A 55,581-nucleotide genomic window follows, 5' to 3' on the forward strand; every position below is an offset into this window, starting at 1 on the left:
CGAAAGCTGCGCAGGCTGTCATGGCTTGCGGCGAAAAGTTTGCGTACGTGGACATCCTGCAGAACCCGGAAATCCGCGCCAACCTGCCTAAATACGCCAACTGGCCGACTTTCCCGCAACTGTGGGTCGGCGGTGAGCTGGTCGGCGGTAGCGACATCATGACCGAGATGGCTGCAGACGGTTCGTTGCAAACCACCATCAAGTCGGCTGTTGAAGCGGCAGCGGCGAACAAGTCCGAAGCCTGATCGGCCAGGTCTCATGCGACAGCTGCTGCTTCTGTAGGAGCTGTCGAGTGAAACGAGGCTGCGATCTTCTGATCTTCAGCCAATAAAAAGCCCCGCCACTCGAAAGAGGGCGGGGCTTTTTAGTGCGTTCGAAAAGTTACTGCAAGTTGCCGGTGCAATCTGAAAAGATCGCAGCCTGCGGCAGCTCCTACTCTTCGCCCATCTGCGATTGCAGATAGTTCTCAAGACCGACTTTATCGATCAGGCCCAGTTGGGTTTCCAGCCAGTCGATATGTTCTTCTTCGGATTCGAGAATGTCTTCCAGCAGTTCACGGCTGCCGAAGTCGCCAACGGTTTCGCAATGCGCGATCGCGGTCTTCAGGTCAGCATGGCCGGTCTTCTCGATACGCAGGTCGCACTCCAGCATTTCCTTGGTGTGCTCGCCGATGTGCAGCTTGCCCAGGTCCTGCACGTTCGGCAGGCCTTCGAGGAACAGGATGCGCTTGATCAGCTTGTCCGCGTGCTTCATCTCGTCGATGGATTCTTTGTATTCGTGCTTGCCGAGCTTGTTCAGACCCCAATCTTCGTACATGCGCGCATGCAGGAAGTACTGATTGATCGCGACCAGCTCATTGGCAAGGATCTTGTTGAGATGCTGGATGACTGTAATGTCGCCTTTCATGATCGGAGTCCTGCCCTGTAATAGCTGTATATACGGCAGAGTTTGAGCTTCGCACTTATAAGTGTCAAACCTAAGTTATTGAATAATATATGAAAATTAATCGGAATAAGAATGTTTGTGTTCCGCGTCTGGACGCTAAGCAATTGATTTACAGGCATAAAAAAACCGGACATAAGTCCGGTTCTTTGAAATGGGGTGTTATTACGCGGCAGTAAATTCTACCGGATAGGGGATCGCGGCCTGAGCGGTTTGCAGCTTGGTCAGGGTTTCGCGGACCACTTCCTTGGCAAGGCAGGCACATTTGCCGCATTGGCTGGCGACGCCGGTGGCCTGGCGAACTTCTTTATAGCTGCAGCAACCTTCATAGATCGCTTCGCGGATCTGTCCGTCGGTGACGCCAGTGCAGAGACAAACATACATAAGTGAGAACCGTCGCTGGTTGTGACTCAATTGCGATGGATCTTAATGTTAACGAGAATGATTGTCAAAGTGCTTTCGGAACGCTTCAGCCGATTAACAGCCATGACTGACGAACGGTATTTACTGGCGATTTGCCTGGCCCCGTAAATGCAGCGCCGTTCTGCGCCTGCTTTGAAAAACCGTTAAGGACAGGCCAAATTCGCAGTGTATGATGGTCGGCCCTTGCGAAGGGGGTTCGTGTCACAGGGCTGTCGCCTGAGGGTGGCAGGCTGGCGCGGACCCTGAACTTCAAGTTTTTACACCAGGAGATATCAATGAGCGTACTCGTAGGCAAACAAGCCCCTGACTTCACCGTCCCGGCCGTACTCGGCAATGGCGAGATCGTTGACAGCTTCACCCTGTCCTCGGCCATCAAAGGCAAATACGGCCTGGTGTTCTTCTACCCACTGGACTTCACCTTCGTCTGCCCGTCCGAGCTGATCGCTCTGGACAACCGCATGGCCGACTTCAAGGCGCGCAACGTTGAAGTGATCGCTGTGTCGATCGACTCGCACTTCACTCACAACGCATGGCGCAACACGCCTGTGAACAATGGCGGCATCGGCCAGGTGAAATACACCATGGCTGCCGACATGAAGCACGACATCGCCAAGGCCTACGACGTTGAATCCGAAGGCGGCGTAGCTTTCCGTGGCGCGTTCCTGATCGACGACAAAGGCGTTGTCCGCTCGCAGATCATCAACGACCTGCCGCTGGGCCGTAACATGGAAGAGCTGATCCGTCTGGTCGACGCTCTGCAATTCCACGAAGAGCACGGCGAAGTCTGCCCTGCCAACTGGAAAAAAGGCGACAAAGGCATGAACGCTTCGCCAGAAGGCGTTGCTGCTTACCTGACCGAGAACGCTGCTGCCCTGTAAGGCGCAACGTCGAGGTACAAAAAAACCGGCCCTAGTGGCCGGTTTTTTTATGCTCGGGATTGTGAGCAGCAATCTCTTGGCATTATTTGTTTCAAATGCCCGGGAAAAAATACTGGATGACTGAACAGTGGTTGGATAGGGTGATGGTCAAGCGATAACGGGTGAAGAGGGCGATTACCCTGGCCTGAATCGCGCCTCACTTCAGTAAGGACGGTGCAATGGATTGCATGATGCAGAAGGGGATTCAAATGCCGAGTAGCTTGGACGTTGCGGATTATTTCCTCTGCCTGGAAGGGCATGAGGGCGAGATCTCCAATCTCAAGATTCAAAAAATGGTTTATTACGCGCAAGGGTTCAGTCTGGCAGTCCATGGCGAGGCTCTCTTCCCTGAAAAGCTGGAAGCGTGGATGCACGGGCCAGTGGTTCCGGATCTGTATCGAAGATTCAGCCAATTTGGATCGAGTGCCATTCCTCCTCCAAGTGATTTCAATCCCGATGTTTTCAGTACCAAACAACAAACTCTGCTCAACGAAGTGTTCGACGTTTATGGCCAATTCTCGGCGTGGAAACTGCGTCAGTTGACGCATGAAGAGGCTCCATGGCGTAGAAACTTCAAGGAAGGGGAGTTCAGCCGAGAAATTCCCGCCTGCGAGATGCAGGAGTATTTCCGGGAGCATTTGGTGAACTGAAAAATGGCCAAGTTCAAACGCAGGGAACGCGATGCGGCGGTGATAGTAACGGCACGGACGTCCACAATCGAAATGGACTCATCGGAAGCCCGACCTCCGGTTTTCTCATTTGAGTATTTGCAGAATGGCTGGTGCATTCAGGATTGTGAGGCCGTCGAACGGTCGAAAATGCTTGAGCGTCTCAGGATCCTGGGAAAGATGCCTTGGAGAGAATTGCGCAAGGAGCATAGGCATCGGTATGGATGTGAAACAATTGCGAGAAACAGCCTGAAAGTGGGGATACCTGCTTTTTTAACAGGTGATGTCAGGTTGTTGGTGTTTCGGGCTTTCGAGCGTGTAGCGATGGTGGGTTACAAGAACCATCGGGTGTTTTACGTCGTGTGGATTGATCGAGAATTTAAGCTCTATAAGCATTAACAAAAAAACCGGCCCAAGTGGCCGGTTTTTTTTATGCGAGGGATTTACTCAACGAGGATCAGTCGTCGAAATCTTCCCAGCCGCCCATCTGTTTCCAGCGGTTGACGATGCCGCAGAACAGCTCAGCGGTTTTCTCGGTGTCGTAACGCGCTGAGTGCGCCTCACGGCCGTCGAAATCGATGTCGGCAGCCTGACAGGCTTTCGCCAGTACGGTTTGACCGTATGCCAGACCGGCCAGCGTCGCGGTGTCGAAGCTGGAGAACGGGTGGAACGGGTTGCGCTTCATGTCCAGCCGCGCAACGGCCGCGTTGAGGAAGCCAAGGTCGAAGCTGCTGTTGTGGCCGACCAGAATCGCGCGCTTGCAGCCATTGGCCTTCAACGCTTTGCGAATGCCACGGAAGATGTCGGTCAACGCGGTTTCTTCGCTGACGGCCATGCGCAGTGGGTGATCGAGCTTGATTCCGGTGAACTCCAGCGCCGCTGCTTCGATGTTGGCGCCTTCGAACGGCTCAACGCGGAAGAAGTAAGTGTGATCCGGGTAAACAAAACCCTTTTCATCCATGGCGATGGTGGTCGCGGCAATCTCCAGCAACGCATCGGTGGCCGAGTTGAAGCCGCCGGTTTCTACGTCGACGACAACCGGCAGGTAGCCGCGAAAGCGTGCTGCCATCGGGTGACGGGAACCGCCACCGCCACTTTGACCGTCCAGTTCGTCGTCGAAATGGTCTTCACTCACGCGTGTTCCTCCAGCAGGCGCCAGCGCAGTTTTTCACCGGCGCGCAGCGGGATAACGGTCAGCTCGCCGAATGGCAGGCTGGTCGGGGCGGTCCATTCTTCACGGACCAGGGTGATGCGATCGGTGTTTGCCGGCAGGCCGTAGAAACGCGGACCGTTGAGGCTGGCGAAGGCCTCGAGCTTGTCCAGCGCGTTACGCTGTTCAAAGGCTTCGGCGTACATCTCGATGGCGGCGTACGCGGTGTAGCAGCCGGCGCAGCCGCAAGCGGCTTCCTTGGCGTGCTGCGCGTGCGGCGCCGAGTCGGTACCGAGGAAGAACTTCGCGCTGCCGCTGGTGGCGGCATCGAGCAAGGCTTCCTGATGCGTGTTGCGCTTGAGGATCGGCAAGCAATAGAAGTGCGGCCGAATCCCGCCCACCAGCATGTGGTTGCGGTTGTACAGCAGGTGATGCGCAGTGATGGTCGCGCCGACGTTGGCCGAAGCCTCGGTGACGAACTGCACGGCGTCGCCGGTGGTGATGTGTTCGAACACCACTTTCAGCGTCGGGAAGCGCTCGACTACGCGGCGCATGTGCTCATCGATAAAAATCTTTTCGCGGTCGAACACATCGACGTCGCCACGGGTGACTTCACCGTGGATCAGCAGCGGCATGCCAACTTCGGCCATGGCCTCGATCGCCGGCAGAATCTTGTCGATGCTGGTCACGCCGGAGTCGGAATTGGTGGTTGCGCCGGCCGGGTACAGCTTGGCGGCGTAGACAAAACCACTGGCCTTGGCTTCACGAATTTCTTCGGGCTGGGTGCGGTCGGTGAGGTACAGCACCATCAGCGGCTCAAAGCGACTGCCGGCCGGGCGGGCAGCGAGAATCCGCTGGCGATAGCCGTCGGCTTCAGCGGCGTTGCGCACCGGAGGTACCAGGTTGGGCATGATGATCGCGCGGCCAAAAGTGCGCGCAACATCGGCAACGGTATTGGTCAACACGGCACCATCGCGAAGATGAATGTGCCAGTCGTCGGGACGCAGCAGGGTCAGGCGGTCGGACATGAGGGGATTCCAGGCGGGTCAAACTGAGGCGAATGCTACCGGAAAAGACTCTTGCAGGCACTCGCTATCAAGTTTTGCGGGAACCTTCCGATATCCCGTAGGTATGCCGTAAACATAGTGTGAATCGGTCTTTGTGTTTCAGAAGCCAATGGAGCCTCCCGTGCGCCAGCGTTATTTAGCCTTGCTCAGTGTGTTTGCCAGCTTTCCCGCGATGGCGCTCACGTACCAGACCCGTCTGGAGAACATTGAGTGGACGGTCGCCGGCGACAAGTTCGAATGTCGTCTGACCCAGCCAATCACCGATTTCGGTTCGGGTGAGTTCGTGCGCAAGGCCGGCGAGCAGGCGATATTTCGTCTGAATGCCTACAACGCCATGCTTGGCGGCGGTTCGGCGACGTTGCTGGCGGCGGCTGCGCCTTGGCAGCCGGGTCGTGGTGACATCAATCTCGGCTCTGTGAGGCTTGGCAGTGGCAACGTGCTGTTCAGCAGTTCGCAGTCGCAGGCCGGCGGTTTGATCAGCGGCCTGCTGGACGGACGGAGCCCGGTCGTGCGTCGCGCGTCTGGCGATGGCCGTGTCTCGGAAGTGCGTTTATTGCCGGTGAAATTCAGCAAGGCGTTTAACGACTATCAGACCTGTGTAGCGAAATTGCTGCCGCAGAATTTCGACCAGATCAAGCAATCGCAGATCGGCTTCCCCGGCGAAGGCGTTGATCTGGACGCCGCCGCCAAGGCCAAGCTGCAAGTGATGCTCGAATTCATGAAGGCCGATCCGACGGTCAATCACATCGAACTCGATGGCCATTCCGACAACAGCGGTAATCGTCTGACCAACCGTGAACTGTCGCGCCGCCGAGCGCTGGCAGTGGTCGACTTCTTCAAGGCCAATGGCATCGCCGAATCGCAGATCACAGTACGTTTCCATGGTGAACAATACCCATTGGTTCCGAACACCAATGCGGCCAACCGGGCGAAGAACCGTCGGGTTGCGGTGAAGCTTGCACGCGTGGCGCCAACCACCGCTCCAGCGCCTCAGGCGAGCACCCCAGCCAGCACTGCAGCGACTTCCTGACCCGCCGGTCATCGTCGCGCTGTCGACAGATTCTGTCGCTTTGTCGTCTTAAGCTGTCGCGCCTCTGTAAATTATCGCGTTTGAGCGGTAGACTCCTCGGCTTTCCGTAGAACCCCGTGGAGTGATGGCATGGCGGACGTAAACAAGGTCGTTCTGGCGTATTCCGGCGGCCTGGACACTTCGGTGATCCTCAAGTGGCTGCAGGATACTTATAACTGTGAAGTGGTGACCTTCACCGCTGATCTCGGTCAAGGCGAAGAGGTCGAGCCGGCCCGCGCCAAGGCTCAGGCCATGGGCGTCAAAGAAATCTACATCGACGATCTGCGCGAAGAATTCGTGCGTGATTTCGTGTTCCCGATGTTTCGCGCCAACACCGTTTACGAAGGCGAGTACCTGCTGGGTACTTCCATCGCACGTCCGCTGATCGCCAAGCGTCTGATCGAAATCGCCAACGAAACCGGCGCTGACGCCATTTCCCATGGCGCTACCGGTAAAGGCAACGACCAGGTGCGTTTCGAACTGGGTGCCTACGCACTCAAGCCTGGCGTTAAAGTGATTGCCCCTTGGCGTGAGTGGGACCTGCTGTCCCGCGAGAAGCTGATGGACTACGCCGAGAAGCACGCGATCCCGATCGAGCGTCACGGCAAGAAGAAGTCTCCGTACTCGATGGACGCCAACCTGCTGCACATCTCCTATGAAGGCGGCGTGCTGGAAGACACCTGGACCGAGCACGAAGAAGACATGTGGAAATGGACCGTCTCCCCGGAGAACGCTCCTGACAAAGCGCAATACCTGGAACTGACCTACCGCAACGGCGACATCGTTGCACTGGACGGCGTCGAAATGACTCCGGCCACCGTGCTGGCGACACTGAACAAAATCGGTGGTGCCCACGGTATCGGCCGTCTCGACATCGTCGAGAACCGTTACGTCGGCATGAAGTCCCGTGGTTGCTACGAAACCCCGGGCGGCACCATCATGCTGCGCGCTCACCGCGCCATCGAATCGATCACCCTGGACCGCGAAGTCGCTCACCTCAAAGACGAGCTGATGCCGAAATACGCCAGCCTGATCTACACCGGTTACTGGTGGAGCCCAGAGCGTCTGATGCTGCAGCAGATGATCGACGCTTCGCAGGTCAACGTGAACGGCGTTGTGCGCCTGAAGTTGTACAAAGGCAACGTGATCGTCACTGGCCGCAAGTCCGACGATTCGCTGTTCGATTCCAACATCGCGACCTTCGAAGAAGATGGCGGTGCTTACAATCAGGCTGACGCTGCGGGCTTCATCAAGCTCAACGCGCTGCGCATGCGCATTGCTGCCAACAAGGGCCGCAAGCTGTTCTAAGCGTTGCAGACTGACGTGCAATGAAAAGGGCGGCCTTGTCATCGAGACAAGGCCGCCCTTTTTGCTTGATTCTTTGGCGGTTTCTGTTCGGGTCATGTTCAGGTTTTCGCACGTGTGGCAACGACTCTGCCTTCATGCTCGCCCCAGTAGTGTCACCGCTTGTGAGCAAAGGTTATAAACAATACACAGCGTGTTGCCAGAGCCTTTTTTTATGTGCCTGATTTGCAGCAGTGCATTTTGCGTCAGTAAAACATCGGACACATGATTGGAAAGAAAGACGACCACACGGGCAGTTTTCCTGTCCAGGTTGCGGATATTCTCCACTATCGTGGCTAACTCTCTCGATGCATCGACATCCCTGGCGTCTATGAGATGGAGATTGCTGATCGACGCGGGCAACTGAATGTTGTGCTGAACAATCAGGCTCGGTTTTGCGTTGATGTCCGCAGGCGGGTCAGGTGCGTTGTGTACTTTGCACGAGTCTTTGCATTCGACAGTGCCCGATTCGCTCGGCACGATACAACTGGAGAATCCGAATGTACCTGGTGTGACAGGTTCTTGCATCGAGGTGTTTCGTTTGTTCTCGCGATCATTGATATCGATTACTTTCAGGAAGTTCTTGTCTTTGCCGAAATCGGAAGGTGAATAGAGGGAGCGGTAGTTGAAGTTCAAAGTGATAAAGAAAAGAAATAACAAATAAAATGGAAAGCTGATCAAGAACCACACATAAATTTCCCTGTCCTCGTTGTCAAGGAAAGGCAGAGACACGGCGGCTGATGTTTCAGAAATGGCCGCAAATATGGCAATGACGGTCATTGGATTGCTAATCTTCTTTTTGATTTTTAGCATGTTTGTACTCTTTGGTCTGGTCTTGCTCATGGTTAATAAGTTCGTATTGTCTGGATGTAGTTAGTGGTGTTTCAGTGTTTATTTTTATAGCAAAATTATAGGGCTTGGTATAAATATCTTGTTTCAGGTGTTTATGTTTTTCTCGACGTTATAATGCCGATGCGGCCGCTGTTGCCAGGTGTTTCCAATATCCCGATATTTTTCAGTCGCGCGCATATGCCCCGGCGCCAATGCCGTTCGGGCACAATGAACTGCAGCGACGAGGCGTGTGTTTTTTACCGGTAGTCGTAGTCCGTAACAGGTTGAAAGAGAAATTTTTCCTCCGGCAAAAGCATATGCGGCGTCGGATGTTTAGAGGGGTAGAGGTTTTTTGTAGGATTAATCCGCGATGGATGTAGGGCATGTCTCTCGATGCAAGTGCGTGTTAACACTGGCATGCCATAGAGCAAGTGACTGGGCTATTGTGCGTGTTCTAAAAATTCGAACAGCGAAACTGGACTTGCCCATGAATAAAGTGCTGATCGTGGATGATCACCCTGTCATTCGTCTTGCGGTACGTATGCTGATGGAACGTCATGGCTACGAAGTCATCGCAGAAACTGATAACGGTGTGGACGCGTTACAACTTGCTAGAGAACAAATGCCGGATATTGTCATTCTGGACATTGGAATACCAAAACTTGATGGTCTGGAAGTTATCGCACGCCTGACCTCAACGGCCATGCCTATTAAAGTACTGGTTCTGACTTCCCAGGCTCCCGGGCACTTTTCCATGCGCTGCATGCAATCGGGTGCGGCCGGCTATGTGTGCAAACAGCAGGACTTGACCGAGTTACTCAGCGCAATCAAGGCCGTATTGTCCGGCTACAGTTATTTTCCCAATCAGGCTCTGCATACCGTGCGTACCAGTCTGGGCAATGCAAGTGAAGCCGATATGGTGGATCGTCTGTCCGGTCGGGAGATGATGGTGCTGCAGCAGTTGGCGCGGGGCAAAACCAACAAGGAAATTGCCGATGGCATGTTTTTGAGCAACAAAACCGTGAGCACCTACAAGACGCGCTTGTTGTTGAAGCTCAATGCGCGTTCTCTGGTTGATCTGATCGAATTGGCGCAGCGTAATGGTCTGGTCTGAATCCATCGATGGCTGACAGGGTCATGGGCCGATCAAACTCAGCTAGCCGCACAAAGAGAAAAGCCTCCGGTTCGGGAGGCTTTCAAGTATCAGTCATCAAAATCGTAATCGGCCAATTGCTTTTGCAGTCGGCGCTCCTCAAGCAGGTTATCGATCGTACGGCGCTTGCTGAGATTGGTTTTGGCGACTTCGACCACAGGTTCGGCGTCATCAGTTTCTGCAGCGATATCGTCATCTACATCCAGTGGCTCTTTGTCGCTACTCATAAGCTAACTCCCGGCTAAGAATGCCTTTGGCGCCCCTTATATCGACATTCCTGCAGCGGGTAAAAAAGATTTTTTCAATCGACTTATCAATTATTCCAATAGCCGGTCAATCGTCAGAAGTTTTGTCTTTGTACTCGCACAAGTCTTCGATCCGGCAACTCCCACACCGTGGCTTGCGGGCCAGACACACGTAGCGACCGTGAAGAATCAGCCAGTGATGAGAGTCGAGCAGGAATTCCTTGGGTACAAATTTCATCAGCTTGTTTTCCACTTCAACCACATTTTTGCCCGGTGCAATGCCGGTGCGGTTGCTGACGCGAAAGATGTGGGTGTCGACGGCCATGGTCAGTTGGCGGAACGCTGTGTTGAGTACGACGTTGGCGGTCTTGCGGCCTACTCCTGGCAAGGCTTCGAGCTCTTCACGGGTTTGTGGAACCACACTGCCATGGCGTTCGACCAGCAGGCGGCAGGTTTCGATGACGTTCTTGGCCTTGCTGTTGTAGAGACCGATCGTTTTAATGTATTCCGATAGACCTTCGACCCCTAAAGCATGGATCGCCGCCGGCGTATTGGCCACCGGAAACAGCTTCGCCGTGGCTTTGTTGACGCCGACGTCAGTTGACTGCGCCGAAAGAATCACCGCGATCAACAGCTCGAACGGCGAGGAGTAGGCCAGTTCGGTCTTTGGCTCCGGATTGTCTTCGTGCAGGCGGCGGAAAATCTCCAGACGTTTTGCTGCATTCATGAGCGATGCGTTTCCTTGGATATCGAGTTCGGGCGATTCCACGCCTGACGGGCCGCGAGCAGCAGACCCAATACAATAAAGGCGCCGGGCAACAGCGTTATCAGATGCAGCCCAGCGCCGAATAAAACAAGACCGGAACCATGCTCGAACAGCCCCCGGCCAAGGCTGCCCTGACCGATGAGTTCACGCAGCGCCGCGAGCCCCAGCATCAAACTGCCAAACAATGCGCAAAGTTTGAAGCGCTGGGCCAGCGGTCGGTCGAAGAAACCGTGGTGCTCCAGCACCACGCACTGCAAGGCGATCAATCCGCCATAGAGACCGAACGACTGATGCCACGCCAAAAACCAGCGTTGCGCCAGAAGATCTGCACAACTGCTTAACGTTGCAGCAAGCAGCACACCGGCCAGCAAGGCACTCGCCTCTGTCATGCGCGGGCGCAACGGTGACATGCCCAACGCATAAATGCCCACCACAAGGACAAACATCAAGATCGTCCCCAATGCGCCGGCCAGAGAAACGGTGGTGCCCAGCAATAGCACCAGCATCAGTGAGTTGGACAGGTTCATGCTCCGCTCCCCAATAATGCCGTTCGATGCTCGTCAAAGTAACGCAACGCATCGTGGATCGCGTTGATGGCCGCGCGCGAAGTAATGGTTGCCCCGGCCATTTGATCGAATTGCCCCTGATCTTTTTTCAGTGCCCAGCCAGTGTCATTCGGTTCACCGCGTGATTTGCCGGTGAAAACCTGAAGCCAGCGGTTCGGCCATTCGCCAATCGGCCCGCCGAGTGCCGGGGTTTCGTTTTGCTTGAGGGTTTTCACGCCGAGCAACTTGCCGTTGGCATCGATCGCAATCAGCAATTCAATGGCCCCGGCGTAGCCCTCGGTCTGGTTACGCAGCAACACTGCAACGGTTTGACCATGCTTGGTTGCACGATAACCAGCCGCGAGCGTGCTATGGCTCAGACCTGTATCGGTCAGTGTAATCGGCTGGTCCAGCGGTTGGTTGTCGTAGCTGTCAGCGGGAAGCACGTCGAGCAGTTTGCGACTGTCGGCCCAGCGCTGCTCTGCAGCGATTTGCGGTGCACTGCTGCGTTGCAGCAGGTACGTCGCGCCAATGCCGACCACCGCCAACAACAATAACGTCAGTGCGCTGGCCGCGCGGTTCATGTGCTCACCTGTGGCTGACGACTCGCGGCAAACCGCTCCAGCGCTGGCACGCACAGGTTCATCAGCAGCACCGCAAACGCCACGCCATCCGGGTAACCCCCCCAGGTGCGAATCGCATAAGTCAGCAGTCCGACGCCGACACCGAACAGCAGGCGGGCAAGCGTGGTTTTAGCGCCGGAGACCGGTTCAGTGATGATGAAAAACGCGCCCAGCATGGTCGCGCCACTGAGCAGGTGGAGCAGCGGCGAACCCTGAGAGTCTGACCCGGAGCCATTCCAGAACAGCAGGCTGACAACAAACAGACTGCCGAGCATGCCTGCTGGTGCATGCCAACCGAAGACCCGGCGCTGCAGCAAAAACAACCCGCCGGCGAGAAACGCCAGATTCACCCATTCCCCACCGTGTCCGCCAAAGCGACCGAAGGCCGGATTACTGGTGAACAATTCGTCCATGGTCAGGCTCTTGTTGGTGCGCAGGCTGTCCAGCACCGTGGCCTGCGCCCAAGCGTCCGGCGCCTGACCTGCGCCGAATACCTGTTGAAACGTTGCCGTCAGATCCAGGCCATGGGCCGGCCATTGGGTCATCGGTTGCGGGAACATCACCATGATCAAGGCAAACCCGAGCATCGCCGGATTGAACGGATTTCTACCGACGCCGCCGTAAATGTGCTTGCCGAACAGCAGTCCCGAAGCAACCGCCATCACCGTCAGCCACCAGGGGCAATAAGGTGGCAGGGCGGCCGCCAGCAATGTTGCGCTGACCAACGCACTGCCGTCGCTCAACGCTGGCTGGATGGGCTGTTGACGCAGACGTGCGACGCCGGCCTCGACCATCAGCGCGGCGACGATCGCCAGCAGCAGATTGATCAGCACGCCCCAGCCGTACCACCAGAACAGCGCCAGCAACCCCGGCAAGGCGGCCAGCAGCACCAGCTTCATCGCCTGTTGCAGGCGATTGTCCGGTGTCTCAAGGGGCGACATGATCTTGTACCTGGCGCTCGGCGATTTGCAGGCGGACGCGGGCCTTTTCGAGGATTTCGGTGGGCGTGTCGGCGCGTCGTTCGAGTTTGTTGAGGTCCGCACGGGCGTAGGCCAATTCGGTTTTCAACTGACGAAGCTGGCTGTCGATCGGACGTTTTTCGACGCGCACCAAGTCAGGCAACGACTGATCGCTTGTGGCTTCGGCGGCGTGCAGGGCCTGTTCGGCGTCGCGCAATGCCTGCTCAAGCGCGGCGATCTGCTCGGGCGCCGCTTCGGCGGTCTGGGCTTTTTTCAGTTCAGCACGACGCATGGCCAACTGGATCTTGGCCCGTTTCAGATCGGCGTCTTTGGCGGGGGCAGGCACGATGGGCGCTGGCGCCGGGTTGCTTTCAAGTTTCGCCAGAGCCTGTTCGGCTGCTTCGAACTGCTGCTGCAACACGATCAGTTGCGTCTGCTGCTCAAATGTCGGCGGATGGCCGAAGGCTTTCAACGATTTGTGCAATTGCGCACGGCTCATCGCCACATCGATCTTGGCTTTCTTCAGCGCCGCATCAGCGGTCGCCGCTTTCTGCGCACGCACCCGTTCCAGTGCCGCCTGTACCGGATCGGTTGCGGCCACTTCAGGTTGCACCGTCCGTTTCGCCCGCGCTTCACGCTCAGCCTGCTTCTGTTGTTCTTCGCGTTGCAAGCGCTGGTTTCGGCGCTCGAAGCGTTGACGCGCGTGATCGCGTTTGGCCGCGCGCGCGCGCTGTTCTTCAAGACTGAAGGCCAGACCGCCCACGACCGGCAATGTGCCGAGCGGCAGCGGGTGCATTTCGATGCAATCGACCGGGCATGGTGCGACACACAGATCGCAACCGGTGCACTCGTCAATGATCACCGTGTGCATCAGTTTCGCCGCGCCGACAATCGCGTCGATCGGGCAGGCCTGAATGCACTTGGTGCAGCCAATGCATTCGGCCTCACGGATGAACGCCACTTGCGGCGGCGCCGAACCGCGACTGATGTCCAGTTCCAGCACCGGTACTTTCAACAGTTCAGCCAGCGCGGCGATGGTTTCGTCACCGCCCGGCGGGCACTTGTTGATCGGCTCGCCCTCGGCGATACCTTGTGCATAGGGCTTGCATCCGGGATGGCCGCACTTGCCGCATTGAGTCTGCGGCAGAAGGGCATCGATGCGTTGAATCAGACTCATGTTTTGATCAGTCCACTGAATCCGAGAAAAATCACTGCGATCAATCCGGCGCTGATCAGATCGATCGGCAAGCCGCGAAAGGGCAGGGGAATATCGTTGTCGGTCGTGCGTTCACGCAAATCCTGAAACAGGCTCAGCACCAGCCAGAAACCCAGTCCGGCACCGAGGCTCAGCGCTGTCGTCTGCAGCAGACCGCGATCGTTTTGCGCGTTGATCAGCACCAGCCCCAGTACACCGGCATTGCCCAGCAACAGCGGCCATAACCCGTCAAAAGGCAACTTTGGCAGCCAGCGCGCCAGTAGCTTTAACAGCGGCATGATCAGCAATACGCTCAGCGGCAGAAACACGAACAGGCGCAGGAACTCAAGTTGCAGCGGCACCAGCAGCCAATGCCAGATCGCGTAACCCACTACGCCTGTGATCAACATCAGACACAACGTCGCCAGCCCCAACGCATGCACCTGACGACGACTGCCCGCCAACAGCGGATCGACGCCCAGCGGCCAGTGCAACACGAAGTTGTTGAGCAGTGCAGCACTGATGAGCGTAAGCACAAGTTCGGTCATGGTTCTGCCAGCGAAACGGGCGGGTGTCTCTAAAGGTTAGGCATTATCCGGCCAGATATGAAAAATCCCACAGGCATGCCGGGCACGCCTGTGGGATCAATTGACCGCCAGCTGTTACTTGATGCGCTGACCTGGCTTGGCGCCGCTGTCCGGGCTCAGCAGGTAAATCTCTTCACCGCCAGGGCCGGCCGCCATCACCATGCCTTCGGAGATACCGAACTTCATTTTCCGAGGCTTGAGGTTGGCGATCATCATCGTCAGGCGACCGTCGAGTTTGGACGGATCCGGATAAGCGCTCTTGATCCCGGAGAACACGTTGCGCTGCTCGTCACCGATGTCCAGCGTCAGGCGCAGCAGCTTGTCAGCACCTTCGACGTGTTCGGCTTTGACGATCAGCGCGACGCGCAGGTCGATGGCAGCAAAAGCATCGAAGTCGATTTCCGGCGACAGCGGGTCCTTGGCCAGTTCGCCATTGCCCGCTGGGGCCGCGGCACCGGTGTCGGTCTGGCTGGCGGTGAGGTCTTCTTTCGAGGCGTCGCTCATGGCTTGTACTTTTACCGGGTCGATGCGGGTCATCAACGGTTTGAATTCGTTCAACTGGTGGTTGGCCAGCAGCGTGGTGTGGTCGTTCCAGGTCAGCGGGGCGACGTTGAGGAACGCCTCGGCATCGGCGGCCAACAGCGGCAGCACCGGTTTGAGGAAGATCACCAGTTGGCGGAACAGGTTGATGGCGGTGGCGCAGATCGCCTGGACTTCATCCTGTTTGCCTTCCTGTTTGTTCAACGACCACGGCGCCTTGTCGGCGATCCAGGCGTTGGCGCGGTCGGCCAGAGCCATGGTTTCACGCATGGCACGGGCGAAGTCGCGGGCCTCGTAGGCGTCGGCAATGCTTGGCGCAGCAGCGAGGAAAGCCTCGGTCAGCTCTGGCGCGGCATTGGTGCCGACCAGCAGGCCGGCGTTACCTTTCTGGATGAAACCGGCGCAACGGCTGGCGATGTTGACCACTTTGCCGACCAGGTCGGAGTTGACCTTCTGCACGAAATCTTCGAGGTTCAAGTCGAGGTCATCGACGCCACGGCCCAGTTTGGCCGCGTAGTAATAGCGCAGGTATTCCGGCGACAGGTGATCCAGATACGTACGCGCCTTGATGAAGGTGCCGCGCGACTTGGACATCTTCTGGCCGTTGACGGTCAGATAGCCGTGCACATTGATGCCGGTCGGCTTGCGGTAGCCCGCGCCTTCGAGCATCGCTGGCCAGAACAGCGCGTGGAAATTGACGATGTCCTTGCCGATGAAGTGGTACAGCTCGGCGGTGGAATCCTTGGCCCAGAACGCATCGAAGTCCAGCTCCGGCGTACGGTCGCAAAGGTTCTTGAAGCTGGCCATGTAGCCGATCGGGGCGTCCAGCCACACGTAGAAATATTTGCCCGGCTCGCCCGGGATCTCGAAACCGAAATACGGCGCATCGCGGGAGATGTCCCACTGTTGCAGGCCGGCGTCCAGCCATTCAGCGATCTTGTTGGCGACGGCGTCTTGCAAGGTGCCGCTGCGGGTCCAGGTTTGCAGCATTTCCTGGAAGTCTGGCAGTTTGAAGAAGAAGTGCTGGGAATCCTTGAGCACCGGGGTGGCGCCGGAGATCGCCGACTTCGGATCCTTCAGATCGGTCGGGGCGTAGGTCGCACCGCATTTTTCGCAGTTATCGCCGTACTGGTCTTCGGTACCGCATTTCGGACAGGTGCCCTTGATGAAGCGGTCGGCCAGGAACATTTTCTTTTCCGGGTCGAAGTACTGGGTGATCGAGCGCTGGGCGATGTGCCCGGCGTCACGCAGCTTGATGTAGATCTGGCTCGACAACTCACGGTTTTCTTCGGCGTGAGTGGAGTGGAAGTTGTCGAAATCAACCAGGAACTCGGCAAAGTCGGCGCTGTGTTCAGCCTGCACGTTGGCGATCAGTTGTTCCGGGGTGATGCCTTCCTTTTCCGCGCGCAGCATGATCGCCGAACCGTGGGCGTCGTCGGCGCAGACGTAAATGCATTGATTGCCGCGATGCTTCTGGAAGCGCACCCACATATCGGTCTGGATATATTCCAGCATATGGCCAAGGTGAATCGAACCGTTGGCGTAGGGCAGGGCGCTGGTGACGAGGATCTTGCGTGGTTCGGACATGTGGGGCTTCGCTACTTGATGAAACGGAGGTCGGCCACTATAAAGCGCCGGGCAAGATATTTCACCCCTGCAAATCGTTGCCGGGCATGCCGTCCGGAGGATAGAAGGGGTAGGATACCCGCCATCTTTTCCCAGTCTTGTTATCGGAGTTGCCCATGAGCGCCATCACTCGCGCAGCGGTGGAAGCCGTCCTCAGCCAATACACCGACCCTTACCTGAACCAGGACCCGGTCAGCGCCGGTTGCGTGAAGCACATCGAGATCGTCGGTGATCGCGTCAACGTGCAGCTGGAAATCGGTTATGCCGCTGGCCTGTTCAAAAGCGGATGGGCGCAAATGCTGCAATTGGCCATCGAGAACCTCGACGGTGTCGCGGCCGCGAAAGTAGAAATCAATACAGTTATCGCTGCGCACAAGGCGCAGGCGCAGATTCCGGGGCTGGCCAACGTCAAGAACGTGGTCGCCGTGGCCTCCGGCAAGGGCGGTGTGGGCAAGTCGACCACCGCCGCCAACCTCGCACTGGCCCTGGCCCGCGAAGGCGCCAAGGTCGGGATTCTCGACGCCGATATCTACGGCCCGAGCCAAGGCATCATGTTCGGCATCCCCGAGCGCACCCGCCCGGAGGTCAAGGATCAGAAGTGGTTCGTGCCGCTCAAGGCTCACGGTGTAGAAGTCATGTCGATGGCGTTTCTGACCGACGACAACACGCCGATGGTCTGGCGCGGGCCGATGGTCTCCGGCGCGCTGCTGCAACTGGTTACGCAAACCGCGTGGGGCGATCTGGATTATCTGGTCATCGACATGCCGCCAGGCACCGGCGACATTCAACTGACTTTGGCGCAAAAAGTCCCGGTGGCCGGCGCGGTGATCGTTACCACCCCGCAGGATCTGGCCTTGCTCGACGCGCGCAAAGGCGTGGAAATGTTCCGCAAGGTCAACATTCCGGTGCTGGGCGTGGTGGAAAACATGGCCGTGCACATTTGCTCGAACTGCGGGCATGCCGAGCATCTGTTCGGTGAGGGCGGTGGTGAAAAACTGGCGACCCAGTACGGCGTTGAACTGCTGGCTTCGCTGCCTCTGTCGATGCTGATCCGTGAACAGGCCGACGGCGGCAAGCCAACGGTGATCGCCGAGCCGGACAGCCAGATTGCCATGGTCTATCAGGAACTCGCCCGCCACGTCGGTGCGCGGATTGTGTTGCAGGAAGCGGCGACACCGGCGATGCCGAACATCACCATCAGCGACGATTGATGCATCAGCAACACCGATAACCCTGTAGGAGTGAGCCTGCTCGCGATAGCGGAATAACATTCAACAGATTTGTTGAATGAATGACCGCAATCGCGAGCAGGCTCACTCCTACATTTGTTTTGTGTTGGCAGTTAGATACGCAAGCCGCCATCCATCTCCAGAATCCGCCCGGTGTAGTAGTCGTTCTCGAAGATATACGCCGCCGAGTGTGCAATCTCTTCCGGCTTGCCCATGCGCTTGAGCGGGATCCCCGCGGTCATCTTCTCCAGCGCTTCCGGTTTCATGCCCAGGGTCATCTCGGTTTCGATGAAGCCCGGTGCAATGCCCGCCACCCGAATGCCGTAACGCGCCAGCTCTTTGGCCCAGGTCACTGTCGCTGCAGCAACACCGGCCTTGGCTGCCGAATAATTGGTCTGGCCAACGTTGCCTGCTCGAGAAATCGACGAGATGTTGATGATCGCGCCAGTGTTCTTCAGCTCGACCATTTTCGCCGCCACTTCACGGGTGCAGAGGAACACGCCGGTCAGGTTGACGTCGATGACGGCCTGCCACTGGGCCAGGCTCATCTTGGTCATTTCGCCGTCCTTGACCTTGAGCAGCAGGCCATCACGGAGGATCCCGGCGTTGTTGATCAGGCCGTGGATCGCGCCGAAATCAGCGGCGACCTGAGTGACCATGTGCTCGACCTGCTCTTCATTGGCCACGTTGCACAGATAGCTGCGCGCCTCGACGCCCTTGGCCTTGCAAGCCGCGACCGCGTCGTCGAGTTTTTCCTGATTGAGGTCGACCAGGGCGAGCTTCGCGCCTTTGCCGGCGAAATACTCGGCCATCGAACGGCCCAAACCCTGGCAACCGCCAGTGATAATGATTACTTTGTCGTTGAGTTGCATTCGCATGCCCCGATAGCAGGTCTGAGTAGTTGTTGTTTTCAGCGACTCCCGATCTGCACCGGCCGTGGCTGGTTTGCACATGAGAATTGCCCGCCGGCTGACCGGGACTTGATCCCCGGCGCCTGTCCGTTTTTTCGACGGATTCTATTTAAGGAGTCATAAATTGAGCGTTGAAGTGGCGAAGAATGCCCGAGAATTGCTTCTCAAGGAATACCGTGGAGTGCTGTCGACCCACTCCAAATCGATGCCCGGTTTTCCTTTTGGCTCCGTGGTGCCGTACTGCCTGGACGAGCAGGGCCGGCCGCTGATCCTGATCAGCCGCATTGCCCAGCACACCCACAACCTGCAAAAAGACCCGAAATGCTCAATGCTCGTCGGCGAGCGCGAGGCCGATGATGTGCAAGCCGTTGGTCGCCTGACCTATATGGCCGAGGCGCAAAAGCTCGAAGACGTTGCCGCGATCGAAGCCGCCGCCGAGCGTTACTACCGTTATTTCCCCGATTCGCAGAACTACCACAAGGCCCACGATTTCGACTTCTGGGTGCTGACCCCGGTGCGTCATCGCTACATCGGTGGTTTTGGTGCGATTCACTGGGTCGATCAACTGACCCTGGCCAATCCGTTCGCCGGCAAGGCCGAGATCAGCATGGTCGAGCACATGAACAGCGACCACGGCAAAGCCATCGCGCACTACGTCGACCTCGCCGGTCTGCCGAAAACTGCGCCGGCGCAACTGGCCGGGATCGACACAGAAGGCATGCACCTGCGCATCGGTCAGGCGCTGTACTGGCTGCCGTTCCCAGCACCTTGTAATACGCCGACACAAGTGCGCGAAGCCCTGGTTTCATTGGCTCATGCCGAGGTCTGGCCAAAAAATGCTGTGGCCGACGCTTGAATTCACGAAAGGGCGACGTCATCTAAGGCTTACTGCAAGGCATTTCTTGCGTTGAGGAAACTTTGATGCGCCCTTTTCTGTTGCTCTTTCTGCTGTTTCCAGTGCTGGAGCTGTTCGTATTCGTCAAAGTGGCAGGGGCTATCGGGTTTTTCCCGGCCCTGCTGCTGATCATTCTCGGCTCGATGTTCGGTGTGTTTGTGCTGCGCGTCGCCGGTCTGGCCACTGCATTGCGTGCCCGTGAAAGCCTGAACCGCGGCGAACTGCCCGCACAAACCATGCTGGAAGGTTTGATGCTGGCATTGGCCGGTGGCCTGTTGATCCTGCCTGGCTTCATCAGCGACGTGGTCGGTCTGGTCATGCTGCTGCCAATCAGCCGTCGACTGCTGGCGAACAAAATGCGCCAGCGCGCCGAAGAACAGGCCATGCGTCAGCGTGCGTTCGCCGACGACCTGCAACCCCGTGGCGGTCCTGCACCGCGTCAGCCACTGGGCCGCGAGGGTGATGTGATCGAAGGCGAGTTCGAACATCGCGACTCCAAGTAACATCTGCATTGACACGGCACCTTCGGGTGCCGTGTTCGTTTATGGGCTGCTTTTGTGCAACATATCGGTGAAAAATTTTTAGCCGCGCCCTTGTAATAAGCTTATGCGCCCTTATGTATCGGTCACCGAAAGGTTTCTGGCATTTGCGCCAGTCAGTCTTCCGCGTCTCGCTCGACGAGGCGCAACCGGCGAAGGCCGGATTTGTTAAACCCGCCGGGACTACACCGGCCGATGAAAACCACAATTAGGAGAGATCGACAATGAAGCTTCGTCCTCTGCATGACCGCGTCGTAATCCGTCGCAGCGAAGAAGAAAAGAAAACCGCTGGCGGTATCGTCCTGCCAGGTTCGGCTGCTGAAAAAGCCAACCACGGTGTGATTCTCGCTGTAGGCCCGGGCAAAGCTCTGGAAAACGGCGAAGTGCGCGCACTGTCCGTGAAGGAAGGCGACAAGGTTGTGTTCGGTCCTTACTCCGGCAGCAACACTGTGAAAGTCGACGGCGAAGACCTGTTGGTAATGAGCGAGAACGAAATCCTCGCTGTTATCGAAGGCTGATACCCCCGTTCATTTTCCCGCTACTACAAAGTATTTAAGGAATATCGATCATGGCTGCTAAAGAAGTTCTGTTTGGCGATTCCGCCCGTAAAAAAATGCTCAAGGGCGTCAACGTCCTGGCTGACGCAGTAAAAGCGACCCTGGGCCCGAAAGGCCGTAACGTGATCATCGAGAAGAGCTTCGGCGCTCCGACCATCACCAAGGACGGCGTTTCCGTCGCCAAAGAAATCGAACTCGAAGATCGCTTCGAAAACATGGGCGCGCAGCTGGTCAAAGACGTTGCCTCCCGTGCCAACGATGACGCTGGTGACGGTACTACTACCGCTACCGTTCTGGCTCAGTCGATCGTCAACGAAGGCCTGAAAGCCGTCGCTGCCGGCATGAACCCGATGGATCTGAAGCGTGGTATCGACAAAGCGACCATCGCGATCGTCAAAGAGCTGAAGAACCTGTCCAAGCCATGCGCTGACACCAAGGCCATCGCTCAGGTCGGCACCATCTCCGCCAACTCCGACAGCTCCATCGGCGACATCATTGCCGAAGCCATGGAAAAAGTCGGCAAAGAAGGCGTGATCACCGTTGAAGAAGGCACTGGCCTGGAAAACGAACTGTCGGTTGTAGAAGGCATGCAGTTCGACCGTGGCTACCTGTCCCCGTACTTCGTCAACAAGCCAGAGACCATGGTTGCCGAGCTGGACAGCCCGCTGATCCTGCTGGTCGACAAAAAGATCTCGAACATCCGCGAAATGCTGCCAGTGCTGGAAGCCGTTGCCAAAGCCGGCCGTCCACTGCTGATCGTTTCCGAAGACGTTGAAGGCGAAGCCCTGGCGACTCTGGTTGTGAACAACATGCGTGGCATCGTTAAAGTCGCAGCCGTCAAGGCGCCAGGCTTCGGCGACCGTCGCAAGGCCATGCTGCAGGACATCGCTGTTCTGACCGGCGGTACCGTTATCTCCGAAGAGATCGGCCTGAGCCTGGAAGCCGCTACCCTGGAAAACCTCGGTAGCGCCAAGCGTGTGACCATCTCCAAGGAAAACACCATCATCGTTGACGGTGCTGGCGTAGAAGCTGACATCCAGGCGCGTATCACTCAGATCCGTGCCCAGGCTGCTGAAACTTCCTCGGACTACGACCGTGAAAAACTGCAAGAGCGTCTGGCCAAGCTGTCCGGCGGCGTTGCAGTGATCAAGGTTGGCGCTGGTTCCGAAGTAGAAATGAAAGAGAAGAAGGCCCGCGTTGAAGACGCCCTGCACGCAACTCGTGCAGCCGTTGAAGAAGGCGTGGTACCTGGCGGTGGCGTTGCGCTGATCCGTGCTCTGCAAACCCTGGTTGACCTGAAAGGCGACAACGCTGATCAGGACGTCGGTATCGCTGTTCTGCGCCGCGCTGTTGAAGCTCCGCTGCGTCAGATCGCTGCCAACAGCGGCGACGAGCCAAGCGTTGTGGTCAACGAAGTCAAGAACGGCAAAGGTAACTTCGGTTACAACGCTGCAACTGGCGAATACGGCGACATGATCGAAATGGGCATCCTGGACCCAACCAAGGTGACTCGTTCCGCTCTGCAAGCTGCATCGTCGATCGGCGGTCTGATCCTGACCACCGAAGCGGCAGTAGCTGACGCGCCGAAGAAAGACGGCGCTGCTGGCGGCGGTATGCCAGACATGGGCGGCATGGGTGGCATGGGCGGCATGATGTAAGCCAGCCTTACCCCGTAACGCAAAACCCCGCTGACGCGAGTCAGCGGGGTTTTTTATTGCCTTTGATTTAGTGTTGGCGAAAGTCCGAGTAATCGTTCATCGCTGGCAAGCCAGCTCCCACAGTGATTCGAGCGTTCACAAAATGTGTGCTCGGCACCAACCCTGTGGGAGCTGGCTTGCCAGCGATGGCGTCAGATCAGGCGCTGACCGGTTGCGCCTCGACCACGGCCTCGGCTTTCACCGCCGGGCGATACAGCACCCAATAATAAGATCCCAGACAAATCAGCCAGCAGAAAATCGCCGTCCACACGTTGTGCGAAAAGAAGTGCGCGCCCTGCATCATCCGGCTGATGGAAAACACCGACCCCAATGCGAAGGCAAAGATAAACGCCTGTCTGGCCAGACGCGGACGCCGATCACGCAGGACAAAGAACAGCGCAAACAAAGTAAACCCCGTCGCCGCATGACCACCGGGCCAGCAACGCCCGGGTTTATCGGTCTGTGGACGATGCTCCATCAGTTTGCTGTAGGTCTCATGGCCACCGAATTGCTCCAGGCTCCACGGGCACTGCACGGCAGTCACGGCTTTGACCGGAGTGACGAACGATGTCGCCAGGCCCAGCGAAAGTACCAGGCAACCCAGTTCACGCTTGAACGGTTTCAGCCTGGCGAGAAAAAACGAGCCGATAAAGCCGAGGATGGCCAACACCGAGAACGCAATGACCACCTGTTTGGCACGATCATGGAGGATGTCTTCAAGGAAAAAACTGTGTCGCCCGATAAAGTCGCCTGCGACCGGGTCGTAGAACAGTCTGGCCAGATCCATGTCCAGATCGGTCAGTTCGAGCAACACCAGAATGATTGCCGCGACGGTGGGTATTCCCAGGCAAAGCCAGAAGTTCAGCGGTCTGGAAACGGGGCGGGCAGAAGTCGACACCATGGGCAATTCCTTGGGTGTAAGTAGGATCTGAGGAGCGCAACCGCGCGGAGTCTGCGCGTCTATGCGTCGCTGATTTGTTAATCGAAAGTGAAAAAAACGTTGGCTGGAACAATGAACGTTTTTCTCGCGCAACAACTCAACGCACGCCTAGCCGTGAGCCACACTTGGCCGTAAGCTGCGCGGGCCAAGACGGCCGTTACCCCGTACGGAGGAGGTGCCCATGCGAATTCTATTGGTCGAAGACAACCGCGACATCCTGGCCAATCTGGCCGATTATCTGGGCCTCAAGGGCTATACCGTCGATTGCGCCCAGGACGGTCTGTCGGGCCTGCATCTGGCCGCCACCGAGCATTACGACCTGATCGTGCTCGACATCATGTTGCCCGGCATCGATGGTTACACTCTGTGCAAACGCCTGCGTGAGGACGCCCGTCGGGACACACCGGTGATCATGCTCACCGCCCGCGATCAACTCGACGACCGCTTGCAGGGTTTCAAGGCCGGGGCCGACGATTACCTGATCAAGCCATTTGCCTTGTCCGAGCTGGCTGCGCGGGTCGAAGCGGTGATGCGCCGTGCGCAAGGTGGTGGTCGCCGTGCGCTGCAGGTCGCCGATCTGAGCTACGACCTCGACACGCTGGAAGTGACCCGCGACGGCAAACTGCTGAAGCTCAACCCGGTCGGCCTCAAATTGCTCGCGGTGTTGATGCAGAAGAGCCCGCACGTCCTGCGTCGGGAAATTCTCGAAGAAGCGCTGTGGGGCGATGATTGCCCGGACAGCGACAGCCTGCGCAGTCACGTTCACCAACTGCGTCAGGTGATCGATAAACCTTTTGCCAAACCACTGCTGCACACTGTGCACGGCGTGGGTTACCGGCTGGCCGACGTGTAATGGAGTTCAGGCAAAGTCTTTCCCAGCGGATCATCATTGCTTTTGCCTTGATGAGTGCACTGGTGGCCGGCGCCTTCGCAATGGGCATTGTCGCGACCGTGCACCTGGTGGAAGAAAAACTGATTTCGGCGGGGCTGGGCGGCGACTTGCAGCGTCTGCTGCTGATGGACAATGTTTCGGACTGGAGCCATCGCCCGGAACCCGACCAGTTGTTCTATTTCAGTGGCGGACCGGGCGATTTCGAGCTGCCCAAGGACCTGCGCCACCTCGATTCGGGTTTCCATGAAGTCTTCCGCGAGCAGCTGTCGTATCACGCGATGGTCGAGATCGTCGACGGTCGCCGTTACGTCTTGTTGCAAGATCAAAGCGATTTTGAAGAGCGCGAGCGTGTGCTGTTTGCCGTGGTCCTGGTGGGTTTTGTGCTCAGCCTGGCACTAGCGGTGTTCCTCGGCTGGGTGCTGGCGCGCAAGGTGATGGCGCCGGTGGTCCGACTGGCCCGGCAGGTGCGTCACCGTGACCAGTTACTCGGGTTGGCGCCGCCGTTGGCGCCGGATTACGCGGCAGACGAAGTCGGCGAGCTGGCGGTGGCCTTCGATGCCACATTGGGGCGTTTGCGTCAGGCGCTGACACGCGAACGTTTGTTCACCAGCGACGTCAGCCATGAATTGCGCACGCCGCTTATGGTATTGGCCAGTTCCTGCGAACTGCTGCTGGAAAACCCGGGGATCGACCAGCGTGGTCGTTCACAGGTCGAGCGAATTGCCCGCGCCAGTGAAGAAATGCGCGAATTGGTGCAAACCTTCCTGATGCTGGCGCGCGCCCAGCATGAGGATGCTGGCATGGCACTTCAGCAAAACCTCTCGCAAGTGGCCGAAGGCCTGTTGTGTCTGTGGCGCGGGCCGATCGAGAGCAAGGGCCTGAAACTGATCTTCGAACCTGGCAGTCCATCAGACATTCGCTACAACGCGACCCTATTGAATGCCGTGATGGGCAACCTGTTGCGCAACGCGCTGCATTACACCGAAAGCGGCTTCATTCGCCTGACACTCACTGCCAACGGCTTCGCGGTGGAAGACTCCGGTGTCGGCATTCCGGAAGAAAAGCGCGAAGCCATGTTCGAGCCTTTCGTACGTGGCAGCGAAAAGCGTGGCGAAGGCCTGGGGCTGGGATTGTCGCTGGTGCAGCGGATCTGCGAGAACCAGGGCTGGACCGTCAGCTTGAGCACGATGGAGCCCAATGGCTGCCGCTTCGAGGTAGATCTGGGCAAAATCTGACGCACGGAGTGGCTCAATGCTACTCCCTCCTTCCTGTCTAAATCCTGTATAACGCTGTAATAATTTGTCTGTTTACCGGACATTTTTTTCACAAATGGATGACCTGACGCTGACACGCCGCTCCTTAAGGTGGTGACATCAGCAATTCAGGAGTCCAGGTGATGTCCGGTCCGATCAAACTCGATTTTTCCGAGAAGTACGACGATCAACACGCGCAGAAATATCTGCGCAAGCACAAAGAAAGTCTTGGACGGCGTCTCTCCCATTGGCGTGACGAACAGATGGCCCGCAAGGCGCTGGCGCTGGTTGGCGAGCCAGGGCTGGTGCTGGATCTGCCTTGCGGTGCCGGGCGTTTCTGGCCCTTGTTGGGCGAAAAGGCCAACCGGGTGATTATCGGTGCGGACAATTCCGAGTCGATGATCAAGACGGCCATGCAGTCGCAACCGGCCGATGTGGTGAAACGGGTACAACCCTTGCACACATCTGCCTTCGACATTGCCTTGCCTGACAACGCCGTCGACAGCATTTTCTGCATGCGTCTGCTCCACCACATCGGTGAAGCCGAGCATCGCCGGGCGATTCTGCGCGAATTCGAGCGCGTCACCCGCGACAGTGTGATCGTTTCGCTGTGGGTTGATGGCAACTTCAAAGCCTGGAAACGCCAGCGAGCCGAGCGCAACCGTGACAAACGCGAGTATCAGAATCGCTTTGTGTTACCGGCCGCTACGGTGGAAAAGGAATTCGAGGAGGCAGGTTTTCGGATTCAGGAACAACTGGACTTTATTCCGCTCTACGCCATGTGGCGGGTTTACGTATTACGCAAGAGGTAACAGGATGGCAGTGCAATTTGCAGCAGAAACGGATGTCGCTCCGCAAGATCGCTTTGACTTTTACTGGAACCAGCGCGGCGAGTGGGTGGAAGAGCCCAATGTTCGACGTGGCGGGGAAAGTGGCGTGCAAAGGGTCGTGGGGCGCGATGGTCAACTGCTGTATGCCAAGCGCCAGACCGGTCATATCTACCGCAGCTGGCTGCACCCTTTCGGCCGTCCTACTGTTCTGCGTGAACTTGACGCGCTGACTGGCGTGAGCAAGCTCGGTGTGCGCGTGCCCGAGATCGTCTTTTGCGGTGCCCAGCCTGATCCGCAACACAAGTGGCGTGCACTTTTGGTCACCAAGTCCCTGGACGGTTTCCAGGAACTGGAACACTGGCTGGCGGCTGCCGGCGGTCGCGATCAGTGTGGCGATGTGGTTTACGAGCGTGTGCTCAAGGACCTCGCCGAGAATCTGGCGCGTATGCACAAGGGCCGTTGGCAGCACAGCTGCATCTACATCAAACACGTGTTTGTGCGTGTGACGGGCGAAGGCGAGTCGGCCAAGGTCGAGGTCGCTTTGATCGATATGGAGAAATGCCGCCAGCGTCTGACCGCCTATCGCGCCGCCTCCCATGACATGAAGCAATTGCGCCGCCATTCGTCGTTCCGCGACGCGGACTGGAAAAAACTCGTCTACTTTTATGAGACGGCGTTTGGCAGCGCTATCAAAGGTTTATAGCGATGAAACTAGAAATTGCACGAGGTTTGTTTTTGGTTGGAGCCTTGGCAGTTGCGTCATTGGCGGTGGCTGCCTGGGAGCAGCCCCGCATGCAGGTGGTTGGCGCGTCCGTAGACGACGCCCACTGCGCAGTCCCACGGGTGGCAAAAGCCTCCGTGGCGACCAAACCCGATCATGATCTGTTGTTGTTCATGTTCGGACTTTCTCAAGGGATGAGGCCGCAAAGTTGAACCGATTGAAGCCCACATAAAAGGCCTCGCAGTTGCGAGGCCTTTTTTATGCCCGAGACGACACAGATCCCGTGTAGGAGTGAGCCTGCTCGCGATAGCGGCCTGTCAGTTAATAATGATTTGAATGGCACACCGCTATCGCGAGCAGGCTCACTCCTACAGGGGGTTATGCGGTTGGTTTGGGATCAGGTTTCGCCAGCAAGGTGTAAACGCACGGCAGGACAAACAGCGTAAACAACGTACCAATCGACATCCCCGTGGCAATCACCATGCCGATATCAAAACGGCTCACCGCACCGGCGCCCGTGGCCAGAATCAGCGGCACCATGCCAAACACCATCGCCGCCGTGGTCATCAACACCGGCCGCAAGCGAATCGCCGCCGCTTCCTCAACGGCTTCGCGCGCCGTCAGGCCCTTGTCCTTGCGCAACTGGTTGGCGAACTCGACGATCAGGATGCCATGCTTGCTGATCAGCCCGATCAGCGTCACCAGCCCGACCTGGGTGTAGATGTTCATGCTCGACCAGCCGAGGAACAGCGGAATCAGCGCCCCGCAGATCGACAATGGCACTGTCACCAGAATCACCAGCGGATCGCGGAAGCTTTCGAATTGCGCCGCCAGCACCAGAAAGATAATCGCCAAGGCCAAGGCAAACGTCACCCACAACGCGCTGCCCTCCTGGACGAACTGACGTGACGCACCGCCATAGTCAAAGGCGAACCCGGCCGGCGCTTCTTCGCGGGCAATCTGCAACACGGTATCGATGGCTTCGCCCATGCTCACCAGCGGGAAACCGGAAATCTTCGCGGCGTTGAGCTGCTGGAACTGGTTGAGCTGGCGCGGTCGGGCGCGGTCGCTGACCTTGATCAGTGTCGACAGTGGCAGCAACTCGCCCTGGGTGTTTTTCACGTAGTAGTTGTTCAGCCAGTCCGGGTTATCGCGGTACGGCCGTTCAACCTGAGCAATCACCTTGTAGCTGCGCCCATCAATGGTGAAACGGTTGATTTCTGCCTCGCCCAGCAGGGTGGCGAGGGTGCCACCGAGGTCCTGCATCGACACGCCCATCTGCGCCGCTTTGGCGCGGTCGATATCGACAACCACTTCAGGTTTGTCGAACGCCAGATCGAGGTCGACGAAGGCGAACTTGCCCGATTCCATGGCGCGTTTCTTGATCCGGTCGGCGACTTGCAACAGTAGTTCGTAGTCGTTGGCGGTGTTGACTACAAACTCGAACGGCAAGCCTTCGCCGGTGCCGGGCAGGGAGGGCAGGTTGAAACCGAAGATCTGCAAGCCCGGGATGCCTTCGAGTTTGCCCTGCACCTCCGGGAGGATCTGCATTTGCGTGCGGCTGCGCTCGTTCCACGGCTTAAGCAGGAAACCGCCGATGCCGGCCTGCACACCGTTGTAGCCGTTGATCTGGAACGAGGAGTAGTACTCGGGGAATTCCTTGAAGATTTTGATGAATTCGTCGGTGTAGGTGCTCAGGTAATCAAGGTTGGTCGGCTGTGGCGCAGTGGCCATCATGAAAATGATGCCCTGATCTTCGTCCGGGGCCAGTTCCGATTTGGTGAACTTGAGGAACACCGGGATCAGGCACAACACGATCACCGCGAATACCAACACCACAGGGCGCGTGTTCAGCGTGCCGTGCAACATGCTCTGATAGCGGCGCTTGAGGCCGTCGAAGATACGGTCGAGGCGATGCGCCAGACCACTGGGGTTTTCCTCGTGGCGCAGCAAAAAAGCGCACATCATCGGTGACAGAGTCAGGGCGACGATCCCGGAAATCACCACCGCACCGGCCAAGGTCAGCGCAAACTCCTTGAACAGCGCCCCGGTCAGCCCGGTGAGAAAACCGATCGGCGCATACACCGCCGCCAGGGTGATGGTCATCGACACCACAGGCATGGCAATTTCCCGCGCGCCTTCCAGCGCCGCATCAAACGGCGTCTTGCCTTCCTCGATGTGCCGGTGGATGTTCTCCACCACGACAATCGCATCGTCGACCACCAGACCGATGGCCAGCACCATCGCCAGCAGCGTCAGCAGGTTCATCGAGTAGCCCATCATCTGCATGAAGAACATCACGCCGATCATCGACAGCGGAATGGTCACCACCGGGATCACTACCGAACGCAATGCGCCGAGGAACAGGAACACCACAACGATGACGATCAGCACCGCTTCGAACAGAGTTTTCACTACTTCATCGATCGAGGCCTGAATGAACAGCGTGGCGTCGTAAGCGATCTCGCTTTTCAGGTTTGGCGGCAGTTGCGCTTCCAGCTCCGGCATCAGCTTGCGCACTTCCTTGATCACGTCCAGCGGGTTGGCGCCCGGTGTGGCTTTGATGCCGATGTACACCGACGGCGTGCCGCCGAACGAGCTGATCGAGTCGTAGTTTTCCGCGCCCATTTCCACCCGCGCGACATCGCTGAGCAACACGCGGCTGTCGCCACTGACCTTGAGCGGAATCGCCGCAAAAGCCTCGGCCGATTTCAGCTCGGTATTGGCGTTGATGCTGGTGACCACGTATTCGCCTTTCACTTCGCCGGCAGCGGAGAGGAAGTTGTACTGGCGCACGGCGTTGGTCACATCGCTGGCGCTGAGGCCGAAACCGGCGAGTTTTACCGGGTCGAGCCACAGGCGCATGGCGAACACCTGATTGCCGAGAATCTCCGCTTCGGCCATACCCGGCAGGGTTGCCAGTTTTGGCTGGATCACCCGTGACAGGTAGTCGGTGATCTGCGGGTTGCTCAAGTCCTTGCTGAAGAAGCTGATGTACATCAGCGCCGAAGCGTCGGCGGATTCCTTGCTCAGCACCGGGTCTTCGGCGTCCTGCGGCAACTTGTTTTTCACCTCGTTGGCCTTGGCCAGCAGTTCGGTGAACAAACGGTCGGTGTTGGAGCCGATGCGCGCGTAGATCGAGATCACCGAGAAGTTCTGCCGACTGACCGAGGTCATGTAATCGATGCCCTCGGCGCTGGCCAGACTTTGCTGCATTGGCTGCGTGATATAGCCCTGAATGGTTTCGGCGTTGGCCCCGGGGTAAGCGGTGGTCACCGTGATCAGGGCGTTTTCCATTTGCGGGTATTGGCGCAGCGGCAGCTTGCTCCAGGCCTGAAAGCCGAGCAACACAATCAACAGGCTGACCACAGTGGCGAGCACCGGGCGGCGGATGAACGGATCGGTAAAAGCCATGGGAATTCCTTGATCAGTCGGCGCGGGGCGGACTGTTCTGCTCGCCGAGGGTCTTGTCGTCGCTGATGGCGATGTGGGCACCGTTGTCCAGTTTGATCTGGCCAGCCGTCACCACTTGTTCGCCGCTCTGCACGCCCTTGTTGATCATCACCAGGCCATCGCGGCGCTCACCGGTTTCGATGAAGCGGCGTTCGGCGATCAGCACCGGTTGACCCTTGTCATCCTTTTCGACACTACCGTCCTCGGCTTTCTTCTGCCCGACCACGTAGATCGAGTTGCCGTAGAGGGTGTAAGTGATCGCACTTTCCGGCACCACGATATGTTTTTGCGGATCGGGCAGCAGCACTTCGAGGCTGGTAAACATCCCCGGCAGCAGTTTGCCGTCGGGGTTGGCCAAAGTGGCGCGGATCAGAATGTTGCGCGTAGTGCTTTCGACGATCGGGTTGATCGCGCTGATCTTGCCAGCGAAGTTTTGCCCCGGGTAAGCAGAGACCGAGATCTGCACCGGTTGACCGATGGCCAGTTTCGGCACCGACTGCTCGGGCAGATAGAAGTCGGCGTAGAGGCTGCTCAAATCCTGCAACGTCGCAATTTTGGTGCCGCTGGCGAGGTAGTCGCCGACGTCGACCTGACGGATGCCGATGGTGCCGCTGAACGGCGCGAGGATGCGTTTTTTTGCCAGCGAGGCGTTGAGCTGATTGACCGTGGCCTTGTTCTTTTGCAGAACGGCAGAGAGGCGGTCGTACTCGCCTTTGGAGATGGCGCGACTGTCGACCAGTTGCGCGCCACGGCCGAAGTCCAGTTGCGCCAGACCGAGATCAGCCTTGGCGGTTTCCAGCAGGGCGGTTTCAACGGCGCTGTCGAGTTGCAGCAACGGCTGTCCGGCCTTGACCTTCTGTCCGGATTCAAACTTGAGTTCGGTGACGGTGCCGGCGACTTCCAGACTCAGCTCGACACCTTGCAGCGCCTTCAGCGTGCCGACGGTCGGCAGGCGCAGCTGCCACGGCTGCTCGCTGGCGTTGGCCACGGCGACGCTGATCGGCGGTTTCGGCTTGGAAAAGCCCTGGATCATCGTGTAGATCGAAAAGGCTTTATACCCGCCCAGCACCAGGACGATCAGCAAAACAACACCCAACATGATCAGCATGCGGCGACGCAGCATATTTCCAGTTCCTTGGATAAATCAGGTGAGACAGGCGGGCACATTACTCCGAGTACAGGGGGGATTCCAACTGGCAGTTCTTACAGGGGGGGGCAAAAAGATCGCAGCCTGCGGCAGCTCCTACAGGGGAATGCATTCCAAATGTAGGAGCTGCCGCAGGCTGCGATCTGTTAAGGCTGTTTCAGGCCATCAGATGCAGATGGTTGTCCCAGAGCCCCGCCGGCAATTCCAGCGGCTTGGCCAACAGCTCATCCTGGCGGCAATCGTAGTAACGGCAACGCCCTTGCCCGGAGGTCACGACAAAACCGTCCTTCACCGCACCGACACCGGCGCAATCGGGCAATGGTGCATCAAGGCGTACTTCGCCGCTGTCCAGATCCCAGATAAAGAAGCGGTTGCCACGCGGCGCCGTCAACGCAACCAGACGCAAATCACTGTGCACTGCGACGCTGGCGGTGTAATGCCCCATCGATTGCAACTGATGCTCTGGCACCGGGAACGCCACGAACGGCTGCCCCGGACGCTTGATCGCCAACAGTTCCGAACGCTCATGCGACGCGCCCATGAATTGCTGACCGGCAACGATGGTGCCGTCGCTGGCGATGCCCAGATGGCGCACGCTGTTCATCTGCTGGGCGAGGGTTTCCTTGCTCAGCAGGGTGCCATCGCGCTGCATCAGCACCAGACTTGGCTCCATGGCGTTGAGGTTCATGTCGACGCGGCTTTCCGCCTCGGTACGAATCCCGCCATTGGCCACCACCAGCGTCTCGCCGTCGGGCATCCACGACACCTGATGCGGGCCGAGACCGTGGGTGGAAATCTCACCCGTGTGCACCAGCCGCTCGCCTTCGAACTTGTACACGCCGAGCAAGCCGCGACCGGGATCGGTGGTGTCGTTTTCGGTGGCGTACAGGTATTCGCCGTCCTTGTGCACCACAGCGTGGCCGTAGAAGTGCCGGTTCGGCTGCGAGGTCACCGTCTGCAGCAACTGACCGTCGCGCAGGTCGATCAGGTAACTCTCGGTGCCCGGACGACGGGCGACGAACAGTGCAATCGGCTGCGTCGGGTGGTTGATGATGTCGTGGCAACGCTGGCCGACTTCGGTGGCGAACACCCGCGTGCCATCCAGCCGATAGCCGACGGCGTAGTGCTTGCCGTCGGTGTCGTCGCGCGCCGACAGCAACAGCGGGCTCTGATCCTTGCGTTTGAACAGCGTCCAGCCGCCCAGCGTCACTGCTCCCAGCAGCGTACTAGCTAAAGTCAGAACCTGACGTCGCAGCATGGCACTTGCCCTCATCAGTCACCGTCGTTGGCGTTGAAGCCCAGTTGGATGCCCAGCGCCTTGGCCAGTTCGCCTTCGTGCAGGCGATGGACGACGTTGAGGCTGTCGTAGATGTCGTTCAGTTGCTGACGACCGGCGTCGTCTTCAAGCATTTCGCCGAGCGAACGCTGGGTGCTGTCGAACAGTTTCAGCGAAGCGGCATAAGCGGCGTCGATTTTGTCGGCCAATGGCTTTTGCTCAGCCGGCAACAGACCGCGCAGGCCTTTGTTGTCGACGCCTTCCCACACGGTTTTCGCTGCCGCTAGGCTGGCTTCCAGTGCGGTCAGCGAAGACTGGCTGCGCCATGCATCGGCCTGGAACGGCTGTGGTACGCCCTTGCTCTGGCGGCCCATTGGCGTGCCGAGTTTTTTCTTCAGGGTGTCCAGCGCGGTGACTTGCACGCGCAGCAGATCGGCGATCGCTTCGTGGGAATCGGCGTAGCGCTGGTTCGGGAACTTGGTCATCTGCGCAAGCATGCCGTCGGTGTTGTTCCAGTTCTGCAGAATCTCTTCGGCCAGCTGCTTCTGACGCTCGCCGATGGCGATCAGCAGTGGGCAGTACTTGGCTTTCTGCTCGGCGTTGGCGACGTCAGGCTTGGCGTCGAACAGGATGTACTCGTAAGCCGACAGGCCTTGTACCACCACGCTCGATTTGGCGAGTGCGGCGGCATCGATCTGCGGCTGGGCGACGACCAGTTGCTCGACCTGACGGCCGACGAGGTTCTTCTTGTCCGGCCAGAACTGCACCTGCCACGAACGGTTGCCCTCGGCCAGCGGGCCGATCAGCAGCGGTTGCAGCTCGGCCCAGGCCTTCTGTGCATGGAGGAAGTCGGCGCGGGCGGTCTCCAGGGTTTCTTTGCCTTGGCAGTAGGCGAGGGCGCTGACCGCCAGTTGCTTGTCGGCCTCGACCCAACGGGTGTAGGTCGGCAGGATCACCGATTTGGCGATGGCCGCCGAGGTGACCGCTTGCGGATCCTGCGGCGAGCAGGCGCCGAGGGCGAGCGCGGCAAGGCTGGTGAACAGTAGCTTGGGACGGAACATGTCGGGCTCCCGATTCTTTATCAGTGTTTAAAGTGAGTTCAAAAACGCCAGCAACGCAGCGCGCTGCTCGGCATTGAAAGACAAAACCTGTTGCTGCGCCGCTTGCGCTTCGCCGCCATGCCATAGCACCGCTTCGAGCAGATTGCGTGCGCGACCGTCATGCAAAAACTGCGTGTGGCCACTGACTGCTTGCGTCAGGCCAATCCCCCACAACGGCGGCGTGCGCCAGTCGCGGCCGGAGGCCTGGAATTCCGTGCGGTTGTCGGCCAGACCGTCGCCCATGTCATGCAGCAGCAGATCGCTGTACGGGCGAATCACTTGATTGGCCAGTTCAGGTTCGGCGGCGTTGGCGGCGGTGGTGTATTTCGGTGTGTGGCAGGAATCGCAGCCGGCCTGGAAAAACAGGTTCTTGCCGGCCAGCACTTCTGCATCGTTGACGCCACGACGTGCCGGCACAGCGAGATTGCGGCTGTAGAACAACACCAGGCGCAGGATGTTGTCGCTGACTTCCGGCTCGCCGTCCGGGCCGTTGCCGTTCGGTGCCTGTTTGCAGGCCGTTTGCGCGTCGGTGCAGTCATCGAAGGGGCGCAGGCTGGTCGTGAGGCCCATGTCACCGGAAAACGCGTGAACATTCTGTTGATTGAGGGTCGGTTGCCCGGCTTTCCAGCCAAATCTGCCCATGACGGTCTTCTGCAAAGCGTCATCCCAGACCTGGTTGGGACGGCCGCTGATGCCTTTGTTGTCTTTGGCTTGCGCGGCGGCATTGGCCAGAATCGCTTCTTCGGGGATCGCTTCGAGCAGGCCGAGGCCGATCATCGGCGGCGCAACCCGTGCGGAAAAACGCGTGTCCGGGTGCATCGGGCCGTAGCCGAGTTGGGTAATCTGCAACACCGGTTTACGCAGTTCGACTTCGGTGCCGTCCTTGAAGCGTACAGGCACTGGCGTGTAGGTAACGCGGACTTTGCCCTCGGGAGCGACGCCGGGCACGGCCATGTCCTGAAACTGACCGCCGTACACCGGCTCCGGCACCACGCCGACCTGTTCAATGACTTTGGCAAATTCCGGTGTATCGGGAATCGACAGGCGCACGAGCATGGACACCGCGTTAGGTGCATCCGGTGGCGGCGGATGACCGCGCCCGTCCTTGATGTGGCAGCCCTGACAGGCATTGGTATTGAACAGCGGCCCAAGACCATCGCGGGCGGTGGTGGTCGACGGGGCGATCACCCACGGGCTGCGGAAGAAGCTGTTGCCGACGCTGAAATCCACTCGCCGTGACGGCGGCAGGTTGGCCGAGGGCAGGGAGAACGCATTCTGATCGGTCTTGCGCACGGTCGCGGCACCGCCCGAGCGTGCTTCACCGGGCTCGGCCTTGGTGAAACGCGGGGCGTCATCGCAGGCACTCAGGCCCAGGGCCAGCAACAGTGCGGACAAGCGAAGAGGCAGCGAGGGCATCAGACATCCTGCGGACGGGCGAAAACAAAGGCGCAAAGTCTAACAGGGCCGGGGTGATTGAATAAGAGGAATTATCGTTTGCTTGATATGACGCAGGGTTTCACTCGAGACCGAGGTGCGGCCATCGCTGGCAAGCCAGCTCCCACAGGTACAGCGGCGTTCGCAATATCTGTGTACACCGGCAATCCCTCTGGGATCTGGCTTGCCAGCGATGGGGCCATCAGCATCACCACAGAAAGCAGACATGAAAAAGGCGACCCGAAGGTCGCCTTTTTTTGACGCAGACGCTGTTGATCAGAACTCGTGATCAGCGTTGTCCGGGTTCAGGTCGCTGATGCCCAGCTTGCCGGCAGCGGCTTCGATCGAACCGGTCTGCTTGACCAGAGACGCGATGGCGTCGCGAACAATCTGGTTGCCAGCGGTGTTACCCGCAGCGATCAACTGGTCGTAGTGCTCACCCTTGTTGGCGTGATCGACCATGACCTGGATCTTGGCTTCGGTAGCGGCCAGATCGGCTTTCAGTGCGGTGTCGGCAGCCGGGTCGGCCTTGGCCACCAGCGACGACAGGCTGGCGCCGGTCATCTTGGTGCCGTCAACACGGATGTACTCGCCCAAATACACGTTACGAATGCCTTTGGCATCGTAGAAGTGCGAGTTGTGGGTGTTGTCGCTGAAGCAATCCTGCTCGTCTTCAGGGGAGTTGGCTTCCAGGGACACCTTCATGCGCTCGCCCGCCAGTTCGCCCAGGGACAGGCTGCCCATGCCGAAGAGCATTTTGCGCAGACCGGTTTCGCCCGGCTCGGCTTCGAGGGTGGCGCGGTAGTTGTCAGCCACGTTCGGCTTCCAGTTACCGACCATTTCTTCCAGATCGCTGACCAGCAGTTGAGTCACCGACTTCAGGTAGGCACGACGACGATCGTTGTGACCGCCAGTAGCGCCGGCGCCTTCCAGGTAGTCGGAGGCCGGACGGTTGCCAGCGCCAGGGCCGGTACCGTTCAGGTCCTGGCCCCAGAGCAGGAATTCGATGGCGTGGTAGCCAGTGGCAACGTTGGCCTCGGAACCGCCCAGCTCGTTGAGGCTGGCGAGTTTTTCCGGGGTGATGTCTTTGACGTCGACCTTGTCTTCGCCGACCTGAACTTCGGTGTTGGCGATGATGTTGGCGGTCGCGCCCGGGTTACCCAGTGCGTGCTCGTAGGATTTGTCGACGTAGTCGATCAGGCCTTCGTCCAGTGGCCAGGCGTTAACCTGACCTTCCCAATCGTCGATGATGGTGTTGCCGAAGCGGAATACTTCACTCTGCAGGTACGGAACGCGCGCGGCGACCCAGGCAGCCTTGGCGGCTTTCAGGGTGTCGGCGTTCGGCTTGGCGAGGAAAGCATCGACAGCGGTCTGCAGGGTTTTCGCGGTGGATTCGGCATCGCTGTAAACGGCGAAGACCATGTCGGCGTAGTGCGCGACCACAGCCTTGGCGGCGGCTTCGTCGACTTTACCGGCAGCGGCAGGCGCCGCCGCAGGTGCGGTGGTGCTGGCGGCTGGCGTCGGTGCGGCCGGAGCGGCGGCCTTGTCTTTACCTTCGCCGCAACCGGCGAGGGAAATAGCGATGGCCAGCAGACTGGCGGTAGCCAGAGGCATACGAATCATGGCGAACATCCTGCTTCGATAGTTGAGTGGACTCGCGCTGGGGGTGCGCAAAACTGCGACATAATGCAAATCTTTCGCATTATGTGTAAAGGGTTGTGGCTGGAAATATTTCTTATTTACGCAGATCAAAAGATCGTCCGATCGCGGCCCGAGCCTTCGGCAGCTCCTACAGGGGGAACGCATTCCAAATGTAGGAGCTGCCGCAGGCTGCGATCTTTGCTTTTATAAAATAGCCGCGTTACTGCGTTGCGCCTGTTTGAGATAGGCACCCAGCTCGCGTGCCGGCAATGGCTTGCTGTAGTGATAGCCCTGACCTTCGTGGCAGCCTTCGGAAATGATGTAGCTTTCCTGCTCGGCCGTTTCCACGCCCTCGGCAATCACCTGCATGCCCAGACTTTTGCCCAGTTGAATGATCGCGCGAACGATGGTCGCATCATCGTCGTCATCCAGCAGATCCTGCACGAAGCTCTTGTCGATCTTGATCTTGTCCAGCGGCAGACTTTTCAGATAACTGAGCGATGAGTAACCGGTGCCGAAGTCATCGATGGCGATCAACGCGCCGGAGCGACGCAGGCTGAGCAAATGTTGGGCGGCGGTGCTGATGTCTTCCATCAGGCCGGTTTCGGTGACTTCCAGCTCCAGGCTGCGCGGCGGCAGGCGGTACATCTGCAACAGGTTGTTCACCACTCGCGGCAGCTCGGCGTGGTGCAGCTGCACGGTGGACAGGTTCACGGCCATGCGCAGGTCGGCGAAACCCTGATCGTGCCATTCGCGCAATTGCTTGCAGGCCTGATCCAGTACCCATTCGCCAATGGCGATGATCGTGCCGTTCTGCTCGGCCAGCGGAATGAAAAGGTCCGGCGGCACCAGACCGTGTTCCGGATGCTGCCAGCGAATCAGTGCTTCAACGCCGACCACGCGGTGATCGCGATAGCTGATCTGCGGCTGATAAACCAGATAAAACTGATCGCGCAAAAGGGCATCGCGCAGGTCTTTTTCCAGCTCGCGGCGACGGCGCATCTCGCTGTCGACGCTGGCGATGTAAAACTGATAACGGTTGCGCGAGCGGGTTTTGGCCAGGGTCATGGTCTGTTCGGCCTTCTGCAACAGCTTCTCGGTGCTGTCGCCATCCTCCGGGAACAGGGTGATGCCGATGGTCGCGCGCAGGCGGATTTCCTGATGGTCGAGGGCGAACGCCGCTTCCAGATCATCAAGGATGCTTTGCGCCAGTTCCGCTGCTTCGTAAGGTTGTTCGATGTCGGCCTGTACCAGCGCAAACTGGTCACCACCCAGACGGGCGAGGGCGCCGAGGCGGCCGCTGTGGGCACGCAAGCGATCGGCCAGAGCCAGCAACAATTGGTCGCCGGTCTGGTAGCTGAACTGCTCGTTGATGCCTTTGAAATCGTCCAGCCCCACGCACAACACTGCGACCCGACGTTGCAGCTTGCCGGCGTCGACCAGAATCTTGTCCAGTTGCTGCTGCAGTTGCTGACGGTTCGGCAGACCGGTGAGGAAGTCGTATTGGGCCATGCGCAGCAGACTGTTTTCGGCTTCGTGGCGCAGATGGGTGTTGCGCTCGATCGACTCAAGCAACTGATTGGCGGTGTTGATCCAGATGCCCAGTTCGTTTTTTTCGTGGCCCTTGAGCTGCGGGATCTTGTGCTCGCTGGGGCGATCCGGGTTGATCTCGGTGAGGTGCTCGATGATCCGCGACAGCGGTTTGGTCAGCAGCCAGTGATAGACCAGGTACAGCACCAGTCCCATCGCCAGTGCGCGCAACACGCCGGAGATGAAGATGATTACCGAACTGACGATAAAGCCTTCGCCATAGGTGGCGGTATCGAGGGTGATGCTCAGGTCGCCGTAATACTCACTGTACGGGCCACGCCCCACCAACTGCGTGGTAAAGGTGCGCTCCTGGCCGAGGATAAGGTCGGTCAGCCAGCGGCTGTTGGACTGCTGCAGGTCGCGGGATTTCTGCGCGAGCATGGCTTCGTTGGGATGGCCGATGGAGGCCTGACGCACGGCATCGTCCTGGAACAGGCCTTCGATCACCTGCATGCCCATCTCCCGGTCCAGGCTGTAAACGGCCTGGGTCGACGGGTCGCGGAACATGTCGAGGATGCGTTCGGCGTCGCCGGCAACGGCCTGACGGGTTTTATAGGCATCGAAAACGATCTGCGCGCAGCTCAAGACTACGCCGACGATCAATGCCGACAGGAGCACGACCCGGAGCAACTTCACCGACAAGCTGTTCTTGAGTTCCAGCTTCAAAGGGTTATTCCTTGTTCCGTGCGGGTAGCGTCAAGTTGCCATGAGTATTGGCAATCCCGTGTTTGCAGTCAAAGGGACAATCAGACCGGGGATGATTTGCCCGTGGCCTTGGCCGAAATGCTGCTGTTTGGAGTATTAGCCCTATTTGTACTGTGTCGGTAGTTTCGGCCCTCAACTTGAGCGGTTCGCAGCATTTTTTCCTCTTTTTGATGGTAGTCCGCTGTGGCACGGCGGCAAGCAGCGGCAGACCGCTTTCAGCGTGAGAAAAACGCCATTCTGTTGCAGGCGTTGCCGAAGGTTGCGATCTCTGATCGTTCCCACGCTCAGCGTGGGAACGCCTCCAGGGACGCTCTGCGTCCAGTGACGCGGAGCGTCACGGTATGCATTCCCACGCAGGAGCGTGGGAACGATCATCAAACGCCCATAAAAAAACCCGGCAAAAGCCGGGTTTTTGACTGGCGCGCAGCTTAAGCGGTGAAGGTTTTGCCTTCGAACTGCTCAGCAACGAACTTCCAGTTGACCAGGTTCCAGAACGCTTCGACATACTTCGGACGAACGTTGCGGTAGTCGATGTAGTAAGCGTGTTCCCAGACGTCGCAGGTCAGCAGCGGGGTGTCGCCGCTGGTCAGCGGATTGCCGGCGCCGATGGTGCTGGCCAGGGCCAGGGAACCGTCAGCCTTTTTCACCAGCCAGCCCCAGCCGGAACCGAAGGTGCCGATCGAGGTTTTGCTGAACTCTTCCTTGAACTTGTCGAACGAACCGAAGGCTGCGTTGATGGCTTCAGCCAGCGCGCCGGTTGGTTGACCGCCGGCGTTTGGCGCCAGGCAGTTCCAGTAGAAAGTGTGGTTCCAGACCTGAGCGGCGTTGTTGAAGATACCGCCCGAGGAAGTCTTGACGATTTCTTCCAGGGTCTTGCCTTCGAACTCGGTGCCTGGCACCAGGTTGTTCAGGTTCACGACATAGGTGTTGTGGTGCTTGTCGTGGTGGTATTCCAGGGTTTCCTTGGAAATGTGCGGCTGCAGGGCATCGTGTGCGTAAGGCAGCGGCGGCAATTCGAAAGCCATGATGATTCTCCTAATCAGGTCTGTTGCGGTGAGCGCAAGGCCGATCACGGGCGGCCAGAAATGCACCGGCGAGTTTTTACTCTTTGCGGCGCAGGGTTTCGATCATAGCACCGGGGTAGCGGCATAACCACGCAACAACTGTGTGGGATAGAGGTTCCAGAGCTGTTTGGAATAAATCAGCTCGCGAGAACTAGTTGCCCGGCAACCGTGAACATCATCAACGCCACTACCAGATCAAGGATCCGCCAGGTACTCGGACGTGCCAGCCACGGCGCCAGCCATGCCGCACCCAGCGCCAAGGTGAAAAACCACAGCAGCGAAGCGCTCGCCGCCCCCACTACATAAGCCCCTGGCACTGATTGCTGTGCGCCGAGCGAGCCAATCAACAACACCGTATCCAGATAAACGTGCGGGTTGAGCAGCGTGACCGCCAAAGCGCTGAGCATCACCGCCCGCAGCGAACGCACCGTCTGGTTCTCACCCTGCTCCAGGCTCTGTTTCGAACAGGCCCGGCGCAACGCCTGGCTGCCGTACCAGATCAGAAACGTCGCGCCGCCCCAGCGGGCGATCGCCAACAGCGTCGGGTTCTGCGCCAGAACCGTCGCCAGTCCGAATACGCCAGCGGCGACCAGCAGCGCATCGCAGACCACGCACAGCGCCGCCACCGGCAAATGATGTTCACGTCGCAGGCTTTGCGCCAATACAAACGCGTTCTGCGTGCCGATCGCCATGATCAGCCCGAACGCCACCAGCAGGCCGTTCACATAGCTTTGCCACATGAGATTTACTCCGCGTTGGCTGCGAGATCGCGCAGCACTTGCATGGCGCGTTCGGCGTCGGCCTGGCCGACAAACAAATGGTCGTGGTAGTAACCGGCGATCACGTTGCAACTGATCCCGGCCTTGCCCAGTGCTGTGGCAAACGCGGCGGTGAGGCCAACGGCTTCCAGCGCCGAATGCACGTTCAAGGTGATCCACGCGGCGACATAGCCGAAGCTGAAGCCGGCCTGTTCGGCATGGGCGCGTTGCAGAATCACGGTCAGGCCTTCCTTTTCACGGAAGCTGCCGACAATCTCCAGACCGCTCGGCAACACACCGTCGCGCAGGGTGCAGAACACGTATTCGCCGGCGTTGAGTTGCGGGCTCATGCTGCGCAACAACGTCGAGAGTGAAGTTTCGCCAGCCATCAGTGTGGTCCTTGAGAAAGAGTGCTTGCTGGCTATTCTCCGGTCGAAACCTGTATAAGAAAAACCAATAGTGCTGATCGCTCATTAGGAAAACTGATGTTCGACTATAAATTGCTTTCTGCTCTGGCCGCCGTGGTCGAGCAGGCCGGTTTCGAACGGGCCGCGCAGGTGCTCGGTTTGTCGCAATCGGCGATTTCGCAGCGGATCAAGCTGCTCGAAGCGCGGGTCGGCCAACCGGTGCTGATTCGCGGGACGCCACCGTCACCGACCGAGATTGGCCGGCGCCTGCTCAACCATGTGCAACAGGTACGATTGCTTGAACGCGACCTGCAAACGCTGGTCCCGGCGCTGGATGAAGAGGGCCTGCCGGAACGTCTGCGCATCGCGTTGAATGCCGACAGCCTCGCCACCTGGTGGGCCGAAGCGGTAGGCGATTTTTGTGCCGAACAACATTTGCTGCTCGATCTGATCGTCGAAGACCAGACCGTCGGCCTCAAACGCATGCGCGCCGGCGAAGTCGCCGCGTGCCTTTGCGCCAGCGAACGGCCGGTGGCCGGTGCGCGCAGTGTGTTGCTCGGCGCCATGCGTTATCGCGCGCTGGCCAGCCCGGCGTTCATCGAACGGCATTTCCCTGATGGCGTACGCGCCGAACAATTGCCGCGCACCCCGGCGCTGGTGTTCGGGCCTGACGATTTTCTCCAGCATCGCTATCTCGCTTCGCTGGGCGTGGATGGCGGATTCGAACACCATTTGTGCCCATCCTCGGAAGGTTTTATCCGCCTGACCGAAGTCGGACTGGGCTGGGGCCTGGTGCCGGAACTGCAAGTGCGCGAACAATTGCAACGCGGGTTATTGCGCGAACTGTTGCCAGATAAACCGATCGACGTGCCGTTGTACTGGCATCATTGGCGCAATGGCGGTCAGCTGCTGGGTTTGCTGACCGAGCAATTGGTGCGTTCATCGGCGCAATGGCTGGTGCCCTGGAAGCAGCCATGAGCGTCAAGCTGCAAGCGGCAAGTTAAAGCGCTTGCACACTGTTTTAATCTTGCAGCTCGAAGCTTGAAGCTCGCAGCTGGTTTCATTGGAGCTTTGCATGAAAATTCTGGTCACCGGCGCAAGCGGCTTCATTGGCGGACGCTTTGCGCGTTTCGCCTTGGAGCAGGGCCTGGACGTGCGGGTCAACGGTCGCCGGGCCGAGAGCGTCGAGCATCTGGTGCGCCGTGGTGCCGAGTTTGTCCCCGGCGATCTGACCGATGCCGATCTGGTTCGTGAGCTGTGTTCCGATGTTGAAGCCGTGGTGCACTGCGCTGGCGCTGTTGGACTGTGGGGACGCTATCAAGACTTCCATCAAGGTAACGTGCAGGTCACCGAAAACGTCGTCGAAGCCTGTCTGAAGCAGCGCGTCCGACGCTTGGTGCATTTGTCGTCGCCATCGATCTATTTCGATGGCCGCGATCATTTCAACCTGACCGAAGAGCAAGTGCCCAAGCGCTTCAAACATCACTACGCCGCAACCAAGTACCTGGCCGAACAAAAGGTCTTTGGCGCGCAGGAATTCGGCCTGGAAACCATCGCCCTGCGCCCGCGTTTCGTCACCGGCGCCGGCGACATGAGCATCTTCCCGCGCCTGCTCAACATGCAGCGCAAGGGCCGCCTGGCGATCATCGGCAATGGCCTGAACAAGGTCGATTTCACCAGTGTGCACAACCTCAACGAAGCGCTGCTCAGCAGTTTGCTGGCCGCCGGTTCCGCGCTGGGCAAGGCCTACAACATCAGCAACGGCGCGCCGGTGCCGTTGTGGGATGTGGTCAATTACGTGATGCGCAAGATGGAGGTGCCGCAGGTCACCAAGTACCGTTCGTATGGTCTGGCCTACAGCGTCGCGGCGCTCAACGAAGGGGCGTGCAAGCTCTGGCCCGGACGTCCGGAGCCAACCCTGTCGCGCCTGGGCATGCAGGTGATGAAAAAAAATTTCACCCTCGACATCAGCCGCGCCCGGCATTATCTGGACTACGATCCGAAAGTCAGCCTGTGGTCGGCGCTGGATGAGTTCTGTGCGTGGTGGAAAGCTCAGGACATCCGTTGAAACGATTCGGCCGGGCGGCAATGAACCGTGTAGCCGCTTGGGGGTCAATCCCTGCGGCTGCGGCGGTTATACTTCGCAGCATTTAGCCATCACCGCGTTTCACAAAGGTTGCCTCAATGTCCATGCGTAATGATGCCCACGACGATTTCGATGATGTCCCGAGCCTGCGTGCCGACACCTTCGACGACGATGACATTCCAACCACCGCCCGCACCTCCGTGCACTCGCGCACGCCACCGGTGGTCAAGGTCAAAGCCGCGAGCACCGGGCCGTTGTGGGCCTTGGTCGGCGCATTGTTTTTCGCCTTCGTCGGTCTGGCTTGGTGGAGCTTTCAGCAGATTTCGCTGATGGAGCAGCAACTGGTCGCGACCCAGGAAAGCTTTGCGCGGATCAGCGAAGAAGCGGCCGGACGTCTGCAGGACATTTCCGGTAAGGTCGTCGCCAGCCAGTCCAACGTCACCAGCGACAGCGAAGCCCTCAAGCTGCAAATCAAACAGCTCGAAGGCAAGCTGCTCGATCAGAGCAAACAGCAGCAAGGCGTAGCGGGGCAGGCCAGCGATCTGGACAAACGCCTGGCACAGATGACCGCGCAGACCACCGAACAGCAGAACGCCAACACCCAGTTGCAAGCGCAGGTCAAAGCCTTGAATGCGGAACTGGCGACGCTGAAAAGCACACCGGCCGACACCAGCAAGGTCGACACGCAGTTGAAGGCCTTCGATGCCCAGTTCAAAAGCCTTGGCGCCGATATTGCTGCATTGAAAAAGCAGGGCAATCCAAGCGCGGCGATCGATCGTCTTGAGCAGGAAATCGTCGTGCTCAAAAGCGAACAGGACAATCGCCCGGCGGCACCGCAGGGTGGCGGCAATACCGCCGAGTTCGACGCCTTCCGTGGGCAGATGACCCGCAACATCAACACCCTTCAGGCGCAGATTCAGAATTTGCAGCAGCAGATCAACGCCCGCCCGTAAGGCCTGAACAACGCTGGTGGGGCTTGCCTCACCAGCGTATCCGCGACACGTTCAGAAACCGTCTGAATATCCATACATCACCCCAAGCCGTCTACGCTCTTGAAACACCAACAAGAACGAGGGATGCGCTATGGGGTTTTTGCATAAAGTGGCCTGGCTCGGCGTGATGTTACTGGCCGGTTTCGGCCAGGCCAGCGCCGCCACGACCGCCAAGGATGACAGTCAGGCCGCCATCGCCTTGCTGGAAAAAGCCCTGGCCTATTACCACGACAACGGCGACAAGGCGTTCGCCGCGTTCAGCCGCCAGGGCGAGTTTGTCGATAAGGATCGCTATGTATTCGTGGTCGATACCAAGGGCGTGATGCTTGCCAGTGGCGGACCTTCGTCGGCGTTGATCGGTCGGGACGTCAGCGAAGTACTCGGCCCGGATTTGCAGAAAACCTTCAAGGACGCGTTGAAAGTGCCGGAAGGTAATGGCATTCAGCAGGCCGAATACCGTTGGCAGAACTGGTCGGACGGCAAGGTCGAGCGCAAGCATGTGTATTACCAGCGCATTGGTCAGCGAATTCTGGCGGTCGGTTACTACTTGCCGCGAGCGTCACCGGCGCAGGCCAAGGCATTGCTCGACAAAGCGGCGACTGATCTGGGCAAAGACGAGAAGGCCACGCTGACGGCGATCAACTCGCTCAAGGGCGGCTATTTGCAGGATGACCTGTATGTCTTCGTCGTCGACCTGAACACCCAGCGATATGTTGCCCATGGCACCAATCTGCGCTTGATCAATACCGACTTCGGCAAGGTCAAGGACCCGGAAGGCAAACCGGTGGGCGAGCCGATTCTGGCGCTGATCGGCAAGCAGGATGAGGGTGAATATGAATACCGCTGGAAAAACCCGGTGACCGGCAAGGTCGAGGACAAGCATGCCTACCTGAAGAAGGCCGGGCACTTCCTTGTCGCCGTGGGTTACTACAGCCCTTGAAGGATGATCGTTCCCACGCTCCGCGTGGGAATGCAGCCCGGGACGCTCTGCGTCCCATCCAAAGCCGAACGCAGAGCGTCCGTTGAGGCATTCCCACGCAGAGCGTGGGAATGATCAAGGGGATAAAGTTATTTGGCGCCATGCTCGCGCCCGCGCAGCAGGTTGTTCGGCATCGCAATCGCCGCTGCCAACCCCAGCAACGACACCGCCGCACTCACCCACAACAAATGCCGGAACGTCAGCAGCAATTCCGCCCGCAAGGCGTTCTGCGCATCCCCCGGCGCGGCGTTCAAACCATCCAGCAGAACGTTGCCCGAATGCCCTTCGCTCATCAGCGAACTGCTCGCCAGATGGGCGAAATTCGAATCCTGCAGCAACGCCAGCAACAGTGCCGACATCAACGCCACGCCCACTGCGCCGCCGAGAGAGCGAAACAGGTTGGTGGTGCTGGTGGCTACGCCGATGTCGCGTTGTTCCACCGAATTTTGTGTACCGACCAACGAGGTCGGGAACTGCATGCCGCTGGAAATACCACAGAGCAACATGAACAGTGCGCTGAGCAGCGTCGCCTCCGGTGGGCTGAATGCCATGCCGAGAATCGCGATCGGCATCAGCAGAGCGCCGCTCAGAATCTGTGGTTTGTATCGCCCGGTGATCGACGTGCGCCGGCCAGCGAAAAATGCACCAATCGGCAACCCCATTGCCAACGGCAACAAGTGCAAAGCGGCGCTGTCAGCCCCGGCACCGGTGACGCTCTGAAAGCGCAGCGGCATCAGCACGATGAGCGAAATCGCCTGGAAACTGGTAAAGAAAATCGTGCACCAGCACAGCAGGGCGTTGCGGTTGGCGAACAGGTGCATCGGCAGCAACGGTTCCTTGGTCCGACGCTCATGCCAGACAAACACCGCCAACACCACCACCGCACAAGCGAACAGGCCAAGCACTTCACCGCTGCGCCACGAATGACCCTGACCAACCTGAGTAATGCCCAGCAGCAGGGCAGTGAGGCCGATGATCATCAGCACGGTGCCGAGGTAGTCGATGATTGGTTTGCGCTGGGGAATCGGCAGTCCGCGCAAGTTGCGCCGCGCCACCCACCAGGCACCGAGGCCCAGCGGCAGGTTGATCAGAAATACCCAGCGCCATGACAGGTACTCGGTCATGTAACCACCGAGTACCGGGCCGGCGACACTGGCCACTGCGTACATGCTGCTGAAGTAACCCTGATAACGCCCACGCTCACGCGGCGGCACGATGTCGCCGATGATCGCCTGACTCACCGAGATCATCCCGCCGGCGCCGATGCCCTGAAGGATTCGCGCCAGCACCAGTTGCTCCATGCTCTGCGCCATGCCGCAGAACAGCGAGGCGAGGGTGAACAGGCCCATGCCGAACAGCATCAGTTTGCGCCGTCCGTACAAGTCCCCGAGCTTGCCGTAGATCGGCACCGCCACCGTCATCGCGACCATGTACCCGGAAATCACCCAGGCGAGCAGGCTGACATCCTTGAACTGAGCAGAGATGGCCGGCATCGACACGGCGACGATGGTCTGGTCCAGCGCACCGAGAAAGATCGCCATCATCAGCGCGACCAGCACGCTGCGAATGGCCGGTTTGGGCGTTTCGGGGTGATTGAGATTGGTCACGGGCAAAACCTGCGGGCAGTGAGAGTCCCGCAGATCGTCAGGCGAGCGGGGATGCTCGCCAGTGTAAGTCGGTAGCAGGCTATTCGATAGCCTCGTAAGGAAGTCCGACGTAATTTTCTGCAATGGTTTTTCGCCCCGCTTCTGAACTGACAAAGTAGTCCAGTTCCGAGGCGCTGATGCGCTGGCTGAAAGCGTCGTGATCATCGAAACGGTGCAGCATCGAGGTCATCCACCAGGAAAAGCGTTCCGCTTTCCAGACGCGGCGCAGGCAGATTTCCGAGTACTTCTCGAGCAGATCGGTGCGCCCGTCGCGGTAAACCTTCAGCAGAATATTGAACAGCGTGCTGACGTCACTCGCCGCCAGATTCAAACCCTTGGCGCCAGTGGGCGGGACGATGTGCGCGGCGTCACCGACCAGAAACATCCGCCCGTATTGCATCGGCTCCACGACAAAACTGCGCAGAGGCGCGATGCTTTTTTCGATCGAAGGGCCGGTAACCAGTTTCTCGGCAAGCTCTACTGGCAGACGATTTTTCAATTCATCCCAAAAGCGCTGATCGCTCCAGTCATCGACGTTTTCATCCGCCGGTACTTGCAGGTAATAACGAGTGCGCGTTGCCGAACGCATGCTGCACAAGGCAAAGCCGCGTTCGTGGCGGGCGTAGACCAACTCGTCATGCACCGGCGGCGTGTCAGCCAGAATCCCCAGCCAGCCAAACGGATAAACCCGCTCGAAGACTTTCAGACTATCGGCCGGAATCGACTGCCGCGCGACGCCGTGGAAACCGTCGCAACCGGCGATGTAATCGCAATCGACGCGAAAGATTTCACCGTCCTTTTCAAAGGTGACAAAAGCTTCATCGCTTTTCATGCCGTGAGGAACGACATCGCGCGCCTGGTAAATCGTCGGCGCGCCAGCCTCCCGACGAGCGGCCATCAGGTCGCGAGTCACTTCGGTCTGGCCGTAGATCATCACCGTCTTGCCGCCGGTCAGCGCGTGCAGATCGATGTGCACCTGACGCCCGTCCAGCGCCAGATCGAAACCGCCATGCACCAGTCCTTCGGCGTCCATCCGCCGACTCACGCCAGCCTGACGCAACAGCTCTACCATGCCCTGCTCGAGCACACCGGCGCGGATGCGCCCGAGCACGTAATCGGGGGGCTGACGTTCAAGAATGAGGGTGTCGATGCCAGCGTTGTGCAACAACTGGCCGAGGAGCAGTCCGGACGGACCGGCGCCAATAATGGCGACTTGGGTTTTCAGCATTTTCATTGTTTTTATGACTCGCAAGCTTCACGCGGCCAAGACCGGTGAATGATTTTTATGGATCGAGTGCTTGCATTTTTCCCTTGCGGGTCTGTCAATTGAAGGTGAAAACTGAGCCGATACCTGTACATTCTGCCAATCGGTGCGATTATCGCCCACAACCCCGAGGCCTGGATTGAAGTGATGAACAAGCCTGAGCTGCCTTCGATTCCAGTGTTCAAGCTCTACGGTGAAAGCCTGGACTGGCCGACCCCTGACTTGCTGCACTGTGAAACCATTTCCTCCCGCAGTCGCGAACATGAGTGGGAAATCAAACCCCATCGCCATGCTGATTTGTGCCAATTACTCTTCGTCTTCAAAGGTCAGGCAGAGCTTGAGATCGAAGGGCAACGCACGCAACTCCACACCCCGGCCATTCAAGTGCTGCCACCGCTGTCGGTGCACGGCTTTCGTTTTTCCGAAGACGTCGAAGGGTTCATCGTTACCCTCGCCACACCGCTGATCAACCACTTGCAGGCGCAACTGGGCGATTCGGTACATGCGCTGGCCAGCGCAGAACACTATCCGGCCGGCCACGACGGCGATTACCTCAACAGTCTGTTCTCGGCGCTGCAGGCCGAGTACAACGGCCACCAACCGGCGCGGGAAATGCTCATGCATTCGCTGGTCAGCGTGATCATGGTCTGGGTCAGCCGTCAGGCAATCGTGCGGCACAAAGCCAGCCAGCGCCCGCAACGGCAGCGCGAATACCTCAATGGCTTCATACAGTTGGTGGAGGAGACTTACCGCCAGCACGTGAAGGTCGAGGACCTGGCGCATCGCCTGGGGATTTCGGTGTCGCACCTCAATGGCACGTGTCGAGAACTGGCGGGGCAACCGGCCTTGCAGATCATGCATGAACGGCAGTTGCTGGAGGCCAAGCGCTTGCTGACCTACACCAGCATGACGATTTACGAGATGTCGGAGTTGTTGGGTTTTTCCGATCCGACCAACTTCACGCGGCTGTTTCGGCGGCGGGTGGGGATATCGCCAAAGGCTTTCCGCGACAGCCTCAAGGCCGAGCATTAATCTCATAAACGCCGCAAAAACCTGTGGGAGCTGGCAAGCCAGCTCCCACAGGTAATGAGTCAACCTCAGGCTCAGCGCAATGCGTTCAGCGTGGCATTGTGTGGAATACAGCGCTCGAAGTTGCAGCTCGCGTACTCGCGCGGCAACTGTCGCAGCTGTTCGACCCGCCAGGCAGCGGTGCCGTACAGCGCCAGCGTGGCGGCGCAAGTGATGAAAATCGCGACGTACCTTCTTGTTTTGATGTTCATGGCGTAGACCTCTGAACGACATACCCTGCGGTATTACTTTCAGCATAGGTCAGCGGTGGGGAGTTGCCAGCGAGTGCGCTTGAGCTTGTAACTGGCCATTCAGCATATCGATAGCCACAGTGGATCGGGTTTACAGGCCGATATCCCATTCGGGGTTTTCGGGAAATCTGAGCACCAGAAAATCCAGCATGCTACGCAGCGCCGCCGGCATGTGTTTGCGCGAGGCGTACACCGCATAGATGTTCATTTGCCGTGGTTCGGCATGGGGCAGCAGTCGCACCAGTTCACCGCTGTGAATATGCACCCCGGCCTGATAGGTCGGCAGCATCGCCACCCCTGCGCCAGCCAATGTTGCGCGCAATAACGTACTGGCTTCGTTGGCGCTGATATTACCCTGCACCGGCACCGAAACCGGTTCGCCATCCTCCTCGAAATGCCACAGGCTTTTGCCGAAATACGAGTGCGTCAGGCAGTTGTGTCGACTCAGTTCCTCGACCCGCAGAGGCGCCGGCTGTTCTTGCAGATACGCCGGCGCGGCGCAGACCACCGAACGACAAACGGTCAGGCGCCGGGCGATCAGGTTGGGGTCGAGATCGTTACTGGTACGAATCGCCAGATCGATGCGCTCATCCACCAGATTCACCGTGCGATCGAGCATTTGCAGGTCGATGCTGACTCCGGGGTAGCGTTTCACGTACGCCGCCATTGCATCCGCCAGTTGCGCCTGGCCGAACGAAGTACTGACGCTGATCCTTAGCAGCCCGCGCGGTGCGTCGTGGGGTTCGCTGACGGCGGCCTGCATGTCGGTCGACAGTTCGATCATCTGTCGGCAACGCGGCAGAATTTCACTGCCGGCAGCGGTCAGGCTCAACTTGCGCGTGGTGCGGTGCATCAGGCGTGCGCCGACCCAGTCCTCAAGCTCCGCCAGATAACGTGAAACCACCGGCCGCGACAGGTCCAGATGATCGGCTGCGGCCGACTGGCTGCCCAGATCCACCACGGTGACAAACACCCGCATTGCTTGGAGACGATCCATGATTTGCCCGCTTTCAGAAACAAACTATGTTCAAGCATCGCATTTTTTGTACTGAGTCAGGCAACTAAGCTCTGTTCCATCGCCAAACACGGCATTCGGACACCGGAGCAACAGATGATCGGCTTCACCACACTCAAACGCGTTCTGCTCGCCACCGCTTCCCTGGGTTTCGCCGCGCATGCCGCCGCAGCGAACCTGACCCTCGACGTCTACAACCCGGGAACCAGCGCGATTTTCCCGGTGACCTCGGTACTGGTCAGCGGCGAGAAAGACGCGATCCTCGTCGATGCGCAGTTCGGCAAATCCCAGGCTGAACAGGTCGTGGAAAAGATCCGCGCCAGCGGCAAACACCTGACCACTATCTACATCAGCCATGGTGACCCGGATTACTACTTCGGCCTCGATACCCTGACTCAAGCATTCCCGGAAGCCAAGGTAGTGGCCTCGCAGCCGACGGTTGATCACATCAACCAAACCGTCGCCGGCAAACTGGCCTTCTGGGGGCCGAAAATGGGCGCCGACGTTCCGGCGAAAACCATCGTACCGGGCGTGCTCAAGGGCGACAGCCTGATGCTCGAAGGGCAGAAGTTGCAGGTGGTCGGCCTTGAGGGCAAACAGCCGGATCGCAGCTTTGTGTGGATTCCGTCGCTCAAGGCCGTGGTGGGTGGCGTCGTCGTTGCCGAGAACATTCACGTATGGATGGCCGATACCCAGAGCGCGCAATCCCACGCCGATTGGCTGGAAACATTGCACGCGATCGAAACCCTCAAGCCGAACACCGTGGTGCCAGGCCATTACCTCGGCAACAGCAGCCGTTCGCTGGCCAGCGTGAAATTCACCGCTGACTACATTAAGGCGTTCGACGCGGAAACCGCCAAGGCCAAAGACTCCACCGCACTGATCAAGGCGATGAAAAAACGCTACCCGAAACTGGGTGAGGAAAGCTCGCTGGAGCTGAGCGCGAAAGTCGCCAAGGGCGAAATGCAGTGGTAAGCCGATTCTGAAAAACGCAGCACTCTCAAGCTAACTGGAGAATGTCATGAGCAAGATCGCAATCATTGGTGCCACCGGCCGCGCCGGTAGCCAATTGCTGGAAGAAGCCCTGCGTCGTGGCCATAGCGTGACCGCTATCGCCCGCGACACCTCGAAGATCGGCGCCCGCGCCGGTGTGGTCAGCAAGAATGTCGATGTGCTGGATGCCGCAGCGCTGCAAGACGCGGTGGCCGGTCATGATGTGGTGATCACCGCCGCGCATTTCGCCACCGTCCCTGCGGCGGCGATTGTCGGGCCAGTGAAGCAGGCGGGCGTGCAGCGCTTGCTGGTGGTCGGCGGTGCTGGTTCGTTGTTGCTGCCGGACGACACTCGGGTGATCGACAGTGCGGGTTTTCCGGCGGAGTACAAAGCTGAAGCCAGTGCCGGTGCGGCGTTTCTTGAGGCGTTGCGTCAGGAGCAGACGCTGGACTGGACCTTTCTGTCGCCGTCGGCGGAGTTTGTTGAAGGTGAGCGCACGGGGAGTTTCCGCGTCGGCCAGGATCACTTGCTGGTGAGCGCCGAGGGGCGTAGCTGGATCACTTTTGCTGATTATGCGATTGCGCTGATCGACGAGGTGGAAACGCCGAAGCATTCGCGTCAGCGGTTTACTGTCGGGTACTGAGTGAATCCTTGCCCCTCACCCCAGCCCTCTCCCGAGGGAGAGGGCTGGGGTGAGGTGTCTGGCGTTGTACATCGACCTGAGTGATCGAGTCGATTATGGATTCAACGCAGTAATTTCACGTCGGCGTATTTCTAGAGCATCCCCTAATCAGTCCCCTCTCCCTCTGGGCGGTCCGACGTTTCGGGAGGGTTAGGGTGAGGGGAAATAGCCTCACCGCAAATGCGCCTGCTCCACCAGCCAGATCATCAATTCCTCCAACTGCGGCGAAGGCTCGGTTCCCGCAGGCACCACCACGTAATACGCCAGCCCCGTCTTCACCTTCAACGCAAACGGCATCACCAGCCGTCCGGCGCGCAGGTCATCGCCGATCAACGACCAATCACCAATCGCCACCCCCGTGCCATGCGACGCCATCGACATCGCCTGATCCAGCGTTTCGAAATGCTGGCCCAGGTTCACGTTGTTCAATTGCAACTCGGCCGCTGTCAGCCAGACCTTCCAGTCCTGAGTGTCGGAAGTCGGATGCAGCAACAAGTGCTGTTGCAGATCCGCCGGCTCGAACAACGCTGGCGGGCCTTTCAACAGTGCCGGTGAACAGACCGGAGTCAGTTGCTCATCGAACAGGTGCAGGGCAGTCGAGGAGTTGTCCGGCGGCGTTCCATAGATCACCGCCGCGTCAAATTGCTCGCGCTGAAAGTCCACGCCATGGGCCAGGGTGGTGGTCAGTTTGACCGGCACATCCGGGCGTTCCTTTTGCCATTGCAGCAGGCGTGGCACCAGCCAGCGCATCACACAACTGGGGGCCTTGAGTTGCAGGGTTTCGCGCTTGAGACCGATCTGCTCGGTGGCCTCAGTGATCAGACCGAAAACCTTCTCCACACGCGGCAACCATTCCCTTCCTTCAGCCGTCAGCTCCAGCCCTCGGGCCAGGCGGATGAACAATTCATACCCCAGATGATCTTCCAGTCCGGCGATCTGCCGGCTCACCGCGCCCTGGGTGATGTGCAACTGCTCGGCGGCCCGGGTGAAGTTGCAGCACTGCGCGGTGATCAGAAACGTATGCAGGGCGGGCAGGGGGGGCAGTCGTTTCATGTGGATCCAAGGTATGACGTGAGGACATGGCTAGTATGACTTTTAATCGATTGTTGCCGCTACCTGCCGACCGTTCAATGAGCCCATTGAAGGCCTGCATGGGCCTTGTGTCTGAAACGAACAAGAAGGGCAATGACATGGCGACGTGTGGCGAAGTACTGGTCAAGTTACTCGAAGATTACGGGGTCGAGCAGGTGTTCGGCATTCCCGGTGTGCACACCGTGGAGCTGTATCGCGGGCTGGCCCGTTCGAGCATCAACCACGTCACCCCACGGCATGAGCAGGGCGCCGGTTTCATGGCCGACGGTTATGCGCGCACCAGCGGTAAACCGGGGGTGTGCTTCATCATCACCGGCCCGGGCATGACCAACATCACCACCGCCATGGGCCAGGCTTACGCCGATTCGATCCCGATGCTGGTGATCTCCAGCGTGCAGAGCCGCAACCAGTTGGGCGGTGGGCGCGGCAAGCTGCATGAGTTGCCGAACCAGAGCGCATTGGTCGCTGGCGTCGCGGCGTTCTCCCACACGCTGATGTCGGCGTCGGAATTGCCGGACGTGCTCGCTCGCGCATTCGCCTTGTTCCAGGCCGGCCGTCCGCGTCCGGTGCACATCGAAATCCCGCTGGACGTGCTGGTAGAAGACGCCGATGACTTGCTCGCCAGCGTTCCGGTCAACATCGACCGCGCCGGCGCCGCGCCCGCCGCTGTGAGCCGTATGAGCGAGTTGCTCGCCGGCGCTCAGCGTCCCTTGATCCTCGCCGGTGGCGGTGCGATCGATGCCGCTGCCGAACTCACCGAACTGGCCGAACTGCTCGATGCACCGGTGGCGCTGACCATCAATGCCAAGGGCATGTTGCCGTCGACGCATCCGCTGCTGATCGGTTCGACGCAAAGCCTGGTCGCCACCCGCGCGCTGGTCGCCGACGCCGATGTGGTGCTGGCGATCGGCACCGAACTGGCCGAAACCGATTACGACGTGACCTTCGCCGGTGGTTTCGAGATTCCCGGCAAACTGCTGCGCATTGATATCGATGCCGACCAGACCGTGCGTCACTATCCGCCACACGTGGCATTGGTTGCCGATTCACGCAATGCCGCGCAGGCGCTGCTCAGCGCCTTGTCGCACAAAGCGCTGGCTGAGCGCCGCAACGATTGGGGCCAGGTGCGCGCCGCGCGTCTGCGTGAAGATCTCGCCGCAACCTGGGATGCCCCGACCCTGGCGCAAACCCGCTTCCTCGAAACCGTGCTGCATGAATTGCCCGACGCGGTGTTCGTCGGCGACTCCACGCAACCGGTGTACACCGGCAACCTCACGTTCAATCCGGAGCGTCCGCGCCGCTGGTTCAACTCGTCGACCGGTTACGGCACCCTCGGCTATGCGTTGCCGGCCGCGATTGGCGCATGGCTCGGTGGCCAACTCGACAAAGGCGCGCGCCCACCGGTGGTGTGCCTGATCGGCGACGGCGGTTTGCAATTCACCCTGCCGGAACTGGCCAGCGCCGTCGAAGCGCGCACGCCGGTGATTGTCCTGTTGTGGAATAACCAGGGCTACGAAGAGATCAAGAAATACATGGTCAACCGCGCCATCGAACCGGTTGGCGTCGATATCTACACCCCGGACTTTATCGGTGTGGCCAAGGCCCTCGGTTGCGCTGCCGAAGCGATCAGCTCGGTGGAACAACTGCGCAGTGCGCTACGTGCGGCGACCGATCGCCAAGGCCCGACCGTGATCGAAATCGACCAGAACCAGTGGATGCAGGCGGTGGCCCAATGATCAGTTTTCCAACCACACTCGATGGCCTCTACATCAACGGTCAATGGTCGGCCGGCCGCGAACATCTGCGCGTGATCAACCCGGCCAC

Annotated in this window: 56 protein-coding genes (2 of these 56 only partly in view); 26 read left to right on the forward strand and 30 right to left on the reverse strand. The window is 58.8% G+C overall.

Annotated elements, in window-relative coordinates; genetic code table 11:
- A protein-coding gene (grxD, locus tag ACM6IN_RS27640; RefSeq protein ID WP_007916674.1) for a Grx4 family monothiol glutaredoxin crosses the window boundary here: on the forward strand, nt 1-245 show its 3' portion. The gene continues 97 nt to the left of window position 1, outside the view; the window shows 245 of its 342 coding nt (coding positions 98-342); its start codon lies off the left edge, out of view; its stop codon occupies nt 243-245.
- 187 nt (nt 246-432) lie between these two features.
- On the opposite strand, the gene bfr is transcribed toward grxD, so the two are convergent.
- Entirely contained in the window at nt 433-906 is a 474-nt protein-coding gene (gene bfr / locus ACM6IN_RS27645; protein ID WP_007916671.1) for a bacterioferritin, read from the reverse strand.
- Nucleotides 907-1,107: 201 nt separating this feature from the next.
- The gene (locus ACM6IN_RS27650; protein ID WP_003227725.1) at nt 1,108-1,326 is read right to left on the reverse strand and encodes a bacterioferritin-associated ferredoxin; all 219 of its coding nucleotides are present in this window, start codon (nt 1,324-1,326) and stop codon (nt 1,108-1,110) included.
- 314 nt (nt 1,327-1,640) lie between these two features.
- On the opposite strand from ACM6IN_RS27650, the gene ACM6IN_RS27655 reads away from it, so the two are divergent.
- From ACM6IN_RS27655 to ACM6IN_RS27665, 3 genes are all read left to right on the forward strand, one after another.
- A complete protein-coding gene (locus ACM6IN_RS27655; protein ID WP_003227723.1) occupies nt 1,641-2,243 on the forward strand; it encodes a peroxiredoxin in 603 nt (200 codons plus the stop codon).
- Nucleotides 2,244-2,461: 218 nt separating this feature from the next.
- The gene (locus ACM6IN_RS27660; RefSeq protein ID WP_007916669.1) at nt 2,462-2,932 is read left to right on the forward strand and encodes a Panacea domain-containing protein; all 471 of its coding nucleotides are present in this window, start codon (nt 2,462-2,464) and stop codon (nt 2,930-2,932) included.
- 3 nt (nt 2,933-2,935) lie between these two features.
- Nucleotides 2,936-3,349: a hypothetical protein gene (locus tag ACM6IN_RS27665; protein ID WP_414917060.1), complete on the forward strand. Its 414-nt coding sequence runs from the start codon at nt 2,936-2,938 to the stop codon at nt 3,347-3,349.
- A 58-nt stretch (nt 3,350-3,407) separates the two neighbouring features.
- Here ACM6IN_RS27665 and rnt read toward each other — a convergent pair whose 3' ends face one another.
- Nucleotides 3,408-4,085, reverse strand: coding sequence for a ribonuclease T (gene rnt, locus ACM6IN_RS27670; RefSeq protein WP_007916667.1), 678 nt, complete (start codon nt 4,083-4,085; stop codon nt 3,408-3,410).
- Nucleotides 4,082-5,128 carry a dihydroorotase gene (pyrC, locus tag ACM6IN_RS27675; RefSeq protein WP_414917061.1) on the reverse strand — a complete coding sequence of 349 codons (1,047 nt, stop codon included), beginning with the start codon at nt 5,126-5,128 and terminating at the stop codon, nt 4,082-4,084. The genes rnt and pyrC overlap by 4 nt, the downstream gene beginning before the upstream one ends.
- 160 nt (nt 5,129-5,288) lie before the next feature.
- Here pyrC and ACM6IN_RS27680 point away from each other — a divergent pair, with 160 nt between their 5' ends.
- Nucleotides 5,289-6,197 (forward strand): flagellar protein MotY, encoded by a 909-nt coding sequence (locus tag ACM6IN_RS27680; protein ID WP_007916659.1) that lies wholly within the window; start codon nt 5,289-5,291, stop codon nt 6,195-6,197.
- Between the two features lie 129 nt (nt 6,198-6,326).
- Nucleotides 6,327-7,544 carry an argininosuccinate synthase gene (locus ACM6IN_RS27685; protein WP_007916658.1) on the forward strand — a complete coding sequence of 406 codons (1,218 nt, stop codon included), beginning with the start codon at nt 6,327-6,329 and terminating at the stop codon, nt 7,542-7,544.
- A gap of 132 nt (nt 7,545-7,676) precedes the next feature.
- Here the strand turns inward: ACM6IN_RS27685 and ACM6IN_RS27690 are convergent, their stop codons facing one another.
- Nucleotides 7,677-8,393 (reverse strand): hypothetical protein, encoded by a 717-nt coding sequence (locus ACM6IN_RS27690; RefSeq protein ID WP_123376498.1) that lies wholly within the window; start codon nt 8,391-8,393, stop codon nt 7,677-7,679.
- 505 nt (nt 8,394-8,898) lie between these two features.
- On the opposite strand from ACM6IN_RS27690, the gene ACM6IN_RS27695 reads away from it, so the two are divergent.
- Nucleotides 8,899-9,525, forward strand: coding sequence for a response regulator transcription factor (locus ACM6IN_RS27695; RefSeq protein ID WP_007916656.1), 627 nt, complete (start codon nt 8,899-8,901; stop codon nt 9,523-9,525).
- An 89-nt stretch (nt 9,526-9,614) separates the two neighbouring features.
- On the opposite strand, the gene ACM6IN_RS27700 is transcribed toward ACM6IN_RS27695, so the two are convergent.
- The 8 genes from ACM6IN_RS27700 to metG form a co-directional block, all read right to left on the reverse strand.
- Nucleotides 9,615-9,791: a PA3496 family putative envelope integrity protein gene (locus ACM6IN_RS27700; RefSeq protein WP_007916654.1), complete on the reverse strand. Its 177-nt coding sequence runs from the start codon at nt 9,789-9,791 to the stop codon at nt 9,615-9,617.
- Between the two features lie 106 nt (nt 9,792-9,897).
- On the reverse strand, nt 9,898-10,536 hold the full coding sequence (gene nth, locus ACM6IN_RS27705) for an endonuclease III (protein ID WP_007916652.1): 639 nt from the start codon (nt 10,534-10,536) through the stop codon (nt 9,898-9,900).
- Nucleotides 10,533-11,102: an Rnf-Nqr domain containing protein gene (locus ACM6IN_RS27710; RefSeq protein ID WP_414917062.1), complete on the reverse strand. Its 570-nt coding sequence runs from the start codon at nt 11,100-11,102 to the stop codon at nt 10,533-10,535. The genes nth and ACM6IN_RS27710 overlap by 4 nt, the downstream gene beginning before the upstream one ends.
- The gene (locus tag ACM6IN_RS27715; RefSeq protein WP_414917063.1) at nt 11,099-11,704 is read right to left on the reverse strand and encodes an RnfABCDGE type electron transport complex subunit G; all 606 of its coding nucleotides are present in this window, start codon (nt 11,702-11,704) and stop codon (nt 11,099-11,101) included. Before ACM6IN_RS27715 ends, ACM6IN_RS27710 begins: the two co-directional genes overlap by 4 nt.
- On the reverse strand, nt 11,701-12,684 hold the full coding sequence (locus ACM6IN_RS27720; protein ID WP_414917064.1) for an RnfABCDGE type electron transport complex subunit D: 984 nt from the start codon (nt 12,682-12,684) through the stop codon (nt 11,701-11,703). Before ACM6IN_RS27720 ends, ACM6IN_RS27715 begins: the two co-directional genes overlap by 4 nt.
- A complete protein-coding gene (rsxB, locus tag ACM6IN_RS27725; protein ID WP_414917065.1) occupies nt 12,671-13,879 on the reverse strand; it encodes an electron transport complex subunit RsxB in 1,209 nt (402 codons plus the stop codon). Before rsxB ends, ACM6IN_RS27720 begins: the two co-directional genes overlap by 14 nt.
- Nucleotides 13,876-14,445: an electron transport complex protein RnfA gene (locus tag ACM6IN_RS27730; protein WP_414917066.1), complete on the reverse strand. Its 570-nt coding sequence runs from the start codon at nt 14,443-14,445 to the stop codon at nt 13,876-13,878. The genes rsxB and ACM6IN_RS27730 overlap by 4 nt, the downstream gene beginning before the upstream one ends.
- 114 nt (nt 14,446-14,559) lie before the next feature.
- Entirely contained in the window at nt 14,560-16,611 is a 2,052-nt protein-coding gene (gene metG, locus ACM6IN_RS27735) for a methionine--tRNA ligase (protein WP_007916615.1), read from the reverse strand.
- 155 nt (nt 16,612-16,766) lie between these two features.
- On the opposite strand from metG, the gene apbC reads away from it, so the two are divergent.
- Nucleotides 16,767-17,861, forward strand: coding sequence for an iron-sulfur cluster carrier protein ApbC (gene apbC / locus ACM6IN_RS27740; protein WP_007916614.1), 1,095 nt, complete (start codon nt 16,767-16,769; stop codon nt 17,859-17,861).
- 131 nt (nt 17,862-17,992) lie between these two features.
- Here apbC and ACM6IN_RS27745 read toward each other — a convergent pair whose 3' ends face one another.
- Nucleotides 17,993-18,751, reverse strand: coding sequence for an SDR family oxidoreductase (locus ACM6IN_RS27745; RefSeq protein ID WP_414917067.1), 759 nt, complete (start codon nt 18,749-18,751; stop codon nt 17,993-17,995).
- Between the two features lie 163 nt (nt 18,752-18,914).
- Here ACM6IN_RS27745 and ACM6IN_RS27750 point away from each other — a divergent pair, with 163 nt between their 5' ends.
- The 4 genes from ACM6IN_RS27750 to groL all read left to right on the forward strand — a co-directional run bounded on the left by ACM6IN_RS27750 (nt 18,915) and on the right by groL (nt 22,439).
- Nucleotides 18,915-19,646: a HugZ family protein gene (locus tag ACM6IN_RS27750; protein ID WP_414917068.1), complete on the forward strand. Its 732-nt coding sequence runs from the start codon at nt 18,915-18,917 to the stop codon at nt 19,644-19,646.
- Nucleotides 19,647-19,711: 65 nt separating this feature from the next.
- Nucleotides 19,712-20,188, forward strand: coding sequence for an FxsA family protein (locus tag ACM6IN_RS27755; protein ID WP_095112323.1), 477 nt, complete (start codon nt 19,712-19,714; stop codon nt 20,186-20,188).
- A 260-nt stretch (nt 20,189-20,448) separates the two neighbouring features.
- Nucleotides 20,449-20,742 carry a co-chaperone GroES gene (locus tag ACM6IN_RS27760; protein ID WP_007916610.1) on the forward strand — a complete coding sequence of 98 codons (294 nt, stop codon included), beginning with the start codon at nt 20,449-20,451 and terminating at the stop codon, nt 20,740-20,742.
- Nucleotides 20,743-20,792: 50 nt separating this feature from the next.
- A complete protein-coding gene (groL, locus tag ACM6IN_RS27765; RefSeq protein ID WP_007916609.1) occupies nt 20,793-22,439 on the forward strand; it encodes a chaperonin GroEL in 1,647 nt (548 codons plus the stop codon).
- Between the two features lie 196 nt (nt 22,440-22,635).
- Here the strand turns inward: groL and ACM6IN_RS27770 are convergent, their stop codons facing one another.
- A complete protein-coding gene (locus tag ACM6IN_RS27770; RefSeq protein WP_007916607.1) occupies nt 22,636-23,379 on the reverse strand; it encodes a phosphatase PAP2 family protein in 744 nt (247 codons plus the stop codon).
- 220 nt (nt 23,380-23,599) lie between these two features.
- Here ACM6IN_RS27770 and colR point away from each other — a divergent pair, with 220 nt between their 5' ends.
- The 5 genes from colR to ACM6IN_RS27795 all read left to right on the forward strand — a co-directional run bounded on the left by colR (nt 23,600) and on the right by ACM6IN_RS27795 (nt 27,326).
- Nucleotides 23,600-24,271, forward strand: a complete 672-nt coding sequence (gene colR, locus ACM6IN_RS27775; RefSeq protein WP_007916604.1) for a two-component system response regulator ColR — start codon at nt 23,600-23,602, stop codon at nt 24,269-24,271.
- Nucleotides 24,271-25,545, forward strand: coding sequence for a sensor histidine kinase (locus ACM6IN_RS27780; RefSeq protein ID WP_007916602.1), 1,275 nt, complete (start codon nt 24,271-24,273; stop codon nt 25,543-25,545). The genes colR and ACM6IN_RS27780 overlap by 1 nt, the downstream gene beginning before the upstream one ends.
- A gap of 161 nt (nt 25,546-25,706) precedes the next feature.
- Nucleotides 25,707-26,375 carry a class I SAM-dependent methyltransferase gene (locus ACM6IN_RS27785; protein WP_007916600.1) on the forward strand — a complete coding sequence of 223 codons (669 nt, stop codon included), beginning with the start codon at nt 25,707-25,709 and terminating at the stop codon, nt 26,373-26,375.
- 4 nt (nt 26,376-26,379) lie between these two features.
- Entirely contained in the window at nt 26,380-27,096 is a 717-nt protein-coding gene (locus ACM6IN_RS27790; RefSeq protein WP_414917069.1) for a lipopolysaccharide kinase InaA family protein, read from the forward strand.
- Between the two features lie 2 nt (nt 27,097-27,098).
- Complete coding sequence (locus tag ACM6IN_RS27795) at nt 27,099-27,326, forward strand: hypothetical protein (protein WP_034153490.1); 228 nt, start codon at nt 27,099-27,101, stop codon at nt 27,324-27,326.
- Between the two features lie 166 nt (nt 27,327-27,492).
- On the opposite strand, the gene ACM6IN_RS27800 is transcribed toward ACM6IN_RS27795, so the two are convergent.
- The 10 genes from ACM6IN_RS27800 to ACM6IN_RS27845 form a co-directional block, all read right to left on the reverse strand.
- Complete coding sequence (locus ACM6IN_RS27800; protein ID WP_095125865.1) at nt 27,493-30,528, reverse strand: multidrug efflux RND transporter permease subunit; 3,036 nt, start codon at nt 30,526-30,528, stop codon at nt 27,493-27,495.
- A 13-nt stretch (nt 30,529-30,541) separates the two neighbouring features.
- Nucleotides 30,542-31,690: an efflux RND transporter periplasmic adaptor subunit gene (locus ACM6IN_RS27805; protein ID WP_007916593.1), complete on the reverse strand. Its 1,149-nt coding sequence runs from the start codon at nt 31,688-31,690 to the stop codon at nt 30,542-30,544.
- 181 nt (nt 31,691-31,871) lie between these two features.
- On the reverse strand, nt 31,872-32,972 hold the full coding sequence (locus ACM6IN_RS27810; protein ID WP_007916592.1) for a DUF1513 domain-containing protein: 1,101 nt from the start codon (nt 32,970-32,972) through the stop codon (nt 31,872-31,874).
- Between the two features lie 14 nt (nt 32,973-32,986).
- The gene (locus ACM6IN_RS27815; RefSeq protein ID WP_007916589.1) at nt 32,987-34,051 is read right to left on the reverse strand and encodes an imelysin family protein; all 1,065 of its coding nucleotides are present in this window, start codon (nt 34,049-34,051) and stop codon (nt 32,987-32,989) included.
- Between the two features lie 27 nt (nt 34,052-34,078).
- On the reverse strand, nt 34,079-35,506 hold the full coding sequence (locus tag ACM6IN_RS27820) for a di-heme oxidoredictase family protein (RefSeq protein WP_414917070.1): 1,428 nt from the start codon (nt 35,504-35,506) through the stop codon (nt 34,079-34,081).
- Between the two features lie 294 nt (nt 35,507-35,800).
- Nucleotides 35,801-37,147 carry an imelysin family protein gene (locus tag ACM6IN_RS27825; RefSeq protein WP_414917071.1) on the reverse strand — a complete coding sequence of 449 codons (1,347 nt, stop codon included), beginning with the start codon at nt 37,145-37,147 and terminating at the stop codon, nt 35,801-35,803.
- A 222-nt stretch (nt 37,148-37,369) separates the two neighbouring features.
- Entirely contained in the window at nt 37,370-39,421 is a 2,052-nt protein-coding gene (locus ACM6IN_RS27830) for a putative bifunctional diguanylate cyclase/phosphodiesterase (protein ID WP_123376487.1), read from the reverse strand.
- A gap of 467 nt (nt 39,422-39,888) precedes the next feature.
- Complete coding sequence (locus ACM6IN_RS27835; protein ID WP_007918933.1) at nt 39,889-40,485, reverse strand: superoxide dismutase; 597 nt, start codon at nt 40,483-40,485, stop codon at nt 39,889-39,891.
- 176 nt (nt 40,486-40,661) lie between these two features.
- A complete protein-coding gene (locus ACM6IN_RS27840) occupies nt 40,662-41,264 on the reverse strand; it encodes a LysE/ArgO family amino acid transporter (RefSeq protein WP_007918932.1) in 603 nt (200 codons plus the stop codon).
- 5 nt (nt 41,265-41,269) lie between these two features.
- Nucleotides 41,270-41,671 carry an ACT domain-containing protein gene (locus tag ACM6IN_RS27845; RefSeq protein ID WP_007918931.1) on the reverse strand — a complete coding sequence of 134 codons (402 nt, stop codon included), beginning with the start codon at nt 41,669-41,671 and terminating at the stop codon, nt 41,270-41,272.
- 96 nt (nt 41,672-41,767) lie between these two features.
- On the opposite strand from ACM6IN_RS27845, the gene ACM6IN_RS27850 reads away from it, so the two are divergent.
- The 4 genes from ACM6IN_RS27850 (at nt 41,768) to ACM6IN_RS27865 (ending at nt 45,707) form a co-directional block, all read left to right on the forward strand.
- Nucleotides 41,768-42,667, forward strand: coding sequence for a LysR family transcriptional regulator ArgP (locus ACM6IN_RS27850; RefSeq protein WP_007918929.1), 900 nt, complete (start codon nt 41,768-41,770; stop codon nt 42,665-42,667).
- A 97-nt stretch (nt 42,668-42,764) separates the two neighbouring features.
- Nucleotides 42,765-43,757, forward strand: a complete 993-nt coding sequence (locus ACM6IN_RS27855; RefSeq protein ID WP_414917072.1) for an NAD-dependent epimerase/dehydratase family protein — start codon at nt 42,765-42,767, stop codon at nt 43,755-43,757.
- A gap of 116 nt (nt 43,758-43,873) precedes the next feature.
- Complete coding sequence (locus tag ACM6IN_RS27860) at nt 43,874-44,728, forward strand: ATPase (RefSeq protein ID WP_414917073.1); 855 nt, start codon at nt 43,874-43,876, stop codon at nt 44,726-44,728.
- 130 nt (nt 44,729-44,858) lie between these two features.
- The gene (locus tag ACM6IN_RS27865; protein ID WP_414917074.1) at nt 44,859-45,707 is read left to right on the forward strand and encodes a cache domain-containing protein; all 849 of its coding nucleotides are present in this window, start codon (nt 44,859-44,861) and stop codon (nt 45,705-45,707) included.
- Between the two features lie 128 nt (nt 45,708-45,835).
- Here ACM6IN_RS27865 and ACM6IN_RS27870 read toward each other — a convergent pair whose 3' ends face one another.
- Nucleotides 45,836-47,353 (reverse strand): MDR family MFS transporter, encoded by a 1,518-nt coding sequence (locus ACM6IN_RS27870; protein WP_414917075.1) that lies wholly within the window; start codon nt 47,351-47,353, stop codon nt 45,836-45,838.
- A gap of 79 nt (nt 47,354-47,432) precedes the next feature.
- On the reverse strand, nt 47,433-48,617 hold the full coding sequence (gene pobA / locus ACM6IN_RS27875; protein WP_176472307.1) for a 4-hydroxybenzoate 3-monooxygenase: 1,185 nt from the start codon (nt 48,615-48,617) through the stop codon (nt 47,433-47,435).
- Nucleotides 48,618-48,803: 186 nt separating this feature from the next.
- Here pobA and ACM6IN_RS27880 point away from each other — a divergent pair, with 186 nt between their 5' ends.
- Nucleotides 48,804-49,688: a helix-turn-helix domain-containing protein gene (locus ACM6IN_RS27880; RefSeq protein WP_007912638.1), complete on the forward strand. Its 885-nt coding sequence runs from the start codon at nt 48,804-48,806 to the stop codon at nt 49,686-49,688.
- A 71-nt stretch (nt 49,689-49,759) separates the two neighbouring features.
- Here ACM6IN_RS27880 and ACM6IN_RS27885 read toward each other — a convergent pair whose 3' ends face one another.
- Together ACM6IN_RS27885 and ACM6IN_RS27890 are read right to left on the reverse strand one after the other, a co-directional pair.
- A complete protein-coding gene (locus ACM6IN_RS27885) occupies nt 49,760-49,936 on the reverse strand; it encodes a hypothetical protein (protein WP_007912636.1) in 177 nt (58 codons plus the stop codon).
- Between the two features lie 130 nt (nt 49,937-50,066).
- Nucleotides 50,067-50,972, reverse strand: a complete 906-nt coding sequence (locus tag ACM6IN_RS27890) for a LysR family transcriptional regulator (RefSeq protein ID WP_007912634.1) — start codon at nt 50,970-50,972, stop codon at nt 50,067-50,069.
- 114 nt (nt 50,973-51,086) lie between these two features.
- Between ACM6IN_RS27890 and ACM6IN_RS27895 the strand changes: the two genes are divergently transcribed.
- Together ACM6IN_RS27895 and ACM6IN_RS27900 are read left to right on the forward strand one after the other, a co-directional pair.
- Nucleotides 51,087-51,965, forward strand: coding sequence for an MBL fold metallo-hydrolase (locus ACM6IN_RS27895; RefSeq protein WP_095112310.1), 879 nt, complete (start codon nt 51,087-51,089; stop codon nt 51,963-51,965).
- A gap of 46 nt (nt 51,966-52,011) precedes the next feature.
- Nucleotides 52,012-52,626, forward strand: coding sequence for an NAD(P)-dependent oxidoreductase (locus ACM6IN_RS27900; RefSeq protein ID WP_414917076.1), 615 nt, complete (start codon nt 52,012-52,014; stop codon nt 52,624-52,626).
- Nucleotides 52,627-52,836: 210 nt separating this feature from the next.
- Here ACM6IN_RS27900 and ACM6IN_RS27905 read toward each other — a convergent pair whose 3' ends face one another.
- Entirely contained in the window at nt 52,837-53,718 is an 882-nt protein-coding gene (locus ACM6IN_RS27905; RefSeq protein ID WP_007912629.1) for a LysR substrate-binding domain-containing protein, read from the reverse strand.
- Nucleotides 53,719-53,855: 137 nt separating this feature from the next.
- Here ACM6IN_RS27905 and ACM6IN_RS27910 point away from each other — a divergent pair, with 137 nt between their 5' ends.
- Entirely contained in the window at nt 53,856-55,493 is a 1,638-nt protein-coding gene (locus tag ACM6IN_RS27910; protein WP_414917079.1) for a 5-guanidino-2-oxopentanoate decarboxylase, read from the forward strand.
- Nucleotides 55,493-55,581 carry the 5' end (the start) of an aldehyde dehydrogenase family protein gene (locus tag ACM6IN_RS27915; protein ID WP_414917080.1) on the forward strand. The gene runs 1,360 nt beyond the window's last position, so the window shows 89 of its 1,449 coding nt (coding positions 1-89); the start codon lies at nt 55,493-55,495; its stop codon lies beyond the right edge, outside the window. Before ACM6IN_RS27910 ends, ACM6IN_RS27915 begins: the two co-directional genes overlap by 1 nt.

It is taken from the genome of Pseudomonas sp. IT-P395 (assembly GCF_949767675.1).
GTDB lineage: Bacteria > Pseudomonadota > Gammaproteobacteria > Pseudomonadales > Pseudomonadaceae > Aquipseudomonas.

Coding starts and splice junctions, on each gene's coding strand:
- ACM6IN_RS27770 (WP_007916607.1), bottom strand. CDS start 23,379: ATGGTGTCGACTTCTGCCCGCCCCGTTTCCAGACCGCTGAACTTCTGG.
- ACM6IN_RS27760 (WP_007916610.1), top strand. CDS start 20,449: ATGAAGCTTCGTCCTCTGCATGACCGCGTCGTAATCCGTCGCAGCGAA.
- ACM6IN_RS27845 (WP_007918931.1), bottom strand. CDS start 41,671: ATGGCTGGCGAAACTTCACTCTCGACGTTGTTGCGCAGCATGAGCCCG.
- ACM6IN_RS27720 (WP_414917064.1), bottom strand. CDS start 12,684: ATGTCGCCCCTTGAGACACCGGACAATCGCCTGCAACAGGCGATGAAG.
- colR (WP_007916604.1), top strand. CDS start 23,600: ATGCGAATTCTATTGGTCGAAGACAACCGCGACATCCTGGCCAATCTG.
- ACM6IN_RS27780 (WP_007916602.1), top strand. CDS start 24,271: ATGGAGTTCAGGCAAAGTCTTTCCCAGCGGATCATCATTGCTTTTGCC.
- ACM6IN_RS27825 (WP_414917071.1), bottom strand. CDS start 37,147: ATGATTCGTATGCCTCTGGCTACCGCCAGTCTGCTGGCCATCGCTATT.
- ACM6IN_RS27755 (WP_095112323.1), top strand. CDS start 19,712: ATGCGCCCTTTTCTGTTGCTCTTTCTGCTGTTTCCAGTGCTGGAGCTG.
- ACM6IN_RS27895 (WP_095112310.1), top strand. CDS start 51,087: ATGATCGGCTTCACCACACTCAAACGCGTTCTGCTCGCCACCGCTTCC.
- ACM6IN_RS27690 (WP_123376498.1), bottom strand. CDS start 8,393: ATGCTAAAAATCAAAAAGAAGATTAGCAATCCAATGACCGTCATTGCC.
- ACM6IN_RS27885 (WP_007912636.1), bottom strand. CDS start 49,936: ATGAACATCAAAACAAGAAGGTACGTCGCGATTTTCATCACTTGCGCC.
- ACM6IN_RS27835 (WP_007918933.1), bottom strand. CDS start 40,485: ATGGCTTTCGAATTGCCGCCGCTGCCTTACGCACACGATGCCCTGCAG.
- nth (WP_007916652.1), bottom strand. CDS start 10,536: ATGAATGCAGCAAAACGTCTGGAGATTTTCCGCCGCCTGCACGAAGAC.
- ACM6IN_RS27860 (WP_414917073.1), top strand. CDS start 43,874: ATGTCCATGCGTAATGATGCCCACGACGATTTCGATGATGTCCCGAGC.
- ACM6IN_RS27660 (WP_007916669.1), top strand. CDS start 2,462: ATGGATTGCATGATGCAGAAGGGGATTCAAATGCCGAGTAGCTTGGAC.
- ACM6IN_RS27900 (WP_414917076.1), top strand. CDS start 52,012: ATGAGCAAGATCGCAATCATTGGTGCCACCGGCCGCGCCGGTAGCCAA.
- ACM6IN_RS27795 (WP_034153490.1), top strand. CDS start 27,099: ATGAAACTAGAAATTGCACGAGGTTTGTTTTTGGTTGGAGCCTTGGCA.
- ACM6IN_RS27820 (WP_414917070.1), bottom strand. CDS start 35,506: ATGCCCTCGCTGCCTCTTCGCTTGTCCGCACTGTTGCTGGCCCTGGGC.
- ACM6IN_RS27890 (WP_007912634.1), bottom strand. CDS start 50,972: ATGGATCGTCTCCAAGCAATGCGGGTGTTTGTCACCGTGGTGGATCTG.
- ACM6IN_RS27800 (WP_095125865.1), bottom strand. CDS start 30,528: ATGGCTTTTACCGATCCGTTCATCCGCCGCCCGGTGCTCGCCACTGTG.
- ACM6IN_RS27655 (WP_003227723.1), top strand. CDS start 1,641: ATGAGCGTACTCGTAGGCAAACAAGCCCCTGACTTCACCGTCCCGGCC.
- ACM6IN_RS27880 (WP_007912638.1), top strand. CDS start 48,804: ATGAACAAGCCTGAGCTGCCTTCGATTCCAGTGTTCAAGCTCTACGGT.
- ACM6IN_RS27790 (WP_414917069.1), top strand. CDS start 26,380: ATGGCAGTGCAATTTGCAGCAGAAACGGATGTCGCTCCGCAAGATCGC.
- pyrC (WP_414917061.1), bottom strand. CDS start 5,128: ATGTCCGACCGCCTGACCCTGCTGCGTCCCGACGACTGGCACATTCAT.
- rsxB (WP_414917065.1), bottom strand. CDS start 13,879: ATGAGTCTGATTCAACGCATCGATGCCCTTCTGCCGCAGACTCAATGC.
- ACM6IN_RS27805 (WP_007916593.1), bottom strand. CDS start 31,690: ATGCTGCGTCGCCGCATGCTGATCATGTTGGGTGTTGTTTTGCTGATC.
- ACM6IN_RS27700 (WP_007916654.1), bottom strand. CDS start 9,791: ATGAGTAGCGACAAAGAGCCACTGGATGTAGATGACGATATCGCTGCA.
- ACM6IN_RS27810 (WP_007916592.1), bottom strand. CDS start 32,972: ATGCTGCGACGTCAGGTTCTGACTTTAGCTAGTACGCTGCTGGGAGCA.
- ACM6IN_RS27865 (WP_414917074.1), top strand. CDS start 44,859: ATGGGGTTTTTGCATAAAGTGGCCTGGCTCGGCGTGATGTTACTGGCC.
- ACM6IN_RS27910 (WP_414917079.1), top strand. CDS start 53,856: ATGGCGACGTGTGGCGAAGTACTGGTCAAGTTACTCGAAGATTACGGG.
- ACM6IN_RS27715 (WP_414917063.1), bottom strand. CDS start 11,704: ATGAACCGCGCGGCCAGCGCACTGACGTTATTGTTGTTGGCGGTGGTC.
- ACM6IN_RS27745 (WP_414917067.1), bottom strand. CDS start 18,751: ATGCAACTCAACGACAAAGTAATCATTATCACTGGCGGTTGCCAGGGT.
- apbC (WP_007916614.1), top strand. CDS start 16,767: ATGAGCGCCATCACTCGCGCAGCGGTGGAAGCCGTCCTCAGCCAATAC.
- ACM6IN_RS27815 (WP_007916589.1), bottom strand. CDS start 34,051: ATGTTCCGTCCCAAGCTACTGTTCACCAGCCTTGCCGCGCTCGCCCTC.
- ACM6IN_RS27905 (WP_007912629.1), bottom strand. CDS start 53,718: ATGAAACGACTGCCCCCCCTGCCCGCCCTGCATACGTTTCTGATCACC.
- ACM6IN_RS27650 (WP_003227725.1), bottom strand. CDS start 1,326: ATGTATGTTTGTCTCTGCACTGGCGTCACCGACGGACAGATCCGCGAA.
- ACM6IN_RS27710 (WP_414917062.1), bottom strand. CDS start 11,102: ATGAACCTGTCCAACTCACTGATGCTGGTGCTATTGCTGGGCACCACC.
- ACM6IN_RS27840 (WP_007918932.1), bottom strand. CDS start 41,264: ATGTGGCAAAGCTATGTGAACGGCCTGCTGGTGGCGTTCGGGCTGATC.
- ACM6IN_RS27785 (WP_007916600.1), top strand. CDS start 25,707: ATGTCCGGTCCGATCAAACTCGATTTTTCCGAGAAGTACGACGATCAA.
- ACM6IN_RS27695 (WP_007916656.1), top strand. CDS start 8,899: ATGAATAAAGTGCTGATCGTGGATGATCACCCTGTCATTCGTCTTGCG.
- ACM6IN_RS27685 (WP_007916658.1), top strand. CDS start 6,327: ATGGCGGACGTAAACAAGGTCGTTCTGGCGTATTCCGGCGGCCTGGAC.
- ACM6IN_RS27855 (WP_414917072.1), top strand. CDS start 42,765: ATGAAAATTCTGGTCACCGGCGCAAGCGGCTTCATTGGCGGACGCTTT.
- ACM6IN_RS27665 (WP_414917060.1), top strand. CDS start 2,936: ATGGCCAAGTTCAAACGCAGGGAACGCGATGCGGCGGTGATAGTAACG.
- metG (WP_007916615.1), bottom strand. CDS start 16,611: ATGTCCGAACCACGCAAGATCCTCGTCACCAGCGCCCTGCCCTACGCC.
- groL (WP_007916609.1), top strand. CDS start 20,793: ATGGCTGCTAAAGAAGTTCTGTTTGGCGATTCCGCCCGTAAAAAAATG.
- bfr (WP_007916671.1), bottom strand. CDS start 906: ATGAAAGGCGACATTACAGTCATCCAGCATCTCAACAAGATCCTTGCC.
- ACM6IN_RS27850 (WP_007918929.1), top strand. CDS start 41,768: ATGTTCGACTATAAATTGCTTTCTGCTCTGGCCGCCGTGGTCGAGCAG.
- ACM6IN_RS27730 (WP_414917066.1), bottom strand. CDS start 14,445: ATGACCGAACTTGTGCTTACGCTCATCAGTGCTGCACTGCTCAACAAC.